Raw genomic sequence first — 57671 nt, 5'->3', positions numbered from 1 at the left:
AACGGTAAAGGTGAAAAAGGCGTTTAAGCCCATTCCTGCCGACAGGGCAAAGGGCATGTTGGCGTAAAGGCCCATCAGCAACATGGCAATAATGGATGCAATGATGGTGGCTGTAAAGACGCCTCCCTTGTCCATACCTGTTTGTGACAATAGGCTGGGGTTGACAATTAGGATATAGGACATGGTCATAAATGTCGTTAATCCGGCCATAAACTCTGTTTTTGCATCGGTCTTATGCTGACTTAGCAAAAACTTGCGTTCCAAAAACGATTGATTGTTTTCCAATCTGATCCCTCCTTTTATTTAATACCTTTATTTTAGCACAAGCCAGGCTCTTTTAATAGGCGGATAAAAAAAGAGGAAGAAAATTTTCTTCCCTTCCCCGACTCTGGGAAAGCTCCCTGTCTTTTACTTTATTTTAGAAAATCATTTTCCTATTTTTCTTTTTTTGCCTGATCTTTTTATTTAAATCCCAATAATTTAACAAGTCTATTTTATTTATTTACCTTGTTTTAATTTATATGCGTGTTATAATAAAAACAAACAACAGAAAGGATGATACATTATGAAAACCTTTGTCAAGAAAGCATTATCTCTGGCCTTAATTGGTGTTTTCCTCTTAACGCCCATGTCCGAAGTTCTCGCTTGTACCGGTGTTATCGTCGGTAAAAAAGTATCTGCAGATGGCAATCCAATGATTGGCCGGACAGAAGACTGGTCTTCTGCCTACAATAAAACAGTCATTGCAACTCCTGCAAAAACCTACAAAAAAGGCGATATGTACAAGGACGTCTATGGATTTACATATCCTATGCCCGAAAAAACCTACGCTACTGTTACCGTTCCTGACGGCTACCAAGATGATGGAGACGTCTTCGAAGCAACGGGTTGGAATGAAAATGGCGTCACCATGACAGCCACTGTTACAGCTACTGCCAATGATAAGGCTCTTTCTGCTGACCCCCTAACTGACCACGGACTTTACGAATCCTCTGTTGTCAGTGTGGTTCTTCCAAGAATTAAAACCGCCCGGGAAGGGGTGGATGTCTTAGCCGATATCATGAATACCAAGGGTCTTCAAGAAGGGGCTATTGTTGTTATTGCTGACCAAAAAGAAATCTGGTACATGGAACTTTTAACTGGTCACCAATATGTCGCCATTAAATATCCCGATGATGCCTACTCTGTCTTCCCCAACTGCTTTATGTTAGGTAAAGTAGATGTTAAGGACAAAGAAAATGTTGTGGCTTCTAAGAACTTAATCAACCTGGCCAAACAAAATGGCTTCTTGGTTGAAGAAGATGGCTTAATCCACGTCCAAAAAACTTATGCTGAACCTCTAGCTTCCGGTAATAGGGACCGTCTATGGGGTGGAATCAACTTCTTGGATCCAGACAAAAAAATCCCCTACAATGCCGCAAGTTTTGACCTTTTACAAAAAACCGATAAAAAAATCTCCATTAAAAAATTAATGGAATTCCAAAGAACTCGTTACGAAGGTACCGACAAGGATGCCAACCTTCCTAAAAATGCCAAGGTTCGCCCCATTGGTACTGTTGAACAAGAACACGCTCACGTAATCCAAATTAAAGAAAACTATCCTAAAGAACTAGGCGGAATCCTCTGGGTTGCCATGGGAAATGCTGAACATTCTCAATATGTTCCCATCTTTGGCCCCATCACCGACACCATTGCCCCCTACCAAGTTCCTGGTGACCAATACACTCCAGAATCAGCCTACTGGACCATGCGTCAAGTATCTGCCTTAAGTGAAATCAACCGGAACCTCTATGGAAAATATGTCCGTGAATACAATGACCTTCAAGAAAAAACCATCTTGAAACGCATTGACAAGGAATTGGACGCCCAATTAATCCAAGCCTACAAAACATCTACTGAAGCTGGCCGTCAATTGGCTACCAAGCTCTCCATGGAATACCAACAAAAAGCTTACGATGACGCTACTTTAATGGCTAAAGAACTCAACACCTACTTCCTGGACGTGTCTGGTAACCCTGGTGTCAACGGATACCCCGACCGCAAGACCAAACCCTACATTCCCAGTCTTTTAGGTCAAGAAAGACAAGAACAAATCTTAAAGGAATTAGGATTTTCCAATAAGGCTGCCTCTGCCCAACCCCTGGACAAGGGAACAGCCACTACAGAAGACGAATTAGCAAAACATTGGGCCAAGGCTCCCCTGGAAAAAGCCATTAGCAAGGGCTGGATGTCCAAGGTTGAAGATAAGTTTGCCCCAGACAAAATTGTCTATGTGGAAGACCTTCTTGCCCTTTTGGATGCCAAGGATCCCGGATTCAAGGCAGGCAGTTTGGATGCACTTCTGGACCAATATGCCATCCAAAAGACCTTTGTTTTAAACCGTCAATCTGCAGCCCTTATCTTAAATGCCTATGCTAAGGAAGCTGCCAAGCCCATACCTACTCGACTTGTTCAAATCAGCGACGAAGCCAGCTTAATACAATGGGTAAAAGAACCTGTTGCAGCTGTTTTAGCCCTGGGTTGGTTAAGCCCCCAAGCTGGTGCTTTTAACCCTGCCAACCAAATTACTCGTGGCGAATTAGCAGTTATTGCTGATCGCATTTAGGAACTTTTTCCCCTTATAAAAATAGGAAGACCTCCCTGGTGGGAGGCCTTCCTATTTTTTTATTTCTCTTTTTTACTTGTTTTCATGGATCATTTTTTGCATCTTTCGGTACAAGAAGAGAGCAAAAATTTCACAGACAATACATAGGAGAAAGATCAACCAAGTCTTTTGCTGGTCATAGAAAAAGCCCATGTAAGAAGCCCCAAAGAACAAGGCTAGACCGTAAGCTGCATTAAAGACCCCATACCCTCGGCCCCTTTTGGAAAAGGGCACTAGGTCCCCAATGGCTGACTTCATAACTGTCTCATGGGCTCCCATTACCAGGCCCCATAAGAACATACCCAAGACAATCAAGGGCACTGAATAACTCAGAGTTAAGAAGGGAAGGCCCATGGTAAAAAGAGGAACCAGACCTAGGATTAAAATCCCCCCAGTCCTTAACTTGGTCTTTTCCTTTAAGGAATCGTAAGCCTTACCCACGGCCAAGGCTGCCAGGGCATCTACAACCATGGCAAAGGAATAGACCATGGTGATTTGTCCATCTCCCAAAAGGCCTGTATCCTTTAAATGGTAGCCAATAATGGCAAAGTTGGCAAAACCCAATGTTGTGGCAAAGATAAAGGCCGTATAGACCCAAAAAATTCCCTTGAGTGACCTGTTGTCGAAGTCCCGAATCTTCATCTCTTGGATGACTTGTTTTTTCTCCACTGTCCGGTAAGCATAGTAGACAAAGGACATTAAAAGGATGAAGGGAATAATTAAAGCCTTGTAGCCCATTTGGTATTGGACCAGGCCATTTCTTCCGGTAAAATAAAAAACTCCCGTGAAAATTAAGGGACCAATAAAGGCTCCCAATTGGTCCAGGGCCTCTTGGAGACCAAAGGCCATCCCCAGGTTGACTTCTTTTTCTGCCACACTGGACAAGATGGTGTCCTTGGCTGGATTTCTCAGGGCCTTACCCAACCTTTCCAGGAGGATAAAGACCACCAAGAGGTTCCAGTTTAGGGTCATCCCCATCAGGGGAACCACAATTAACATCCCATAACCGATAAAGATAAAAAGCCAATGTTTTTGGCTCACATCTGACCAATAGCCTGCAAAGAGGCGTAGAAAATAACCAACTAATTCCCCAATCCCAAAGACGATTCCAACCTTTGTGGCAGAAACCCCAATAAGGTTAAAGTATTGGCTATTGACCCCCCGGGCAGATTCATAAATCACATCTCCCAGCATGGAGATGATCCCAAAGATGAGAATCACCTGGATGGCTGGACTCAAGGCTCTTTTTTTCTCCTTCATCCATAAACTCCTTCCTGTTTTCCAATTTAGTTAAGACCAATATAGTCCTGGCCTTCCTGGAAAACAAGGGCTCATTGTTTTAACATCTTTCACTTTTGCCCGGAATTTCCTCTTCAATCCAAGTCTTCCAAGGGGCCCAGGGGGACAATCCGGGTGGGATTGATGCTGGGGTGGGACCAGTAGTAGTGGCTCTTGATGTGGTCCATGTTGACGGTCTCCTTGATTCCTGGCAGGGCGTAAATCCTCTTGGTATAGGCCCAAAGCTTGGGATAGTCCCTGATTTGTTTTAGGTTGCACTTAAAGTGGCCATAGTAGACTGGGTCAAAGCGGACCAAGCTGACAAAGAGCCGGATGTCAGCTTCCGTAAACCGGTCCCCCAAGAGATAGTCCTTACCTTCCAGGAGGTCTTCCAACCAATCCAGGGTCTTAAAGAGTCCCCGGACTTCTTCTTCATAAATTTCTTGCTTGGTGGCAAAACCAGCCTTGTAGACCCCATTGTTGACATGGTGGTAGACTTCTTGGTTGATCCGGTCAATGTCCTCCCTCAATTCCTGGGGATAAAAATCCAAGTGGTTCCCCGTCAGGTCATTAAAGGCCGTATTCAGAATCCTTAAAATTTCTTCAGACTCATTGTTGACGATGGTCTTTTTCTTTTTATCAAAAAGGACCGGCACCGTAACCTTACCTGTATACTTGGGGTCTGCCTGGGTGTAAATTTCCCTGAGATAGCGGGCGCCAAAAAGGGGGTCCCTTGTAGAACCGGGATAGTCTTCAAAGGTCCAGCCATCCTCCCCCATCAAGGGAGAAACAATGGCCAGGTCGATGATTCCTTCCAGGTCCTTGAGTTTACGCATCATAAGAGTCCTGGAAGCCCATGGGCAGGCCAGGGAAACATAGAGCAAGTAGCGATCTTTTTCCGGGGGAAAGGGGCCGTTTTTTTCAATCCAATTCCTAAAACTGGATTCCTTTCTTTTAAAGGAACCATCCTTACTGGCTTGGCCTTGGCTGGTTACCCATTGTCCATTGATTAATTGTCCCATAAATCCTCCTTTATATTCAAACTGGTTTTTCTTGCCTTTTATCTATACCCCTAAAGTCTCTTTTCAACATATAAAAACCCTCTTCATTCTGGCCTTGGCCATTTTGAAGAGGATTTCTTTTCTTTTATAATTCTCCATTTAGGGTCCGGTAGGAAATCCAACCATCCCCAATATTACACCAGGTCCTGGTTCCGTCGTAGAAGGTATCATAGACGTAGACTTCCGCTCCCCGGTCCAAGGAGTAGTTGACCCGGTAGTTTTTCCCGGGACCAGACCGGACATTGGCTGACCCACTGGTAACATATTGGAAGGTATTGATGATATTGCTAGACGCCTTGGCTTGCTTGGCCCGGCTGGCTGCCTCTTTTTCTTCCTTCTTGGCCTTTTCTTCCGCTGCCTTGGCTTCGGTTTCTGCCCGGGCCTTTTCTTCATTCATGCCTGTTTGGGCGCTGAGGGCATGGGTCTTCATGGCCAGGAAGGACTCATTTTCCGGTGCCACGGCCAAGAGGCCATTTAACAATTGGATGGAGGTGGAATAGTCCTGCATCATGTTATAGGCATCCACCTTGCCTTCAACAGTCGTTTGCAAGTCCGTTAAGACCTTTTCCGCTTCCTGCTTGATGCCATTGTTGTGGTTGCGGACTTCCAGTAGTTTTTGCAGGGCCTGCTTGTAGGATCCTTGAGCCAGGAGGTTTTTGGCATTTTCCAAACTTTCACTGTCCTGGGCCAGGGCATGGGCCTCTGTCATCTTCTTTTGATATTTTTCTTGGTCGGTGGCCTTGTAAAGGTCTTGGAACTTAACCGTAGCATCTTGGTAGTTGCCTTCTTCCATGGCCTGGGTGGCCTCTTTTTCCAGGCCGGCCCTCTTCCAGGTCTTGACGGCAAAAAGTCCCAAAACACACACGATGGCCAGGGCCACCAAGAGGCTAACTATTTTTACAGCCATCTTTTTTTGAGACTTACTGGGCCTGTCTTCATAATAACCTTGGGGGTAGACTTCTCGTCCCTCTTCCCGGAGGCTTATCCTCTCATCCTCCTGGTTTGAAAAAGGCAAGCGGTCTTCCACTTCATGGTTTCCCGGAAAGGCCAAGGGGCTCCCACAGGAATTACAAAACTTTGCATCGGAAGCATTTTCCTTCCCGCAAGCTGGACACTTCATCAAAACACCTCACTTTATTTTTTTGAATTTAGCTCATTTGTTATTAGTTTATCCTACTTGGTCTTCTTTTTCAATCTCTATTTTCTTCTGGCCTTCCTAAAAAATCCAGGGCCGTCTTCTTAAAAATTTCAATGGTGTCCAGGTATTCATCCAATTCAATGTATTCATCAACCACATGGGCGTTTTTGGTTAGGCCGGGACCATACACCAGGAGCTGGACCTCTCCCGGCAGGTTGATATAGCGACACAATTCGCAGGCGCCAATGAGGGGCCGGACCTGGATATTTTTTCCCTGGCCCGACTTCTTCAAGGCTTGGATTAGGGCATTGTCCCTGCCTGCTTGAGCCGGATCCAGGACTTGGTCCAATTCCAGGCTCATTCTTGCCCTGGTTGGGTCCTGGTTATTTTTTTCGATAAAGTCTTGCAAAAGTCCAATGGCCTTGTCGGACCCAAATTCCGGTACCGTTCGAATGTTTCCCTTGAGCCAGGCCTTTTCCGGAACGGAATTAACTTGGTTACCCCCTTGGATCATGGAAAAAACATTGATGGTGGACCCTAGGTCCTTGTTTTGATAGGCGGGATTGGCCGTTACCTGGTCAAATTCTTCTTGCACCTGACGGATATAGTCGCTAAGGGCCAGGATGGAATTGATCCCCAAGTCTGGCATGGAAGAATGGGCCGACCTTCCTTGGGACTGAATGGTGTACATAATGGACCCCTTGCAGGCAAAAATGGCCTGGTTTTCTCCGTCCCTCTTGGTGGGTTCTGAAATTAAAATGGCGTCCACCCCATCTAGGTAGCCCCCTTCCACCAGGTCCAGGGCACCCTGCATGCCGATTTCTTCCCCCACTGTTCCGATAAACCAAATTTCTCCGGGAAAGTCTCGATTTTCTTCTAAAATATCCAGGATGGCATAGATGCTAGCCGCCACCCCGGCCTTCATGTCACAAGTTCCCCGGCCATAGAGTTTGTCGCCTTGGATTTCTCCCCCAAAGGGCGGATGGGTCCACCCCTCTCCGGGAGCCACCACATCCAGGTGGCCGGAAAAGGCAAAAATTTTCCCCGGCCTCTTGCCCTTTACTTTAACAATAATATTGGCCCGTCCGGGATAGGAATCAATAATTTGATTTTCCACCCGGTCCCGGCCCTTAAAAACTCCTTCAATATATTCCGCCACTTGTCTTTCATGGTCGTTCACCGATTCAATTCGAACCAGGTCTTGTAAAATTTTCAAATACTTTTCCATTCCTATTCTCCCTTCTAGGCCCCGGCCCCATTGGCATATTTTTTAGCCCCTTGGTGGGCCAAGAACCAAAAGATTCCCGTTAGGCAGGCAAAAACGATGTTGATGACCCAGGCCCATTGGTAGGAGCCTTGGGCATCATAAATATAGGAAACCAACAGGGGACCAAAGGCAGCCCCGACCTGGGTGGCCGATTGGACAAAACCATAGGCCTCCCCGTACATTTCCCGGTTGTAGATGGTGGAGGTCACCAGGGGAGGCAGCACCGACCCCAGGGCCAGACCAAAACCAAAAACAATAGAAAAGAGCCAGGGCCCCCAGGATTTTTCCACAAACAAAATCACCACAAAACTCAAGGCCAGGGTTCCAGCCCCAAAGGCCAGGGCATGGTGGATCCCCTGCTTGTCCGCAATCCGTCCCAGGAGCAATTTTCCAAAAACTCCCAGCAAGAGGTAAATGGACATAACCTTGGCCGCCACTTGGAAGCCAGCAGCCCCTTGGAGGGCCGGCGGAAATTGCAGGCTGGCCCCGTTGGCCAGACCATTTAAAACAGACCCCAAGAGGAGGAAAATAAAAAAGCTGGCAGACAAGGAGGCGGCAATGGTCAAGCCCACATTTAAGGACCGGTCCGAATCCTTGGTCAAGTCTATTTTTTCCGGGCCTCCCTCCCGGTATCCATAGGGCTTTAGCCCCTTGTCTTCCGGCTTTAAGTAGATTAAAAAGAGACCGAAAACCAGGCCTAGGCCCAAAATAATCAGGGCATAAACCCGGTAGGAAGCCCGCCAACCGAAATTCCCAATCAAGCTAGAAATCAAGGGACTTAAAAGAGCCCCACCTGCCGAAATTCCAGAAACGGCAATGGACGTTGCCAGGCCCCTTTTTTCTTGGAACCAGTTGTTAATCAACATCATCATGGGAATTTGGGCCGTGGCAATATAGGCGCCCCCAACCAAAAAGCCCAAAATGTAAAAGTGGTATTGGTTTTGGGCCAGGGAGTAGCCAAAGACCCCAGCAGAAAAGACCAGGGCCCCGAAAGTCCAGATCCGCTTAAAATTATACTTGGTTAGAAAATAAGACATCACTGGCCCCAGAAAAATTCCCACCGCCTGGGTAATGGTCCCAGTAAGAGAAAAGGCCGTCCTGGAAAAACCCAAGTCCTGGGTCACTGCCAACTGCCAGCTGTTGGACAGGGAGTTGACAATGGGGACATAGACCCCTAAAACCAACGACGCCACAAATAAAATAACCCATGCGTAGTGAAAATTTTTGACTTGTTTTTGTTCAGTATTCATTCCGGACCTCCTGCTTGTCTTTCTTTGTCTATGTTTTATTTGTACCCTTGATTGAAAAAAGCTATCAGACAAGTTGGGGGAATTTTCCGGGTCGAAAAAGGAAAAAACTTCCCCGGCAAGCCCCCTTGACAGCCGAAAAGATTGTGCTAGCATAAAATACAAGAAGTCTTCTATCCCATGGAAGTCATGAGAAAACCACCCCGCCATCATTCTTCAAAAAACAGACCTGTCCAAAAACCAAGAAAGGTGATCAACTTGCCCCTATTAGAATTTAAAAAACTAAACTACCAGACCCAGGACCGGGAAATCTTGCGAGACATTTCCCTAGATGTGGAAGCCGGCGACTTCATCTCCATTGTAGGCCCCTCAGGCAGCGGGAAAAGCACCCTGCTGAAACTGGCCAGCCACCTCATTAGCCCCAGCTCAGGCGACATGCTCTTTAAGGGGAAAAACTACCTGGACTACCCCCCTGGAGACCTGAGAAAAAACATCGGCTACTGCTTCCAAACCCCCCATCTTTTTACCGGCACCGTCCTGGACAACCTAGCCTTCCCCTATGATATCCGCCATAAAAAACCAGACCTTGATAGGATCCACGCCCTCCTGGACCTCTTCCACATGTCCCGAGGCTATTTAAGTAGAGAAGTCCACGCCCTTTCCGGGGGAGAAAAACAAAGAATTGCCCTGGTCAGGACCATGGTCTTTATGCCAGAAGTCCTCCTCCTAGACGAAGTCACCTCCGCCCTGGACCGAGACAACGCCGCCTTGGTAGAAAAAGCCATGGTCGACCTCAATGCCCAAGGCACCACCATCCTCTCGGTGACCCACAAAATCCACCAAGGGAAACACTACGCCAATAAACTCTTGACCCTTGACCAGGGAAAACTTGTATCCTTCCAGGAGGTCCTCCAATGAATTCCGTAAACCATATTAGCGTGCTCTCCCTGGGATTTTCATCCTGCCTAATCCTCATTACCCTCTTTTTCTCCTATTGGCAAAAACTCAAACTCGAAAAAGACATCCTCATTGGCGTTGTCCGGGCCGTTGTCCAACTGGTCCTTGTGGGCTACATCCTGGACTACATCTTCGGCTGCGAAAACCCCCTCTTTACCAGCCTCCTGGTCCTCTTTATGATCTTTAACGGGGCCTTTAATGCCCATAAAAGAGGCCGGATGATTCAAAACGGCCTGGCCATTTCCTTTTTGTCCATAGCCGCCGGCACCATCATTACCCTCTTGATCCTGGTCCTGTCCCACACCATCCGCTACCAACCCTACCAAATCATCCCCATTAGCGGCATGATCATTGGCAATGCCATGGTGGCCCTAGGCCTATGCTACAAACAACTGGCCGCCAATTTTAAAGACAAGGCCCCAGAAGTGGAAAGCAAACTCGCCCTGGGGGCCGACATCCTTCCCGCCTCCATCGAAATTATCCGAGACGCCATAAAAACCGGCATGGTCCCCACCATCGATTCCGCCAAAACCCTGGGCATCGTCTCCCTCCCCGGCATGATGACCGGCTTAATCCTGGCCGGGGCCTCCCCCATAGAAGCCATCAAATACCAAATTATGGTCACCTTCATGCTCCTGTCCGCCACCTCCATCGCCTCCTTTATCGCCTGCTACCTGTCCTATAAAAGCTTCTTTAATGAAAGGAAACAATTGATTGTCTTGAAGTAGGGAAAATTGTCAAAGCAAAAGGCCCATCCTAAGGATGGACCTTTTTTATTTAAATCTTAAAGAGTTATGGTCGCTTATCTCCCTTTCGGAAAATAAAGATTCCTGCATAGGCCATAATAATGGCTACAATGGGATTGAGTAAATTCAAAAAGGCAAAAGGCAGGTAAGAAAAAGTTGCTACGCCTAAAGTAGCTGCCTGGTATGCCCCACACCCATTCCATGGAAACATAGGAGACCACAAGCTGCCACCATCTTCCAAGGTTCTGGATAAATAACTTCTCTTCAAGCCCATTTCATCATAGAGCTTATAGTACATCCGGCCAGGAATAATATTAGCTAAGTATTGGTCTGTTAAGACAAAGTCACATAAAATTCCTGTTACAATTGTCGTCAGGACGAGAGATCCTACACTATGGACATATTTCATAACTCGGATTAAGATTGCATCGGTAAAGCGAGCTTTTTCCAAAATTCCACCAAAACAAAGGGCAAAGATAATTAAGGAAATAGTCCACATCATTCCATTGACTCCTCCACGAGTCAACAAACGATCTATCAATTCCATTCCCGTATCCCCGGTATATCCATCCAACAAGACGTTTAATACGTCAACTAAATTTGCACCTTGATAGATAAAAGCGAGGGCACAGCCTACTCCACTGGCCATAAGTAAGGACGGAATTGCTGGTATTTTTTTCCAGGCTGATAGTAAAACAAAGAGGGGTCCAATAAATAAGACTGGTGTTATTGTGAAGTTTTGGGCTAAAACTCCCCGCATCTCATCAATTAAACTCAGGCTATAGTTATCTGATGAATGATTTAATCCTATGATTGTGTAAATAATCAAGGCAATAATCATACTGGGAGCTGTCGTATATAACATGGACCGAACGTGTTCATATAGGTTTGTTTCTGCTGCAGCTGCTGCTACGTTTGTACTGTCAGATAAGGGAGAAATCTTATCTCCAAAATAGGCACCAGAAATAACCATACCTGCTGTGATTTCTGGTCGAATTCCAAGTCCAGCACCAATTCCCATCAAGGCCACGCCAACCGTACCTCCAGAAGTCCATGCAGACCCTGTAGCTACCGAAACAATTGCACATAAAATACAGCCTGTGGGTAAAAATAGTTTTGGGCTGATTATTTCTAAACCATAGTAAATCATGGCCGGAACAATTCCTGATAAAACCCAGGACCCAATTAACATACCTACGCACATGACAATCATAAGTGCTTCTATGGCCCTAAAAACAGACGTAATCATTCCATCATTGATTTCTGTCCATGTTAGACCCACCTTCCAAGCCATTAGTGCTGCAACAATAGTTGATAAAACAATGGGGATATGCGGATCAATTTCCAAAACTAGCATGGAATAGACAACAATCACCGCCATGGCGAACATCGGGAAAAGAGCTTCCCATAATTTTGGCATTCTTTTCTCTTTCGACATAGATTCCTCCTTTTATATTTAAACATATATTTTTTATAAATGTTCACTTTAATTATAAATGATTGTTAAAAATAATTCAAGATATTTTATCACTTTATTAAATTTTGTTAAAATATTATTTTTTTTAACTGGCCTGCTGCATTTTTTCATTTTATCTTCTTCCCAGCAAAGCAAAAGGCCCATCCTAAGGATGGACCTTTTTTCTCTATCTTTATTTTTTACTAGCCATGCCCACCAGCATCCCAATGAGCATACCCACAGATATGCCTATGGCTATATTTTCCATATTCAGGGCAATTCCAACTGCAGTCCCTAGGCACATTCCTATGGTCATGCCCTCGACTAGATAACTTTCTTCTATCTTATCGATCTCTTTCTTTTTTGCTTTTTTCTTAGTGGTATGAATTATATAAACCACCACTAAACTAACCAAGACCACAGGCAATATTGCCCGTAAAATATCCATACAACCCCTCCTTCAGGTTTTTGCTACTCTTCCCATTCTTTTTCAAACGTACGATGTATCCAAAACCATTCAAAATACTAGGTTCTAATTTTTCTAATATCATTAAATCCATCTAATTATAGGATGTTTTCAGATTTTTAGTCCCGTCCCAGTCCCGGAGAAAAATTATTAACATCATACTTCTTTATTCAAACCTGTATCACTCCAAGAAAGTTTATATGTGTTTTTACTATGGTTAGATTTAATAACATTGATCTCATAATTATCTCCTCATTATAAAAATTATATCATTATATAGAAGCATCTAACTCTTCACATTAACTTAATTTTTTATCTCTATCACTATTATAATACGATAGCCATAAATGGTAGTTTCCATATACACTCTCTTTATTAGTATAATTATAACAAAAAGCATATTTAAAGTTGCTTTTATGGGATGTATTTTTGTAATTGCCATACTAATCACCATGACCTCGCTTTGATTTATTAAGAGGTAGAGAATGGATCTGCCATATTTCTCTTCATGATTTTCTATTTTTCTATAAGGTTTGTTACTTCTACATAAAAAAGACCGGCTTTTAAAATCTGATCTATTCCTATTAAGTTAGCTCTCTATATCGTTGATATATTCACATAATTATGATAATCTTAATTAAGATAATAAGAATGGAACTATGGCTGTTAGTTATAAAAACTCTTACATTTTATAATTGATGAAGACATTTCCAATCAAGACTTAATGAGAATGAGCAATATTTTCACCAACATTATTACTAAACTTCATACAGGGCAATATATAGCTAAAGAAAGTGGAAGGCATATGTACGACTTACACTGCAAGCCCACTGATATTATGGAATTTAAAGCGGAGGAAAAATCGAAATGATTAATATAAGAAAACTTGAATCAGATTTATGGGAATCTGCGGATTTACTACGTGCAGGTTCTAAGCTTACATCAAATCAATATTGTATGCCTGTTCTTGGACTTATTTTCCTACGCTACGCCTATAGCAGATACAAAATGGTTGAAGCAGAAATCTTAAAAGGACGTCCATCTCGTGGCGGTCGAGTTTTACCTGTTGAGGCAAGCGACTTCGCAGCCAAGAGTGCCTTATATCTTCCTAAAGAAGCCCAGTATGATTACTTGTTGAACCTTCCAGAGGATATTTCTTCTTTAGGACTTGTTAATAAAGACGGTCATACTATGAATAGTTTAGGAGAAGTTGTCAATAACGCTATGCATCTCATTGAAGAACAAAGCGAGCAATTAGTAGGTGTACTTCCTAAGACTTATACCGATTTCTCTGATGAGATTTTATCAGAACTTCTTCGTATCTTTAATAACTCTGCTCTTGATAAAGTCGGTGGAGATATTATCGGAAGAATCTATGAGTACTTTTTAAATAAATTTGCAAAAAATATCGCATCTGACGACGGTGTTTTCTTTACCCCTAAGTCTCTTGTAAAGATGATTGTTAATATAATCGAACCTACAAGTGGAGTCTTGCTGGATCCAGCTTGTGGTTCGGGAGGTATGTTCATCCAGTCCGGGGATTTTGTAAATGCTACAGGAATGAACGCCAACAGCACTATGACCTTCTATGGTCAGGAGAAGGTTGAATATAATGCCCAGCTTTGCCTTATGAATATGGCAGTGCATGGACTAACAGGTGTCATCAAATCCGGTGACCAAGCTAACACTTTCTATTACGATGCCCACAAGCTTGATGGTTCTTGCGATTATGTAATGGCAAATCCACCTTTCAATGTAGACAAGGTAAAGGCCGAATCATGTGAAAGCGCAAAGCGTTTGCCTTTTGGAATGCCAAGTATCAATAAAAATAAAGAAATTGGAAATGCGAATTATCTTTGGATTTCTTACTTCTATAGTTACCTTAACGAAAGAGGTCGTGCCGGTTTTGTCATGGCTTCATCTGCTACCGATAGTCAAGGCAAAGATAAAAGCATCAGAGAAAGTCTTGTTAAAACAGGCCATGTCGATGCCATGGTTAGTGTTGGCAATAACTTTTTCTATACCAAATCTTTACCATGTTCTCTTTGGTTCTTTGATAAGGGAAAGACTGAGCCCATCAAGGATAAGGTCCTTTTCATCGATGCAAGAAATTATTATACAGTCGTTGACCGTACCCTGAACGAATGGACTGATTGGCAACTTAAAAACATGAATGCCATTGTATGGCTATATCGTGGCGAGGTCGATAAATACTCTGCCCTTCTTAATGAATATCGGTCTGCTCTAGGCAGTGATAGGCCTTTTGCAGACCAAGTACACGAACTAGGAGAGAAGGCAAAAGCCCTTCGATCAGAAGCAAAAAAAGCAGTCAAGTCGGCTGAAAAACGAGAAAAGAAAAAGACCCAGGAAGCCTATGATACAAAACTTGCAGAACTTAACGATACCCTCACAATAGCTAAGGAAGCAAACTGGCTCTACGAAAAATTCGGTGAGGGAGTCTATGCTGATGTCCCTGGTCTTTGTAAGCTAGCATCCATTTCTGAAATCGAAGAAAAGGGCTGGTCCCTTACTCCCGGAGCCTATGTCGGCGTGGCACCCCTTGAAGATGATGGGGTAGACTTTGAAGAACGCATGACTGAAATCCACCGTGAATTATTGTCTTTACAGGCAGAATCAAACGACTTGATGGATACCATCTCACAGAATATGAAGGAGATGGGGCTATGATGTGGGAAAAGGTGAAAATTGGAGATGTATATGAGGGACTGTATGATGGCCCTCATGCGACACCTCCTACCAGTGATGATGGAGCAATTTTTCTTGGAATATCAAATATAACAAAAGATGGTCATATCGATCTTTCTGATATTAAACATATCAATGAGAATGACCTCCCAAAGTGGACAAAGAGAGTTACTCCAAAAGGCGGAGATATTGTTTTCTCGTATGAGGCAACGCTGAATTTATATGCTATTATTCCGGATGATTTTTGGGGATGTCTTGGAAGAAGAATGGCACTAATTAGACCGGATGAAACCAAAGCGCATGGGAAATATTTGTATTATTATTTTTTTTCGGAGGAATGGCGATCAACTGTATCATCACATATAATTACTGGAGCAACAGTAGATAGAATACCTATTGCTAAATTTCCGGAATTTATTATTTCCTTGCCTCCAATGGAGAAGCAACATAAAATTGCAAATATTTTATCTAATTACGATGACTTAATTGTAAATAATAAGAAACAAATTAAAATTCTCGAAGAAGCAGCACAGAGGCTCTACAAGGATTGGTTTGTTGATTTGCATTTTCCGGGATATGAAGATGTGGAGATTGTTGATGGTGTGCCTGATGGATGGACTTTCACAACCGTAGATAGTTTTATCAAGCTTCAAAGTGGTTATGCATTTAAAAGCAATTCATTTGACAATACAGGAAAATTCAAGATAGTGACTATAAAAAATGTTCAGGATGGGAAATTTGATGGAAATAATGTTAATAGAATAGTTGAAATACCTACCAAGATGCCTAGTCATTGCAAATTGATTGAAGGTGATACATTACTTTCATTAACAGGTAATGTAGGAAGAATTTGTACAGTTATCGGTAATGATTACTTGTTAAATCAGCGTGTAGCAAAAATTGCATCTGACTATCCTTGTTATGCGTATTGCTTATTTAGTAGCAAAAAGATGTTTCATGATATGAATAATCTAGCCAATGGTGCAGCTCAGCAAAATTTAAGTCCAATAAGAACTGGACAGATGCAGATTTTGAAGCCAAGCAAAGAAGTTCTAATAATGTTTGAAGAAATGACAAAACCATTAATAGATAAAAAAATATTGCTTAATAAATCAATGATAACTGCTGCTGAAGCCCGTGACCGTTTATTACCCAAATTAATGAGTGGAGAAATCCAAGTGTAAGGGAGGTGGAAAACAATGAGCTATGATTATTCAGAGAATATCCTTGTCCAGGAAAGTGCTGGGAATTTACTGTGTGATGAATTAGGCTGGGATGTTCAGTTTGCCTATAATACTGAAGTGCTCGGTGAAAATGGCTCTTTCGGCAGAGAAAGCTATAAGGATATTTTGCTTACTCGCTATTTTATAGAGGCTCTTAGAAAGTTCAATCCCTGGATCAATGAAAATCAGATCATTGAGGCCCAGGAGCTTTTAGAAAAGAGATTGTCTACTTCTTCCCTCCTCCAAGTGAATGAAGAAAAATATTTTTTCCTTCGAGACGGTATTCCAGTTACAGTCAAAAAGCCAAATGGTCAGACGGAAACAAAAAAGGCTATAGTGATTGATTTTAATAATCCCGATGAAAATTATTTTCTTGCAATCAAGGAACTTAAGATTCATGGAGATTTATATCGCAGAAGAACGGACATCGTAGGCTTTGTAAATGGGATTCCCCTTCTCTTTGTAGAGCTTAAGAAGAATACTGTGGATGTTCAGAATGCCTATGAAGATAACTACACTGATTATCTTGATACCATTCCCCACTTGTTCTATTACAATGCCTTTATTATGCTTTCTAATGGAACAGAGGCTAAGGTTGGTACCCTTGGCAGTAAGTTTGAATTCTTCCATGAATGGAAGCGTCTTGCCGAAGAGGACCAAGGAAGTGTTGCTCTTGAAACAATGCTTCGTGGTATTTGTAAGAAGGAAAATTTCCTTGATTTATTTGAAAATTTTATCCTATATGACCATTCTGATGGGCGCACGGTAAAGATACTGGCTCGTAACCACCAATACCTTGGTGTGAACGAAGCGATGAAGGCTTATGCGGACAGAAATCTGAATGATGGTAAGCTTGGTGTCTTCTGGCATACACAAGGTTCTGGCAAAAGTTATTCAATGGTCTTCTTTGCAAAAAAGGTCCGAAGAAAAATGGAAGGAACGCCAACCTTTGTTATCCTTACAGACCGCGATGAACTGAATAGGCAGATTAGTGATACCTTTGAGAATTGTGGGCTGCTTGGTAGGGATATCAAGGCTTCTGAATTTATTGCAACAAGTGGAGAGGACCTTGTTAAGAAACTACATGGAAATCCAAGCTTTATCTTCACTTTGATACAGAAGTTTAATAAACCGAATGAAAAGCCGATCTATCCCGATCATGATATCATTATCATGTCTGATGAAGCCCATCGTAGCCAATATGGTATCTTCGCTGATAATATGATGAAATTGTTGCCTACTGCTGCACGCATCGGCTTTACAGGTACGCCATTACTTTCCAGTGATAATATTACTGCTCGTACTTTTGGTGGTTATGTATCCGTTTATGACTTTAAAAGGGCTGTTGAAGATGGTGCGACTGTCCCTCTTTACTACGAAAATCGTGGGGAAAAGATTGTTGATTTACACAATCCGGAAATCACGAATCAAATTCTTGATGCTATCGAAAGTGCTGACCTTGATGTTGACCAACAGGATAAGCTAGAGGCTGAATTTGCAAAGGAGATCCACCTACTCACAGCCGAGCCTAGGCTAAGATCTATTGCCCGCGACTTTGTAAACCACTACTCTGATTTATGGACAAGCGGAAAGGCTATGTTTGTTTGCTTAAACAAGGTTACCTGTGTCCGTATGTATAATTATGTGCAGGAATATTGGAAAGCAGAAATCAAAACCTTAAAGGCAAGTTTGAAAAATGCCAGTCAACAAGAGTCTCTTGAACTTGAACGAAAAATCAAATGGATGGAAGAAACTGAAATGGCTGTTGTAATCAGTCAGGAACAAAACGAAATCCAAACATTTAAAAAATGGAATCTAGACATAAAGACTCACCGCAGCAAGATGGAAAAGCGTGACTTAGATAAAGAATTTAAGGATTCAAAAAATCCGCTCCGTGTTGTCTTTGTATGTGCAATGTGGCTTACTGGCTTTGATGTTAAATGTCTTTCATGCCTATATCTCGACAAGCCATTAAAGGCTCATACACTTATGCAGACCATAGCACGTGCCAATCGTGTCAGCGAAGGCAAAAGCAATGGTTTGATTATAGATTATATTGGAATCGTAAAAGCGTTAAGAAAGGCTCTTGCAGATTATACTGCTAATGTAGGTGGAGATGGTGGCTCAGACCCTACAATAGATAAAGACGAACTTATTGTTCGTATTATCGAAACTATTGGTAAAGTAGTTGAATTTTTGAGTGAAAATGATTTTGACTTAGAAATGCTCATTGACGCCTATGATTTTATGAAGCTATCCTACCTCCAGGAAGCAGCGAATGCAGTATGCGGTTCGATTGAGGATAAAAAAACATATACTACCTATGCATCGGAATTGAATCGTCTAATGAAATATACTGACAGAGATGATATCACTGGTCACACTCGTAAGCAGTATGAAGCTATTGCCGCTATCTATGCCGAATTACAAAAAAAGCGTAAGCACATCAATACCACTGACCTTATGATTGAAATCAATGAAATTATAAGTGCATATGTTGAAATTCAGCATACACCTACTATGGCGTATGAACAACCACGCAGGTTTGATATCAGTGACATTGACTTTGATCTTCTTCGCAGGGAGTTCTCAAAGATTAAGAAAAAGAACCTTGTTTTAAGGGATTTAGAGGAAGCAATCCAACAGAAACTTGACAGTATGCTTTTTACTAATCCTGATCGAATTAACTACTACGAACGCTATCAGCAAATTATCGATGATTATAATAGCGAGCAGGACAGAGCCACAATCGAGAAAACTTTCATGGAGTTGATGGATTTGGCTAATCGAATAGGCCATGAAGAACAACGCTATGTCCGTGAAGGTTTTACAAGTGATGAAGAGCTTTCTCTTTATGATATGTTGTTCCGTGATGATTTGAGCAAGACAGACATCAAGAAACTTAAAGAAGTTGCCGCATCCCTAATACAGAAAATAAAAACTAAAATTGCAGAATTTGACCATTGGACAGATAAGCAAGAAACAAAAGCAGCTATTGATAATCTTATCCGTGATACCCTTTGGGCAGAATTGCCGGAGTGTTACGATGAGGTTAGTATCTCTATGTATCGTCAACAGATTTATGAATATGTATATACTCGATATAGAGAAGTTGCTTAACTGGAAGAGTATAACTGATCTCACATACCATTTCGGTACTTGAACAAAAGAAATAACGCATATAATTTTTGATTATGATGAAGATATGAAGTTTAGACCATTAGCAGGCGGTGGAGAGATCACTGGACTTTTATCAAATGATGTAGACTTCAATAATTTTCTTATAGAATGGAATGAGATGAGAAAAAGCATTACAACGATGAGATAACAAACGAGGAATTTGAAGATTGGAAGTTATCTTATCCTAAAAAATCAAAATTTTTATAATAAGAGGTGCTTTTTATGGGTTCTATGATTACATTAGGAATAGGAAAAATGGAGCTTGATTGGGGTAAAAATAATATGTTTAATAATCATTCTTGCTTATTCCAGAAAGAAGACATAAAAATAGTACCTTATTACTATTCTGACAACAAAATCGAATACAAAGAAGGTTTTTCAAAAAATATCATGTCTGTAAGGAGAAGATTAGATTTGTTAGGATATAGTTTGTATGAGATTGAAGAGTTATTTAACGAAGAATTGGCAATGTTCAAACAACTATGCAGTTCCTCTACTCCGATAAGTTTTCATGATTTTTACAATACAGTGATAAACGTTGATATTCAGAATATAAATATGGCATCTGAAGAATATGATTTTGACTATGATCTAGGTGAGTATGTCAGGAAATGTGTTATACATGAGATTAAGGATTTATCTAATTTTCCATATTATGACGCTTACACTATTGGATACTTTCTTGAAAATTTAGATCCATATATTACATTAAGAATTCTGAGTGAAAATGAAAACAATCATAACCTAGATGTAATTTGGAGATTTGCAGATGTTGTTGAAAACGGATGGAGTTTAGAAGAAGATATAATCCCAAAATTAACTACACAAGAAAAAATACTTATTGTAACAGAAGGTAGTTCAGACACGGATATTATTAAAAAATCTATTAATCGACTTTATAGTGATATTGCAGATTTCTTTGATTTTATAGATATGGAGCAAAACTATCCTTTTACAGGAACGGGTAATTTAAAAAATTTTGTTAAAGGATTATCCAAAATAAATATTTTAAATAAAATTTTAGTTATTTTAGATAATGATACAGCTGGTATATCTGTTTATAATGATATTAAAACAATCGATTTGCCAAATAATCTAAATGTTATAACTCTGCCTAATTATAAAGATTTTGATAATTTTAAATGCAAGGGTCCCCAGGGAGATTCTTTAGAAAATATAAATGGGAAAGCCGTTTCTATAGAATGTTTTTTAGATCACAGTTCAATAGACGATGAAATTTATGTTAGATGGACTGGCTTTAATGATAAATTAATACAATATCAAGGAAATATTGAGCCAAAAAATTTACTAATCAAATCATTTCATCAATTCTATAAAAAAGAATATGATTTTACTAAATTAAAATATCTTGTTGATTATATATTAGAAAGTTGTACATTTAAATAAATTAATTTTCATAATTATAGCAAAAAGACCGCAGCTTGAAACTACGGTCTGATTTTTTGTCCAAATGTAAACCACTTGGAAGAATTATTTAGTTTATTCTTTTTTACTTCCAGTACCATTTGACTACCAGTAGCCATTTTTTATTCTCTTTATAGCTTGTAATTAAGCCGTTTTAGAAAATTTTGCGACTATTCCCATTCTTCTTTTCCAAACGTCCGATACATCCCAAATCATTCAAAATACTGCATTCTATTTTTTCTAATATCACTAAATCTATCTAATTATAGGACGTTTTCAAATTTTTAGTCCCGTCCCAGTCCCAGTACCGGAAGATTAGTCATGATTGTGTTTCTTCGATCTTAGTTATTTTAAATTCGTAATCATTTAAATCATTATTAATTGTTGAGCCTTTATAATAATTATCAAAATCTTCAACTCGTGTAGTAATAACTAGATTTTCCATTTTTTCTTTACCATTTTTATTCTCCTGCTTGAGAATTTCTTCTTTTTCATAGAAATAATCAATATTAGATTTTTTATTTGATTGAATACGTTCAAATTCTTTCCATTGATCTAAAATTTCATCTACGATCAAATTTAATGAATCTTCAGTCTTATCAAAATATTCATCTGTTAAAAATTTAGAAATAACATTTATTATTGCATATTTCCCATATCTTAACCCTTCACCATAATCGGATTTACTATTTTCTTTTTTTTCTTTTTTTTCTTTTTTTTCTAAATATTTAAATGCAATGTATAAGAAATATATACGATCATATCCTTCAGGCCCTATATCTATATTAAAAAATTTCTCATAATCATTCATATTATATAAAGCATCTTCACCATTTCGCCTGGCAGCATTTACTCTACCATTCATAGCATAGATAATTCTAATAATTGTATTTCTACTAATAATTTGATCTTTAGAAATATAGCCTTTTTCGATACCTTCAGTAAATTCACCTGTTTTTCTATGATAAAAGTATCCGTAGTTATTGTATATATACTTTTGAAAATCAATTTGTACATTTGAATTTGATTTTCTATCTGCAACTGTTACTTTACTTTGATTATTTGTTGTTAATGAAAGCTCATCAATTAATCTTTGTTTGCTTACTTCATCTTTCATCCCTTGATCAAAAGTAATTACCTTTAGTAGTACTTCTTTATTATCAAATACTTTATTATCTATGTCATCATCTTCTAAAATAGTTGATAAAGTGTAAGCTGTTTGTCCTCCATTAATTATTTGTGGATTTAACAATGATAATTCACCTATACCTTCTCTGCCAGTCCTTGAGGTATATGATGTTTTATCAGATAGCAATGTAATTCCATTGTTAAACAATGCAAATACATTACCTGAACGATTGATTACAGAATCTTTTATTGAAGAGTTTACTTCATTGTCTGACGCTCCTAAATAGCTTCTTGGATTAAACTTCAATATAGAGTTCTTAAATGAACTCATTAATTTTGCAATTTCTAATATCGGAACAAAAAACAATTGTACAGATGTAGTAAATTCTTCGTCTTCAACCCAATAATCCATTGTATAATTATTTTTCGAACCTAAATTTAAATTAACAGAAATATTTGTTGCTTGATGAACAGTTCCCCTAACTATAGGAAAAACCAATTCTTCATATGCTCTTTCATAGTTGTAAACTTCAAATGGAAAATTTAATAACTTACCCATTGCATCCGCAAGTACACTACTTACGTTTGCAAGTATAATAACATTAAAATCGTACCTACTTATTTGCTCAATTTCTGAAAGATTTTGTATTAATCTTTGGATTTTGTCGTTGTATTTTATTCCATTTTTATCTATTCTTTCACCTCTACTTATCCTATCTATATCCATTTTATTTATTTCTTCTAATTCGATAGATTTATTCATGAAGTTATCATTATTCGTTCTAAACTTTGATTGAATAAAATATATTTTTTTATTTTCATGATCAATATAGTAGGCGTCAATTCCTCCATCTTGAGAATCATCTGTAACAAATTTTTCTCGTTTCTCAAAATCCAACAAATTAAATTTAGCTTTTAAAAGCAAATGAATATAAGCTCTAGAATTTGCACGATTTACTTTATCTAGATCATCCTTATTTGGATGATAAATTCTATAATCTTCTGGAGCTTCTTTTCTCAACGCTTCTAGAACTTTAAGTAAAGTAAGATATTTTATCATATACTTTCCTCCTTATATTTTTAAACTCTATATTTTTATTTCCTTTGTAGAAGGCTTGAAACCAAGTATTCATCGCCACTATCTTCCCTTTTAATAATTATACCGCTAGATCCTCAAGAAAAATCCGAGGTATTATTTGTAGAATTTTCATTATATAGAAATCCTCATTTCCTAGTGGTTTTGCTCTCATTTTAAGAATTACACATTCAATAAGGTAAACCACCGTTTTACAATATTTTTCTATATTCAGTTAAAACTACTTGTTTCTTTCTAATCTCCTGATACCACTATTATTAAGCTTTTCAATTGACACCAATTGTCTTCTAGCAAGTTTTCTAAGTTCAATCATTCTTTCTTTTTGCTCTAATCCTTTTTCAATTAAAATTGCATTGTAGGATTCCATATTAGCAAGTACTAGTAGTTCATTAAGACTTGCATAGTCTCTCATATTTCCTTTTAGGTCAGGATTTTCTTCACGCCACTGTTTTGCTCTTTTATCAAAGAGTGCCACATTAAGCATATCTGCTTCACTTGCATATTTAAATGATAACTGCTCATCTGTAAGGTCTTTTAATAAATACTCTTTAATGGCATCTGTATGAATTTTATAATTGATTTTAGATATTTCTCTATGCAGGTTCCAAGTTAATGATAATTTTGAGTTTTCATCTTCTTTAAGTCTTTGATAATCTTTAATTATATAAAGTTCAAATTCTGCAGATATCCATGAAGCAAATTTAAAAGCTATATCTTTATGAGCATATGTGCCACCATATCTACCCAACTTTACAAATAGTCCTACTGCATTAGTGGTTTTCTGCCATTTTTGAGGTGATAATGTAAAAGCGTTACTACCCGCCTCTTTTAAATACCCCTCGAATTCGAGGGGGTTAAAATCTGGATTATTTAACTGCTCCCAAATGCCAAGATATTCTATTGTATTATAGTTTCGCATCCAATTTGAAACAACTACATTAGGTTCTTCCTTGTTTTTATATTTTGCTATATCAGTAAGACTTATATAGTCATTTTTAAAATCTTCTGTGTAAACCTCAATATCAAAGCCTTTAGCTGAAATTTGATCTTTTTTAATTTTTGACAATATACCCCCTCCTTATTCTGACTTAATCTTTATTACTTGTATTATAACATAAAAAATGGTCAGAGCACCGTATGCTTCCTGACCTAATCTTATGATTAAATCATATATCTCAAATCACTAATTGTCAAATGCTATAAGCCACTTTACCCATATGTATAATTTCTCTACTTTTATTATGCGTTATTTTCCTTTATTTTACTTTACAATTGAATTCTCTATCAAGAGTTCTATCACTTCCTTTCCAATTTTGTCCAAACCGACACTCAAACCGACAATTTATTGTCGTATTATTTGTTTACTATATTATGTAAAATATAGACACTCAAAAAGACCGCAGCTTGAAACTACGGTCTAATTTTTTGTCCTCATGCAAACCACTTGGAAGAATCATTCAGTTTATTCTTTTTAACAAATGTTCCCATTTTAATCCCAGTTACAGTTTTTTATCTTCTGTAACCGTTGATTTTACAAAGCTTTTAATTTTTTTGCGATTATTCCCATTCTTCTTTTCCAAACGTCCGATTTATCCCAATACATTCAAAATACTGCATTTTATTTTTTCTAATACCACTAAATCCATCTAATTATAGGACGTTTTCAAATTTTTAGCCCCGTCCCAGTACCAGTACCAGTGTCGAATAATAACTTTATGCCATTATAAATTTATAAAATTAGTATTTTTATAATTGTATTTTCATAAATTTAAAAAACAAAGATAAGTATAAAGTAGGTTTATTATAGGAAAATCTATTTCTATCTGTTTTAATGATATTATTCTTCCTGCTCCATGAGTAGTTAAGTTTAAATATGATATAGTTCCATCGTATCTACCTTGACTAAATGCTTGATTATATATCTCTAATACTCCAGCTTTTTCTCTCTCATTTTGAATTTTATTTATAAACCTATCTTTAATATTTTTACTAGCACTAATTATTTTAAAATTTTTTTCAAGATATTTGTCTTGTTTTTCTCCTAATTTTTCTACAATATCATTAACAACAAGCTCAACAAATGTTCTTAAAGATGAAATCAAAATATACTCATATTTTTTGCGATCTTTATATATATCATTCAACTGGTTCTTAAAGATATAAATATCTTCTTTAACATTCTGATCAATTTGCATTAATGGATGTACCATAACATCTTCAATGCCTACTTTACTAGTCCTATTAGAAATCGGAAACTGGCTAACTCCCTTGTACTTTCCATTTATTTTTTTGCTACTTATTTTATCTTCAATCGATATTTCAAAAAAAATATTTGAGCACGGTCTATTAAAAGTTATTGTTTTTAGCTTGCTATTCATGCTCCTACAATCTTCTGGAGTAACTGTAAATTCTAATGGTTTTATTTTTCTTGTGCTCTCACAGTCTTCAAATATAAACAAATCATCAAATCTATATTCATTTCCAACCAAAAATTCAGAAATTTTTTGCTTTATTATTGGATCTGGTCGTTCAAGGACATCTAATATTACTTTATCATTGTTGCTGTATACAATTTCCCATGTTCCTGTAGAATCAGTTGTAACTTTATCCTTCTTTTCTTCATTATGAGTTATATATTTTATTTTGTAATTATCATTCTTTAGATCAGGAGTTTGATTAATGAAACAAGTTCTATTGTATATTTTCGGCTTCTTTTCCAACTCTTTATCGAGAATATTTCTTAAAAATATTTGCATATTAGACGAAAAATAGTTTAAAAACTCTTGGAATAAAATGCTATTAACAGATTCCGTCATTTTAGTTCTATCGGAGTTGAATGAAATTAAATCAGGGCTAGTTAATATCAAACTAATTTTCCCAACTTGTTGCCTGAAAACTTGCTTGTTTCTTTTAAAAGAATTTATTTCTGAATTATATAAAGTATAATTATCAAATAAGCATTTATTAATATATATTAATGGCACCACTCTATCATTCACACTATCATAATAAATATCAGGTAAATGTTTTTTGCTCAACCCCTTTAAGTTATATACACTTATATCTATATTCACTTTTATATTTTCATTATCAAAAAACTCATTAAATTTTTCATCTATTTCAAATTTATATTCATTACCATTTCTAAGTAATTTAAAAAATTTATTCCCATTCTTATTTTTCATTAACTTGGAGTCAAATAGTGCTGATGCAATTTTTGCTTCATCTAACCTTGTTATATCTTTAGATTCAGTATTTGTCTCATCCCAAGATTTTTTAATTTCAACCTTAATTTCTGGCGAATCTATAACATTTATCAACCTCATTAATTCATCATCTTTATCTAATGTTTGCTTGAATATATCGAATGTTTCTTTATATATTTCTGTTATAGTTATCGTTGTTCCGCTATGAATCTTCGTATCATCAATTTTTTTTACGGGAATATCTAAATTATATAAACTTTTTTGAGAAGATATTTCCTCCATATCTAACTCAAATGAGTATCCTTTTGAATCTTTTACTGTATCGACTTTAACTTTGTTTCCAAATTTAAATACCGAGAAAAAACCTAATCCTTTTTCTCCAGATATAAGTACACCTCCGATTTCTTGTCCGAAAATTTTATTACTATCACTAACGGTCAACAAAGTATCAATTTCTTCAAGATTCATTCCTTTACCATTATCCTGTATAGTTATTTTTTCAGGTGATATATAAATTCGCACTGAGCTAGATCGAGCTTCGTATGAGTTTTTTATTAATTCTATTATTGCAAACTTTGTTCCAGGTATGTTTTGTGATACTTCTTTAATGAATTTACCAGATACCGATAATTTTGCCACGTTATTTCTCCTTTTTATAAATTATTACTGTTTCTTCTGACATAGATTCAACAGCCCCCATATTCTTTATTTTAGATATTTTTTTAGGCATTTTTTTAAATAATATATTTCTTTTAAATAAATCTACTTTTTTTAATCCTAAGCTTTTAAAAATATCTTCGGTTATATCATCAAAAGGCTGTTCTATGCCATCTACCTTTCTATTTCCTACAGTAAATATTATATACCCCTCCATTGAAAGAGCTTTATGTAGATCATATAAAGATTTATAGTAATCTGATAAAAATCTTATAACTTTATTTTTTTTATTCTCACTAAGCTTGTCAACATATTCATGTATAATAGAAATATCAGGAAGTTTATTATTATTTTTATTTCCACCTAGGCTTAAATAATCTATTTTTGAATAATTGGATAATATATCTGGTTCACATAATAAATCTTTTGAATCAACCCATTTTAAGAATAAAATAGAAGCTTGTCCATATGTTACTGTTGTCGGATTATCACCATACGGTGGGGAAGTGCATATAATGTCAAATTCACCTTTTAATTTATAATTAATAATACTACTTGAATCACCATAAATTATATTTGAACTTGTTATATTGCTATAATTTAAATGTTCTGAATTATCGTTAATAATTTTGATGAAATATTCTATACATTTATCTTCTATTAAATCAATTTTTTCCTTGGGAAGAGCGTGTAATTTAAACGTGCTAGTCCTATCATTGCTAAATTTAAATATAACTTCCGATAAGCAAATCCAAAAAAATTTTCTTATATCTTGATTTTTCTCTAGTAGTATACAGTGCCTTATTTGGCTCAAAGATTTTATTATATCGTCTCTAAACCATTTTTTAATATTATAAAAATCATACATTGGAAAATTTGATTCCTGCCCTAAATTACTTTCAATTACTGAAATAGCATCACAAACATCTGTCCTATTATATTTATGAGTTTTTACAAACGACAATAATGTAGCGTATGGATTTATATCAATCCCTACAGAATTAATTCCTAATTCTTGTGCGATGACTAAAGTTGTTCCAGATCCACAAAAAGGATCTAACAAAGTAATATTTTTGTTATTTAAATGCTTGCTTATAACACTTAATAGCTGATACTGCATATCTGGAACCATAGTAGCAGGGTATTTGCCAATATTGTGTATGCCTGATTTAGTTGTCCCTTTAAAGTCCCAATAATCTTGAGGGTATCTATTTAATTCTTCGGCTATTTTATTCATATAATTCTCTACTTCCACTTACAATCTATAGAAATATTTGTGCTTTGTCCATAAGTTCAGTACTTTTCATTTCTAAGTCTATAAGTTTTTTAAACAATTTTTTATAACTAAATTTCAACATGAGATATTCGAAATAACTCCCTATATTTATCTATATTGTCTTAATTATACCATTAAAACAATTCTTTTAACATGCTTTTATTCTCTTATCTCGAACTGAATGAAAAATTATTTCCTTAATAACAGGGAATGTATATCCCATATTTCTTTTGATAATTTTTCTATTTTTTCTCTCATATAATCTATATCGTCCTTATAAATGACACCAGTTGTATTATTAGCTTTTGCAATCTGGTTTATATTATTTGTTGCATTTGAAAGTAACCATTTGATATGTCTAAATAAATTAATCCTCATAATATGTACGCAAAAAGACCGCAGCCTAAAGACTACGGTCTAATTTTTTGTCCAAATGTAAACCACTTGGAACTATTATTCAATTTATTCTTTTTTACAAATGTTCCCATTTTAATCCCAGTTACAGTTTTTTATCTTCTGTAACCGTTGATTTTACAAAGTTTTTAATTTTTTTGCGATTATTCCCATTCAACCGCCTAACATTCTTCATCATTTAATTTTGTGTATTTTAAGCCCTTTTTATTTTTATGAATTGCTATTTTATACTATTTTATATACTATTTTAAAATTATTGTTACGATTTTGTTACGCTTAAGTTTTCCATTACTTTTAGAATCTTATCATCACTAGGAATCATATGGGAATAAGTGTTTAAAGTTGTTGATACTTTTTCATGGCCTAGCCGTTTACTTAAGGCCACAATATTGATTCCCTCGTTTAGTAATAAGCTCGCATGGGAATGCCTTAGATCGTGAATTCTTATTTTATTTAAGTTGTTTCTTTTACATATTTGAGTTATTGCATGTTCAAACTTATGCTTAGTACAATGAAAAATCCGGTCTTCATTATTAGGCTTATAGACTGATTCTTTATAATTTTTCAATTCATCTATGACGGCTTTTATAACCGTTATTTCTCTAATGCTTTTCTTGGTTTTAGGTTCTGTTATAACGTCTTTACCTTGCAACCTTTGATAGGATTCATCTATATTCACCGTATTTCTATTAAAGTCAATATCTTTCCAAGTTAAGGCCAACAATTCACCAATACGGCAACCGCTCCAATATAGGATGTTAAAACCTAAGTGTAGTTCTTTATCCTCTACAAGGTCAATAAAGATTGTGAATTCTTCTAGGCTCCAGATTTCTTTTTCCGGTGCATTCTTTGCCCCAATGCTCCCTACTTTATGGACAGGGTTATTCTTTAGATTATGAAATTTAACAGCATAGTTAAATATAGCCGTTAATTGATTGTTGATGGATTTTAAATAGGTGGGGGCATAGGGTTTATTTGTTTTGGGATTGACTGCTTCTAATAACTTATTTTGCCACCTTTGAACATCAATGGGCCCTATCTCGCTAATTTTTAGATCTTTGAAATAAGGTAGTATCTTATTTTCAATTAAATATTCTTTTGATAATATTGTATGTTCCTTCAACCTTGGGCGGATATCTTCAAAATACATTTCATATAACCCTTGAAAGGTCATTTCTGGATTAAACTTAATGTCATTTAAGAAGTTCCGTTCCCATTCGTCCGCTTCTTTTTTTGTATTAAATCCTTCTTTTTTCTTTTGCTTGGTTTCACCGTCTAAATTTACATATCTAAATGAGCAATACCATTTATTGGGATTGTTTTTCATTCTTTTGCTTGTCATGTTTAAAATCTCCTTATTCAATTGTCCAGGGCTTAAAATTCGGGGTCAATTTTAAGCTTTCTCTTGTTCTTAGTATAATTTCTATTAATGATAACTATAGGGCCTTAAAATCGATTCTATGGCCTTTTAGCTTAATTATCTTCTAAATTCTTAAGATCTTGTAATAAATCATTAATTGTACCGATTTCTGGATTATTTAACGATTTATTAATAACCTCATATAGATGATTTATAGTTTCTTTTGTGTTTGAAGTATATAAATCTATAATATTTTGTTTATTGCTAGCATAAAGATGGGTTGAATAGTCATATACATCCGTTTCTAATTGTGTTTCTATATCAACCCCAATATCTAAGAACTTACCTTGCACAACAAGATAATAAAAACCTTTATCATATTCATAAAGATATCCTTCTATTATCTTATATTGGCTTTCAATTTCCTTAATACCAAACTTGTGGGGCTCTAAAGAATCATATTGCCACAACTTCGTAAAATGTTCACTTGGTTCTTTAATATACTCCCACGTTATTTTTTCGTTTTGTGTCATTTCTATTAGTTTATTAATCAATCTTTCTTGAGGGGTTTCCCCTTTGTTCCAGCCCATCAAATAACTAGGATCTACTTCTAAGGCCTTAGCAATATCAGTTATCCTGTTGATTGGTATATTGGGAACATTGCCTGATTCATAGTTAGACAACGAAGCATGCGTAAGCCCGATTTTTTGCCCTAATTCTTGTAGTGTAAGTCCCCTTTCAAGTCTAGTCTTCTTTATTCGTTCTCCTATTTTTGAGTTATTATTCATATTATCCTCCTCCTAATTAACCTAATGTAATCATAACAAACATTTTAAAATTTGTAAATAATATTGAAAAAACCTCTTGACAGTTTTTAAAGTATTGCATACAATGTAAGTGTAATTATTACTAACAATCGAGGTGAGAAAAATGAAACTAAAAATAGGTGAAGTAAAGCTTTTAATGGTAGAACAAAACCTAACACAAGATGAATTGGCAGAAAAAGCAGACCTTTCAAGAATTTCTATCAGTTATTTTATGAATGGTAAAAACGCAAGTGTTAAGTCAATAAACAAAATTGCCAATGCTCTTAATGTATCCATTAGAGATATTGTAGAAATGAATTAATGCGAGGTGAAACATGGCTACTTTAATACGTGTTGATGAGGTAAAGGAGATACTTGGGGTCAAAGAAGCCAAGGCCTATAAAGTCATACGTCAATTGAATCATGAACTTGAAGAAAAGGGCTTTTTAACTGTATCTGGAAGGATCCCCCTGGACTACTTGAAAGAGAGGTTTAACTTAAATGATGATGGTTCTATGTAAGACAATAAAAAAAGCCCGCCAGGCTCAAACAAAGTTCCCCAACTTCTCACCTGACGGGCTTCATGACAAGCAATACAATGGTATTGCTAAAGTATATTTTAGCAAATTAGAAGATTATAAACAATACCTGTATGGAAGTTGGTGCAAATTTGAAAAAAAGCCAGGGTTGGGTGAGTGTTTATAGAGAATTAATAAAAAAACCTATTTGGTTGAATTCTACACCTGAACAAAAAACTATTTTTATCGTGCTTCTTTTAATGGCTAACCATGAAGAAAAGGAATGGGAATGGAGGGGCCAAAAGTACAGAATAAAACCAGGCCAAATGATTACAAGTCTAAATTCTATTGTTTTAAATTGTGGTAAAGGTATGACAACACAAAAAGTTAGAACAGCTTTAAAAAGATTTGAAAAACTTGGTTTTTTAACAAACGAATCAACAAACAAAAATAGGCTTATAACCATTGTAAATTGGGGAAAATATCAAGGAGTATTAAAACAATATAACAATGGTTATAACATGCAACTAACAAGCAATCAACAAGCACCTAACAAGCACCTAACAACTAACAATAATGATAATAATGATGTAATAATGATTAATAATGATGATAAGGCAAATTACCTTTCACAGATTAATCTCCTTGTTAGAAATAAGGTTACATCATCATCTATTGAGGCTTTTATTGGTCTTTATGGAATCAAGTCTTTAAAGTCTCTTATTACAGAAATACAAAAAAGCGACTATCTCAAGGAGAACATTAACTTTAATAGTCTAAACCCTGGCTTTGTGGATAAGGCTATTCATGGAGGGTATCGAACATATCGAACCAACGATTTTATGGAAAAAGAGGAGGGAGAAAATCCGTATGGAAAAGTTCCACCATTTGAACTTAACTGATGTTATATCTCCTGATGATACTAGTTATGATAAGAAGGATCTAAAAGTTACGGATCCATTTACCGGAAAACCTATAACTGTAAAATCTCTAAGTGAAAAAGGAATTCAACAATATCAACAAAACCAGGAGATGGAAAAAGAGAGAGAAAATAGAAAGCATGTTGAAAAGCTTAAACTTAATAGCTTAATGAATGCTAAATTTAAAGAATGTCGATTTGAAAACTTTAAAATAACTCCGGATAACGAAAAGTGTTTTAAACTTGGTCGGTATTATGCTTCCCACTTTGACGAGTTTAAAGATAAAAATAAGGGACTGTTGATTTATGGCGAAGCCGGAACGGGTAAATCTTTTTTAAGTTTTTGTATTGCTAATTATTTGATTGATCGCGGTGTTCCTGTTATTGCTTGTTCTTTTTCTACTATTTTAGAAAAAATAAAAGAATTTTCAGCTTTTGGAAGTAATAAGCTAAATTTTTTTTACAACACGCTTGAGGATATTGATTTGCTTATTATTGACGATTTAGGTTCTGAACATTCTAGCGAATGGATTAAAGCTAAGATTTATACAGTTATTGATTTAAGGTATCGGTCTAACAAGCCTTTAATTATAACTACAAATTTAGATCCTGACACCGAGTTAAAAAGGAAACTCACTGGAAAGGATGGCATTACTAGAACTTATGACCGTATCTATGAAATATGTCCACGGGTTAAAATGAGTTGCCAACCTTTAAGAATTCTGGAAGGCAATAAGAAACAAGCGGAATTTAATCAGTTGTTTCGTGATATTACAGGGGGTAAACAATGAAAACTTTAATTACTGTATTGAAAGAAAGTAAAGAAATAAACCTACAAGCCGGAAATGTATATGAACTTTTTATGGATAATAAAAACTTATTAGCAAGAACTTTATCAGAAGATGAAATTGAAGAATATAGAAAAGAATGTATTAAAAATTTACCTACAAAGGGGAAACGGTGTATTCAAAGAGCCGGAAACCTTAGCATATTTGATAATAGTCCTATTGGGCTTAAAATTGATGAATTGAACTATTTACTTGAGGGGAACGGATATTCACTAGATGCCACTACATGGAGGCTAGCAGGTGATTTCTTCAACTATGGTTATTATTTGGGCAGAATAGCCGGGAAAAAGGGATTTTATTAAAAAAAGGGGCTGTTGTGGTAAAAGCTACAATAGCCTTTTTTGTATTTAAACGTATAATACATTTTCATTTTATGTTACCTATACATGGTTATATTATTTAATGCATACTATATGTAGTTAATATTTGTATAATGGCCACTATATATAGTATAATATAGCTATACATATTGAAAATATGGAAATACTTTTATAAGGAAAAGAATAGAGGAATAGAAAATGAAAAACAATGAACAGAACTCTAAAGCTTATACCGAATTAATTAATAGTTTAGATCTAGATGATTCTAGAAATGCTTATAATGAAACGGTAGAAAACAATGAAATTGCCATTTTAAAATCTCCTAATGAAGAAAATATGAATAAAGATTCTGATGAAGAAAATTCAGAAAGAACATTCACTCAGAAAGAAGTTAATGAAATAGTTAAGAAAAGACTATCCAGGAAAGAAAAAAATATAAACGAAGAAGTTGACAAAAGGGTTAGCGATGAATTAGAGAAGAGATCTAACGATCTTGATTGTAAAGAATATTTAATTGAAAATGGCTATCCTAAAGATTTTATGGAAATATTCGAGAATGAAAATATTGATGATTTTAAAATTAAGGTGGGTAAAGTTATGGCTTTAATTCAAGCCAATAAAAAGGAAATTGTTCCACCGCTTAAAAACCCTGAAATTGGTCGATTTAGTGATGATGAATACGCTAAAGGTTTTTCAGTAAAGGAACATGTACCCAAAAAACTTTATTAATACCTTCCAAGAAAGGAATATACAAATGACAGAAAATACTAATTTAACAGTTAAATTTGCACCATATACTGATGAAATTTTCAAAAATGAAAGTAGAACATCTTTATTAACTAATAATGATTTTGACTGGACAGGTGCAAGATCAGTTAGAATATGGAAATTTAAAACTGCTAAAATGAATGATTATGCAAGGAATATCTTTGATGATAACAGCGAGCCTTTAAATCCTAGTAGATATGGAAAGCTTTACGATCTAAATGCTGAAACCGAAGAAATGTTATTAAAGAAAGATAGAAGTTTTATATTCAACATTGATAAGCTTGATGTTGATGAAACACAAGGACAATTAGAGGCCGCTTCCGCTTTAGCAAGACAGTTAAGAGAGGTAGTTATTCCAGAAAGAGATAGATACATTTTTGATGAAATCGCAAAATCTGGTGTAACTATTATTGGTGAATCTACTAATAAGATAAACCCCGATAACATTTATGCTAACATTTTAAAATCTTGTGAGCTTTTAGATGGTGGCGAGGTTCCAGATACTGATAGGGTATTGGTTGTTACACCTGAAGTATATTCTTATATCAAACAGGCTAAACAGTTTGATAATACAGATGTTGGAGCTGACCTTAGAACGCTAGGGGTAATAGCCATGTTAGATGGCATGAAAGTAATTAAAGTTTCTAATACTATGTTGCCTAAAGGTGTTAAGTATTTAATTGTGCACCCATCAGCGACTGTTACACCTGTTAAGCTTGAGGATTATAATATACACAACGATACACCGTTAGCCAGTGGCGATATTGTTACAGGTAGAATTTGTTATGATGCTTTTGTTTTAGAAAATAAAAAAGATGGGATTATAGTTTATAAAGAAACTGAATAAGATAACTTGTAAAATGTACTCTTTTATAAAGGTAATGGCAGGGGTTGAAATATACTCTTGCCATTACCTTTAGAATATGGTGATCTGATGAATGCAAGAGAATATTTAGGACGAATAAAACATTTAAATAAAGAAATAAGTACTAATAAGGCTATGCTTGAACTCTTGGAAGAGAGCCTTAATACCAATAATGATGCTGACGTATTGAAAGAAATTAAAAGATTAAAACAAGAAATAAAAAATAAACTCATCTATATATTTGAAATTAAAAAAAATATTATTAAAAAAATTTATAATGTAAATGATTCTTTTTTAAGAACTATACTTTTAAATCATTATATTAACGAACTTACTTTAAAAGATATAGCTAAAGTTACGAACTTTAGCTATGACTACATAAAACACTTACATATTAAATCAATTATAGCTTTTGAAGAAAGTAACAAAGATGAACTAAGCAACTATAAATGATTATGGGGGCATAACTCCCCCTCCGGGCTGGCCAGCGGACTCCGGCCATCACTGTACATATTTTTTCGTGAAAGGGGTTGATATTTATAATGAAGATTGAAACCCTGGACCAATGAGCCTTGGAAGTTTAAACGAAAGTTATTCAAGAAATTTATAGAAATGATATTTGAAAAAATACTATGGTAAATAATGAAAAACTGTTTAAAGAATACACCGAAAATAAGCAAAATACTGAAATTAGGAATGAAATCGTCCTAAACAATATGGGGCTAGTTCCCTATACAATAAATAGGTATAACCTTTATGTCGAGGGTATTCATGACTATGAAGAAATGCTACAAGATGGCTATATAGCTTTAATAAATGCTATTGAAACCTTTGACCCTAGCCTTGGATTTAAGTTCTCAACCTATGCCATTAAATGTATTTTAGCTTTGACAAGAGATCGGCTTGATTATCATAAAGATTTATCTTTAGACGCTCCAATACAATCAAATGATGAGGAAGATACTTTTTTAATTGATACAATTGAAGATGATAAGATTAACATTGAAAGAGAGATTGTAAATCAACAGTTCTATTCTGATGTACGTAAAAATCTATCTTTTAGCCTAGATGCCTTAGAACTAAATGTAATAATGGCCTTTTATGGTATAGGCCAGGAAATGAAAACTTATAGTCAAATATCTAGTATCCTTCATTTAGATGTTCAAAACATCAGAAATATCAAGGATAGAGCAGAAAACAAGCTAAGAAATACTAAATATTTTAGAATGTTATATCTAGAGAGAAAACCAATATCCTATTATCCCTCCTTCCATTTTGAAAATGGAAAAACAGGCCCCACAAATAAACTAGTTTCACCAGTTGAAAACATAATATTAAAAAAGCTTCAGCAGGAAAGAAGTCTTTTTATTAAAACTTTAAAAACACTTAAAAAGGACGAGTAAAGTATAAACTTTCTAAACTCGTCCTTTTTTGTTACGCTTTTGTTACGCTTATATTTTTAAATATTGTAAAATACAGGCTTTCAAGCCTTTATCTCTTATTCCCATTCAATCGTAGCCGGTGGTTTACTTGTAATATCATAGACAATCCGGTTGATATGGTCCACTTCGCCTACGATCCGGCTGGAAATTTTTTCCAAAACTTCGTAGGGAATCTTGGACCAATCGGCGGTCATAAAGTCGGTGGTTTCTACGGCTCTAAGGGCCAGGGTATAGTCGTAGGTCCGGTAGTCACCCATAACGCCTACGGTACGGTTGTTGGTCAGGACGGCAAAGTATTGGTTGATGGACCGGTCTAGGCCGGCCTTGGCAATTTCTTCCCGGTAGATGGCGTCGGCATCTCTTAGGATGTCTAATCTTTCCTTGCTAATTTCTCCCATAACCCGGATACCCAATCCTGGTCCCGGGAAGGGTTGTCTCCAAACCAGGTAGTCGGCCAGGCCCAATTCTTGGCCCAATTCCCGAACTTCGTCTTTAAAGAGTTGGCGTAGGGGTTCTACAAGGCCCTTAAAGTCCACAACAGCTGGCAGGCCTCCCACATTGTGGTGGGACTTGATCACGGCTGCATCTCCGGCTCCGGATTCGATGATGTCGGGGTAGATGGTTCCTTGGGCCAGGTAGTCTACGGACCCGATTTTTCGTCCTTCTTCTTCAAAGACCCGGATGAATTCTTCTCCAATGATCTTTCGTTTTTCTTCGGGGTCTGTTACGCCCTTAAGTCTTGCCAGGAAGCGGTCTTCTGCATTGACCCGGATAAAGTGGAGGTCTGTGTCCTTAAAGGCGGCTTCTACTTCGTCACCTTCGTTTTTCCGCATCAAACCATGGTCCACAAAAATACAGGTTAGTTGGTCTCCAATGGCTTTTTCCAAAAGTTTGGCACAAACTGAGGAATCCACTCCGCCGGACAGGGCCAAAAGTACCTTGCCTTGGCCTACTTGCTTGCGGATGCCTTCAATGGCTGTCTTGGCATAGCGGTCCATGGTCCACTTTCCTTCCAGGCCACAAATGTCGTAGAGGAAATTTCTTAACATATCTTGGCCTTTTTCTGTGTGGTTGACTTCAGGATGGAATTGGACTCCATAGAGTTTTTTATCTTCATTAGCCATGGCTGTATTGGGGGTGGACTGGGTTGAGGCCACTGTCTCAAAGCCTTGGGGCACTTGGGTCACAAAGTCTTGGTGGCTCATCCAGGTTATGGAATCTCCAATGCCCTTAAAGAGCTTGGCCCGGCTGTCAAAACTTGTGGGGGTCTTGCCGAATTCCCGGCTTTGGGACCGGCTCACTTGGCCTCCCAGGTCTACGGCCATTCTTTGCATACCATAGCAAAGGCCCAAAATGGGAATGCCCAGGTCGTAAATTTTTAGGTCAATTTTGGGTGCATCGTCTACATAGACGCTATTGGGCCCCCCGGTAAAGATGATTCCCTGGGGCCTGTGTTTTTCTAAGTACTGGTCTACTTTTTTATAGGGGACAACTTCGCAATAGACGTGTAAATCCCGCACACGTCGAGCGATTAATTGGTTGTATTGTCCGCCAAAATCGATAATCATAACTTCTTGTTCCATTGGATACCCTCCTTGCTTCTATTATACTGAATTTTTTCCCTTCTTACTAGGTTAGTTTTCAGCCTTATTTGGAAAATATGGTCCCTAAGGCAAAACCCGGGGCTGGGCTCCCGGGTTGCTCTTTATTTTTCTTCCGGCAAGCTATAGGCGGCATTGCCCAGGAAGTCTTCTTTTTTCTCCAATAAGCCCTCTTGGGCCATTTGTTTTAGGGATTCCTTTAGGTCATCATAGGTGATGTTGATGCCTGCCTTGGACAGGCCGGTAATGACGGTGATGACATTGGAGTCCTTGACGGGGTAGTAGGGTTTCAACTCCCGCAAGAGGTCAGAAAATTTTTCCTTTTTTTGTTGGATCAATTCATCAAAGGGGTTCTCGCTGTGGGGGGAGGTGGTTTCCGCTGCCCGGATCCGGGCAAAGCTGGTCCGGCCCATTTGGGAGGCGGAGATAAAGACGTCTCCGGTCCTTAGGTAGGGGAGCCGGTGGGCTTCTTCTGCCGTTAGGTCAGTTTCTTCCCGGATGGTATCAATATCCGAGGCCCGGACGGTTCGGAAGATGAACTTGGTGTTTAACTGGGCTGTAATGGTTTCATCCAAAAGGGTGGGCCTTTGGGTAGCCATGACCAAAAAGACGCCGTACTTTCGTCCTTCTTGGGCAATTTCTTTCAAGGCTGACTTGGTGGGAGATTCCAGTCCCTTGGGAGCAAAGTTGTGGGCCTCATCATTGACGATGAAAAAGGGTGGGAAGTAGTCTCCCCCCAGGCCCCGGAGTTTGTCGTCCCGGTAGGTCCTGCGCTTGTTGTAGAGGGTCCGGACCAGGTAGGTAGAAAACATTTGAAGGGTCCGCATGCTCCCTTGAACCACAACAAGCTTACCTTGGATGAGATTTTCTATCACAGGCAGGATGTCCTTGTTAAAAAGGCCCTCTCTTTCCAAATTGGCCATCCGCCAGGAAATTCCCCGGACAGATTCCAGAGGGAGGTTTTGCCCCAATTCTGCAAAAATCTTTAAATTTCTCTCCATGAGTTTTTGCTTGTCAGGGGAGGCGTACTGGATTTCGGCACTGTAGCGTTTTTCTCCCCCCATGTCTCCCACTTCCAAGAGAGCATGGATTCTTTCTAGGAAGGTGGGCAGGTTGTTGCCCTTTTTAAAGAGGCTGGCCACGACATTTTTCATAGAATCTGTCAGGACGGAAACGGCCCCCAAGAGGTGGTTGATGTCTCCTACACTTAATTGCTCAAACTTAATCCCCACGTCTTCGCCAATTTGCAGTTTGACAAACTGGTCCTGGTAGCTTTTAGCAAACTTGCCCCCAGCCGGGTTCTTAAAGTCCATTTCATAATGGGGGTCCAAGACCACAGTAGGGAGACTTTTTTTCATCAATTCTTCCAAGAGGACCCTGAGGCCGAAACTCTTTCCCGACCCGGACCCACCAAAAATTCCAATGTGGGGGTATTGGTGCATGGACCGGATATCCAGGATATAGGGCAGGTCCTTTTGGCCCACCAGGTCCCCTTCCAGGGTTTCATAAAGATTTTTAAATTCCTCCGTGGCCTGGCAGTAGATATCGTCGGTATTTCGGATGCTCCCCAGGGTCAGGCCCCGGTCCGGCACCGTGGCCAAAAGCACGTCCTTGACTTCTTCAAATTCCGGAGACCGGGCCATGGACCCTGTCAAGACGGGATAGGTGGCCTCTTCAAAGAGCCGGGCCTTGGCAATGTAGATGGTTTCGTCATCTACATTGTAGCCCATGGCCTTGAGGCTATCCAGGACAGAGGCATCCACAAAGTCCCCTCCCATATCCAGGGGGATAAAGCGGTTAAAGGTTTTTGTTTCAACAACTTCAGCCAAGAGGTCTCCCATTTGACCGTCTTCAATCATCAGCAATTCATTGATTCGAAAGTTTCGATCCTTGCTGCCAATGGTGACTTCTTGTTGGCTTGTGATTCCCACTACTTGCATTTTTCCCTCACAATCTTCGTAAATCTCTTTCCGATACAAACAAACGATGGAAGAGGTCCCGGTCCATGTAGGACTCAAAAAGGGCCTCCATTTCCTGGTCGGTGATTTTCACCTCATGGTCTACAATATCAATCCAAAGGGGAACTCCCCTGCCTCCTTCTGGGGTCAGGGTGTAGACCAGGTTACACACTTTTTCCATTTGGCCTTCTTGTTCCTTTAAGAGGTCCACCCCAATAACTTGGATTTCCTTGGAGCTCTTTAAAAAGGCCGAAGTCAGCCCACTGGGGACCTTCTTATTTTTCTTATCATCAATATAGATCACATCTCCAGCCTTGAGCTGGCCAAATAGGATTTCCCGGTCATAGAGACCCTGGGTTTGGTCCCCCTGGCCCAAGATGGCTGTCTTAATATCCTTGATGACCCCAAAGGTCACCACATCTCTTTCCAGGGCGGTTTGGGTAAATTCCTCCCAGAGGTTGGAGTACATCCGGTAGCGGATCAGGCCTCCATCCATCATCAGATAATCCACAGGCTGGGTCTTCATGTACTGGATGGCCGTTTTCATTTCAATTTCTGCCAGGCGTCTTTTCCGGTCGTCCTGGTCTTTTTGGTCTTGGTCTTCTTCCTGGTCCATTTTTTCTTCCAAAAGGGGGGTGTAAATTTCTTCCACACTGGAGGAATGGCCCTGGGTGGACATGGCCAGGCCCCGGTAGAGTTCCACATAGTGGGGGTAGGCTCCCCCCAGCCGGTTGACAGACCCATCCAGGCCCACTACCACTCCGTATTCCTTAAGCTCTTGGGGGGTCAATTTTTTCATCCGGCCTAGGGGACCGGCATAGGTCTGGATATAGTCCAGAAATTCCTCCTGGGACCATGCATGGATCTTGCGATATTTCTCCTCCAAGACTCCATTGAGTTCTTGGATGATTCCTGCAAAATATTGGGTGTTTTTCATAGTTTTAAACTTTCCTTATAGACATGGTTTTTGGCGAGACCATAGGTCTTGGCCACTTCCTTTACTGCTTGGGAAACCTTCATCCCCTCTTGGAGGCAGTCCCGCAAGGCGGCTTGAATGTCCACCTCTTCCTGGGTCTGGTCTCCTTGGACAATGACGACAAATTCTCCCTTGGCCTTGACCTGGTCTTGAAAGTCCTCTTCCAGGTTGAAGCTTTGGTAGTCTTCAAATTTTTTGGTCAATTCCCGGCCCAAAAAAACCTGCCTGGACCCCAAGACCTCCCGCATATCTTCCAGGCAGGCCTGGATCCTGTGGGGGGCTTCGTAAAAAATCATGGGGTTCTTGTGGCCCCTTACTTCCTCCAAGACCTTTTTCCGCTTGCCGGACTTTTCCGGTAAAAAGCCAATGTATTCAAAGGATTCAGACAAAAAACCTGAAGCGATAAAGGCTGTAATTCCGGCAGAGGGGCCGGGTAAAACTGTATAGTCCAGGCCCTCTTGGATGCAGGCCTGGATTAAAATCCGCCCTGGGTCTTGGATCCCTGGCATGCCAGCATCGCTAATTAGGGCCAGGTCTTTACCCTGCCTTAAAAGGTCCAAGAGTCCATCCAGGGCCTCTTTTTCGTTAAATTTATGGTAGCTTCTTGTGGGGCTTTCAATGCCATAGTGCTTTAAGAGCACCTGGCTGGTCCGGGTGTCTTCACAGCAAATCAAGTCGCATTCCTTCAAAACCCGGACCCCTCGATAGGTCATGTCTTCTAAATTTCCAATGGGTGTGGGGACAATATAAAGCATGGCTTCTCCTTTCCCTCTTATTTTATCACAAATTCCGGGGGCCACTGTAGATTAGGTCCCGGTGGTCTTGGAGGTTTAAATCCGGGTCCACCCTCAAGTGGGGCTTGGCATTTTTCCTAGCCTCTAGGCAAAACCAATGGGCCTGGCCCTGACTTTTCTTGGATAAAAATTGTAGCCTCTTGGGTTCTGCCCCTCCCTGGCGGCAAAAAACCATGGCATCCACCAGCCGGTCCGCCGGCAGGACCAGGTAGAGAGACCCCAGGGGTCTCAAACTTTGGGCCCCCTTTAAAATAAAGTCCCTGAGACCCAGATTGCCTTCATGCTTGGCCTGGTTTTTTTCTGAATTTTCCGTTCTTAAGTAGTTTTGATAGTAGGGAGGGTTGCATAAAACCGTCTCATAGGCCCCGGGTTCATGAAAGTCTTCCAGGGATTTTTCTTCCAAACGAACCTCCCGGCCCAGGCCGTTATAGGCCAGGCTCTCCCGAAAATAGTCCAGGGCTTGGGGGTTGATGTCCAGGCCTGTGTAGGATTTGAGGTCCGGATTGAGACTGCGAAAATACAAGATTCCCGGCCCGCAACCCAGGTCCAAAACCCGCCCCTTGGCCCGGGCAAAATAAGTTAAAAACAAGCTGTCAATGCTATATGAAAAGGCCCCAGGGCCCTGGGCAATCTTGTAGCCGGTTCCAGGCACTGTATCCATCTATGATTCCTCCTATCCTTTAAAATCATTATAGCAAACTTTCTTTAACCTGCCTATTTCCCACAAAAAAAGACTATGGATTTTTCCATAGTCTTTCCTTATCTTTATTTAAAATGCTGGGACTACAGCGCCCTTGTAGGTGTCTTCAATAAATTTACGGCAGGCATCTGAATGCAACACTTCCATAAATTTCTTGAATTTTTCTTGGCCTTCTTCCCCTTGGCGAACGGCAATAATGTTGGCGTAGGGAGAATCCTTGTCTTCTGTCAAAAGGCTGTCCTTGGTTGGGTCTAAACCAGCTCCCAAGGCATAGTTGGAGTTGATGACAGCTCCCGCTACTTCCTTATAGGACCTGGGAATGCTTGGTGCATCCAGGGCTGTGAATTTCAAGTTCTTGGGATTTTCTGTAATATCTTTTTCCGTTACAGCCAGGTTGCTGGGGTCATTTAGCTTGATAACTCCTGCTTTTTCTAAGAGGATTAAAGCCCGACCACCATTGGTGGCATCGTTGGGGATTAAGATTTCATCGCCATCTTTTAGTTCATCTACAGACTTGTACTTGGCGGAGTAAAAACCAATGGGTTCCAAGTGAACGGCTCCCAGGTTGACCAACTTGACGCCTCTTTCCTTGATGAAGTCATCCAGGTAGGGAGCGTGTTGGAAGAAGTTGGCATCCAGGTCTCCTTGGTCCAAGGCCAGGTTGGGCATTACATAGTCATCAAAGGTGGTTACTTCTACATCCAGGCCGGCCTTTTTAAATTCAGGTTCCAGGGCCTTGATGATTTCTTCGTGGGGTACAGGACTGACCCCTAGGCGGATTTTATTGTCTCCTGCTCCTTGGTCCGGGCTTGCTTTTTGTCCACAAGCACTTAAAAGAACTAGGCAGGAAAGTAGGCTAGCTAAAATAAATTTTTTCATTTTTTTCATGTCGTTCTCCTTTACTTTTTATTTGTTGTATTTGTAAGTCGGTTACCAATCCACTGGACCACTTGGACAATGATGATGATGCAGATTACGCTCATCCAGAGGATGTCCAATTGGTTGCGGTAGTGGCCGTAGCGGGTGGCGATTTCTCCCAGCCCTCCGGCTCCCAACATCCCGGCCATGGCTGAATAGCCGATGATGTTGATAATAGTCATGGTCATGGAATTGATGATGGAGGGCAAACTTTCAGGCAGGATGACCTTGGTGAGGATTTGCCCATTGGTGGACCCCATGGCCCTGGCAGCTTCTACCAAGCCTTCGTCCACTTCCAGGAAGACCCCTTCCATAATCCGGGCTACAAAGGGAATGGCTGCCACCGTTAGGGGGACAATGGCCGCTGTAGGGCCAATGCTTTTGCCAATTAAGAGCCGGGACAGGGGGTAGACTACCATGATCAAAATCACAAAGGGAAAGGACCGCAGGGTGTTGATGATGGTGTCCAGGACCTGGTAGCCCTTGGGTTTTGGGTTTAGGCCCCCGGGTCTTGTCACGATTAAAATCAGGGCCAGGGGAATTCCAATCAACATGGAAAAGAGGGAGGAAAAAAAGACCATGTAGAGGGTGTCTGGAATGGACGGTAAAACGATGGATGTAAATTTTTCAATCATTTAAGCACCTCCACATAGACTCCTTTTTCTTTCATAAAGGCCAGGGCCTGGTCAACTTGTTGGTCCGAGCCTAAAACTTCCACAATCATATAGCCAAAATCCTTGACATCCAAGCGGTTCATATTGCCTGAAAGCAAGTTGACATCCACCTGGTAGTCCTTGATACAGCGGGACAAGATGGGTTGGTCCACTGTCTGGTCGTCATAGGACAGGCGGAGGACCCGGCCCTTGTACTTGGTCAGGTCAATATTTTGGTCGGGGTTGTCGCTTTCTCTTAAAGAGGAAATAAATTTTTGGGTTTGCTTGGTCTTGGGAGCCCGGAAGAGTTCTTCCACAGTATTTTCTTCAATGATTTTCCCATTTTCCATTACGGCAATCCGGTCGCAAATATCCTTGGCCACCTCCATTTGGTGGGTAATCATGATGATGGTGGTATTTAGGTCCTTGACTGTTTTTTTCAAGGTTTCTACTACCATCCGGGTGTTGATGGGGTCCAGGGCTGAGGTCCCTTCATCGCTTAGGAGGATTTTTGGACTGGTGGCCAGGGCTCTGGCTATGGCCACTCTTTGTTTTTGCCCCCCGGACAGGGAAGAGGGATAGACCCCCCTCTTGTCCTTGAGGTCAATAAAATCCAGGAGTTCTTCCACCCTAGCCTGGATTTTTTCCTTGGGCCACTTTTGAATTTCCAGGGGGTAGGCAATGTTGTCGTAAACCGTCTTTTGCAGGAATAGGTTGAAGTGTTGGAAGATCATCCCTATATCCTTTCTTTGATTTAAAAGCTCTTTTTTGCTCAGAGCCACCATGTCTACTCCGTCAATGAAGATTTTTCCCGATGTGGGTTCTTCTAAGCGGTTCAGGCACCGAACCAGGGTGGACTTCCCGGCTCCGGACAGGCCGATAATGCCATAGATCTCCCCTTTTTTCACTTGGAAGCTGACATCATCCACTGCTCGAAAGACCTTCCCATCATTGGAAAATTCTTTCACTAAATGACTAACTTCAATCATTCTTTGTCCTTTCTATAATAAATAAAAAAACTCCCCGATATGGAGAGATTGCTCAATCATCTATCGGTCTTTCCGCTGGAATTGGCACCACGCATATTGCAGGTTGCCGGGTTTCTTAGGGCCAGTCCCTCCACCACTCTTGATAATTTTCTATATTCTTTTTATAAGTTGCTTAATAGTATATTAGACTTGACCTATTTTGTCAAGATTTGTCTTTAACTTAAAGGGCCAGGGAGGCTCTTGACTAAAATCAAGCGCGCTCCCTGGCCGTTTTTTTAAATAAACAAAGGAACAACAAGGGGGACGGACATGGAAATGATAAAGCCGGATACAAAGGAATAGACGGCTATATTTCCACTGGTGGACCGGGTAATAATGGGAAGGCAGACATCCATTCCCGTTGCTCCCGGAGCTGCCACGGCTTCTACAAAACCTATTTTTTTGGCAACTGTTGGCGTAATAATAATGGAAACCAACTCCCGCATAACATTGTGCATAAAAGAAATGGCCCCGGCTGTCATTAATCCGGCATCCATTAAGAGGCCAGCTCCTAGGGAATACCAACCAAAACCGGCTCCAATGGCCAGGCTCTCCCGGAGGGAAATGGGCAAGAAGAGGCCACAAATGGCCGCCCCTACCAGGGTCCCCACTTCAATCACCAGGGGGATAACCAAGACCCGGACGCCTACGCTTTTGATATTGCTAATGACATCTCCTGCAAGACCCAGGTCCAAACCCACAAAGACCAAGAGGATCAAGAGTTCAATGGTAATGGCCAGGCCGGCCCCTCTTTCAAAGTTTTCATAGTTGAACTGGGGACGGACCAAGAAGTAGCCCAGGGCCAAACCCAGGGCCACAGCCAAGAGGATCCAAAGAGTCATCCGGTCAAAGCCGCCCTTTTCCTCTTCTGCTACTTCCTCTTCAATAACTTCTAGCTCTTCTTCCATTTCCAGGTCCACCCTCTCATTTTTCATGAGACCGTACTGGTCAATCCCCATGGCCCGTCTGGCTATGGCGACAGAAACAATAGAAAAGGCAATGGTAAAGATGGTAATCACCAGGGCATAAAGGCCATAGGAGTCCAGGTTGTTTACCACCTCATCATTGGCCCCCAGCCTGAGTCCCATGGTAAGGACCAAGCACAAAACCGTTACCGTTTGGGCCGGTCCCAGCCACTTCATCTTCTCTTTAAACTTTCTTAAGGGAATGGCCAAGATGTAAAAAGCCATACAGGTTCCCAAATACAAAATAGCGCTAGTCAAGTTTTCCTCCTCTTACCCAGGCCGCCAGGTCTTCTACTGACATTTGATCTCCATTGGCCGCCTTATGTAGTTTAGCTGTTCTTTTAACTTGTTCTTGCAAGTCCTCATTGACGCCATCCGGCCCGCTGCCTTCGGAAGTCACAAAGGGGTAGACTTCTACCCCAGATAGGTCCAGAGCCTCCAAAAAACTTAGCAGGCACCTGGGACAAGTATCGTTCCAATTGGGAAGCCCTAGAACCAACTTCTTCAGGCCACGAACTTCTGGTAGCGGACCAGCCAGGCCAGGCCGGGCCTCCTCTGCTTTTTCTCTCTCAGCCACTTGGATACATTCGTCCTCTTCCAGGGGGTAAGCCTTAAGGGGCCTAACTTGATAAATTTCAGCATCCAGGACTTTTGCCAAGTCCTCTGAAAGTTTTTTTGTCACTCCACTTCGGGAAAAGTATGCAAGAAGAATTTCCTTCATATCTCATGCTCAGGATTTGCTTTTGGCAAATCCTCCCTCCTTTTCTTGTTTTCTCTTTTTCCAATCCTAACCTTAGCCTAGTCCTTTTCTTTGGGCAAGTAAATCCGAATGTGCTTGGGAAGAACCCTTATCTGAGCTGGTAATTTGGCTTCCATTTCTCCATCCATGTCCAAGTCCACTGACTCTCCCCTTAGCTCTTCAATGCTTAGCTGACTACAGGTAATGGCCTGGATGTCTTCATTTTTGTCCAATTGTCCCATGACCATATCTTTCAGGGCTGTTAGCTTGGATGCGGTCTTGGCATTGGTCAAAATAAAGACATAGAGCTTTCCACTGCTAAGAGAGCTGGAAATTTCTGAAAAATTTAAATTTCCCATTTGGGCCACTAAAAAGGCATAGACATGGCTGGCAGGGCCCTGGTAGTTTCCTCCATCACTGACTAGCTTGATTTGGTGGCTTTCGTCCTCTGGCAGGGCCTTAAAGATATTTTTTACATAGGCCATGGGCCCCAGCCTTTCTTTTTCTTCTCCATCAGTAGAGGTGGTGGCGTCAATTAGCCGACCAAAGCAGGTGTAGTAGATAAAAAACCTGTCATTACATTGGCCCAAGTCCACCTCTGTCGTAGTCTTAAGATCAATATCATCAATAGCTGCGGCTAGGTCCCGATTTTCTCCTATAAGCCGGTAGTAGGTATTGTTGGTGCCTCCAGGTAGAAGGCCCAAAATAGGCCGGTGGTCTTCTTCTGCCAGACCATTGACAATTTCATGAATGGTTCCATCTCCACCTATAACAAAGAGGCTATGGACTTTTTCCCGACAGGCCTTTTGGGCCAACTTTTCCCCCTGGCCCTCTTCTTTGGTTTCAATAATTTCCACTTGATCAAAGTCTTCTTCCAATCTCTTTTCTAGTTTAGGTATGGATTCCATGCTCTTTCCATCCCCAGAAGCTGGATTTACTAAAACGAGGCATTTTTTCATTTCTTTTGACACCCCCTATCTTTTGTCACTAAGTCAAAATGATATTTTACAATTCCCAGGTCCAGCTTGGCAAAAAATCCCCGGCCAGCCTTAAAGTCCACCTCCCCATCAGGATGATAGTGGATGGTAAATTTTTGCTGGTTCATAGCTGTTGGAGCCAAAAGAGCGCCCTGGACTCCTTGGATAAACCACTCTGGATAGGGCGCCGGTCCCCGGGCCACATCTTCCAAGCTCTTGGAGGGTCGACTCTTGCCTTGGTCTTGGCCATAGCCCAAACTGATAAGGCAAAAAACTTTTTGTCCTGGATCCAGGACCAGGTCCTTATAAAAGAACTTGGCAAAGCCCACCCAACAGGTGTTTAAGCCCAGGCTCTGGGCATAAAGAACTAAATCTTCTCCCCAATAGCCTACTTTTTGGGGGTCCAGGTCTTTTTTTCCAGCCAGGACAAAATAGTTTTTGACATTTTCAAAATTTCCAAAACTGGGGATTCTCCTTTGAAAAAATTGGTCCTCTCCTAAAATTAAACGAAAATTTAAACCCTCTTGCTGGTTGATTTCTTCCATCCTGGCCTCTAGCAACTGGGCCTGGTCAGGTTCAATGGCTTGGTCTGTATATTTTCGAACGGAATGCCTTGCTTGCATGGCACTTACTAAGTCCATAAATACCCCCCCTTCTTCTCTATCATACTACAAAAAACCCTCCAAGGATATTCTTCTTTTTCTTTTCAGGCTTCTTTTCCAAGTCCTGGCCTCAAAAGCCCTTTCTTGAAAAATTTAGAATCTCTAGCTATAATAAGAACAAAGGAGTAACTTTAAAAATATGTGATTGATTTTGGGTGGTGAAGATGGCTAGACTAACTGAACAAGCAATTGTTGATTCCTTTCTAGAACTCTTGCAAGAAAAATCCTTGGATAAGATTACTGTCAAGGATATTATTGAATCTGCCCAAGTAAACCGCAATACCTTCTACTATTACTTCCAAGATATCTATGACTTATTGGAGCACGTCTTCCAAGAAGAATCCAAAACTTTTCGTAGTGAGGCCAAGCCAGAAAATACCTTTTACCAGGAATGCCTCCGGACGGTGAATTTTTTCCTAGAGCACGACAGGGCCATTATGCACATCTACCACTCCAAGAGTCAGGATGTCATTAACCGCTATCTTGAATCGGCCACAAGCTACTTTATCGGAAACTTTGTAGACCAGGCGGCCCAAGGCCAGGGTCTTTCTCAAAAGGGCAAGGCCTATATTACCGGGTTTTATACCGATGCCATTATCGGGTCCACCCTCCGCTGGATTGAGGGCCGGATGCCCGGCCAAAAAGATGGACTCATGCGGACTTTCTCCCAGTCTTTTGAGGCAACTATCCATGAAATGATCCAAGCCTATGTCCAAGGCCACCCCTTGGAAGAAGATTAGCTAAATAAAATACAGACAAAAAGAAAGAAGTGTTCGAAATTCGAACACTTCTTTCTTTTTGTCTGTAGGAAAACCTTCTCTCTTTTCCTATACTAGACTTAGAGGGACTTTAAATTTTAAAAGCCCCCAAGTTTTGACAGTAGACTGAAGGAGTGAGAGATGATTTTAGGATTTGTGGATATGGGAGGTGGCACCCGGGGAATTTACGGGGCCGGAGTCTTGGACTATTGCCTGGAGGCTGGTATCAGTGGAGACTATTTCATCGGTGTGTCCGCCGGATCTGCCAATGGAGCATCCTTCTTGGCAGGCCAAGCCGGACGAAACCTGGTCTTTTATAATGACTATGCCTTTCGAAAAAGTTACATGGGCCTTAAAAATTTTATAAGGTCAGCTTCCTATATCAACCTGGACTATATCTATTCCACCCTGAGTGAGCTAGGTGGAGAATATCCTCTGGACTATCCAGCCTTGATGGCCAACCCCATGGTCTTTGAAATTGTAGCCACCAACGCCCTAACTGGAAAGCCTGTCTATTTTTCCAAAAAAGACCTGGCCCAAGACCACTATGAGCCCCTCAAGGCCTCATCTTGTGTTCCCATCCTCTGCCGGCCCTACCCCATCCATGGCATCCCTTACTTTGATGGAGGCCTCAGTGACCCCCTTCCCTATAAAAGGGCCCTGGACTGGGGTTGTGACAAACTCATTGTCATTTTAACCAAGCCCAAGGACTTCTTTAGAGATCCCCAAAAGGACCGAAAGTTTGTCCGGCTCTTAAGGAGAACTTATCCCCAGTCTGCCAAGGCCTTGGCCCATAGGGCCCAGCTTTATAACCAGAGTCTAAAAGAGCTTTTGACCCTGGAAAAAGAAGGTAGAGCCATCCTTATCGCTCCTGAGGACACAGGTAGCCTAAAGACCCTGACCCAGGACCACGACCAGCTCTTAAAGCTCTACCAAATGGGCAAGAAAGATGGAGGAAAACACCTAGCTTCCAAGACTTCCTGGATATTTGAGAAAGAGGTGAATTTATGAAGAATCTAAAAGTTTTAAAGGAGATTTACAGTCTTTTTTCACTGAGTTTGATTGTCTTGGGAATTGTATTTTTAGCCAAGCCCACCATGGCTGCTGATGTCTTTTGTCGAATTTGTGGCATCCTCTTACTTTTATTCGGGATTGTCAAGTTATTCGGCTACTTTTCCAGGGACTTGCTCCAACTAGCCTTTCAATTTGATTTTGCCATGGGCATCATCTCCAGCTTGATTGGCTTTGTCATGTTTTTTTGGACCACTCGCTTTATCGACCTTTTAATTATTGGCATTGGCTTATTTATCGTCTTTGATGCCCTACTTAGGATCCAGACAGCCCTGGATGCCAGAAAAATCGGCGTCCAATCCTGGTGGGTTATCCTATTAATGGCCTTGATCACAGGGGTCATTGGGGTCATTCTCTTCTTAAGACCCTATACAGGTCGTACTGCCCTGGTCATGCTCATTGGATTAAACTTAATTATTGATGGAATTTTAAACCTATTTGTCGTACAAAGTACAGTAACAACCATTTGGAGGGATAGAAAATGGGAAATTTAACACACTTTTCGACTAGAACCGCAGCCAGTCTTGGAATTGACCTGGTCTTAAAAAAAGTCAACAAAAAAGACCGGGAAGAAGAAATGGTCAAGCTAGTTAATTTAATGGAAAAATATATGGAAGATGACCAACAATTTAGCATGGACTATGACGAAATCCGGTCCATGGTCCGTAATCCAGATGATGCCTTAAACCAATTTTTAAACCGGGCCCTGGACGAAATTGATCCCCATGTCTTGAAAACCAGCGTTTTGAACCTAGGTTTTGAAGCCATGCTTTCAGGAACCAAGAAGATGCACAAGATGCGAGAAATCCACCAATGCAACATTCCTTGGTTGATTTTAATGGACCCCACCAGTGCCTGTAATCTTCATTGTACTGGTTGCTGGGCTGCTGAATATGGCAACAAGTTGAACTTGACCTATGATGAAATGTCCAATGTGGTAAAACAAGGTAAGGAACTGGGAATCTTTTTCTACATGTTTACCGGAGGAGAACCTCTGGTTCGCAAGGACGATTTAATCCGCCTTTGCAAGGAACACAAGGACTGCCAATTCTTGGCCTTTACCAACGGAACCCTAGTAGATGAAGCTTTTTGTCTAGAAATGAAAAAAGTCGGTAACCTCATGTTAGCCATTAGTTTGGAAGGATCTCCTGAAGTCAATGACTTGCGCCGGGGCCAAGGTGTTTATGGCAAGGTTATGGATGCTATGGACCTCTTAAAGAAACATGGTTTGATCTTCGGATCTTCCGTCTGCTATAGCTCTAAAAACTGCGAATCCGTTACTAGCAAGGAATTTGTTCAATTGATGGTAGACAAGGGATGCCGCTACGCCCTTTACTTCCACTACATGCCTGTAGGTAATGACGCCTCCATGGACCTTCTACCTAGCCCAGAACAAAGGGTGGCTACCAAAAACCGTATCCGGGAAATCCGTAACCTGAAACACGGGGAAGGCCTCTTTACCATCGACTTCCAAAATGATGGAGAATACATGAATGGCTGTATTGCCGGTGGCCGGAACTACTTCCATATCAATGCCAATGGAGACGCCGAACCCTGTGTCTTTATCCACTATTCCGACTCCAACATCCGGGACCATTCTCTTTTAGAAATCTTAAAGAGACCCCTCTTTATGGCCTACCACAACAACCAACCCTTTAATGAAAACCACCTAAGACCCTGCCCCATGTTGGAAAATCCAGAAATTCTGCAAAGAATCGTCAAGGAAACTGGGGTCAAGTCAACAGACCTCCAATCTCCCGAAAGTGCTGACCATCTCTGTGGAAAGTGTCAAACTTATGCAGAAAATTGGAAACCTTGTGCAGATAAAATCTGGTACGGTCAAGAGGATTCCCTAGAAAAGTCCGAATAAGTACCATCTTTTCGAGAATAGATAAGCAGGTAAGCCTATGGAGTTAGAAAATATCTATAACCAATTTTCCAAACACCTGGTGGAACAATTGAAATATGACAAGGTCTCAGATATTGTTAAAAAATTTGTCCAACCCTATAAAAAACTCATGAGCTACTACACTTGTGCCATTATGGAAGTTGAGACCAAGTTCAATGTCTTGAGCGAAGAACTGTCCATGCAGTATGACCGGAATCCCATTGAGTCCATCCGGACCCGGTTGAAGTCCCCCGAGAGTATCCGGGAAAAAATGATTCGTAAGGGCTTTCCTTTGACAGTGGAAAGCATTGAGGAAAACTTAAATGACATTGCCGGAGTCCGGATTATCTGCTCTTTTCCTTCGGACATCTATGCCTTGGCCAACTCTCTATTAAAACAAGATGACATCCACTTAATTGAAAAAAAAGACTACATTAAACACCCCAAGGCCAATGGCTACCGTAGTCTCCACCTTATTATTGAAATCCCCATCTACCTCCACGATACCAAAAAGATGATGAAGGTAGAGATTCAGTTTCGAACCATATCTATGGATTGCTGGGCCAGTCTGGAACATAAAATTCGCTATAAAAAAGACCTGCCTCAGTCTGATTTCATTGAAGAAGAGTTGGTGGAATGTGCAAAAATAAGTTCCATCATTGATGCAAGAATGGAAAACCTCTATACCATGGCTACAGACCTGGTCCAAAGAGACCCCAAAGAAGAAAAAAATTAGGCTCAAAGGAGGAAGCTATGGGAAAACTTTTATCAAGGATTAAAGAAAAAATAGGCCTGGCCCAGGGAGAGCAAGGTCCAGACGAGTCCTTGGACCCCTCCCAAAACCAGGTAGCCAAACGACTTAAAAAAATTCAATTTATAGCCATCTTTTCCTTTCTTTGCGCCCTAGGAGTTTTAGTGGTCCACTTGAAGGGGAATGTCTCCATTGACTCCCTAACCAAGTCCACTGCTGACAACCCCCTGGCATCTATCCTAATTTTACTCCTACTCTTTGCCATCAAGAGCTTCTCCATCATCATCCCCCTGCCCTCCCTTTACCTGGCCAGCGGACTTCTTTTTTCTCCCCTAAAAGCTGTCCTGGTAAGCTACTTGGGTCTATCCATTAGCTTGACCATCCCCTATCTTTTAGGCCGGTGGTCTGGGACAGAGGAGATGGATTATTTAAAGAGCCGTTATCCCAAAATAGAAAAGCTTATCGCCATGCAGAAGAAAAATGAATTTTTAGCAAGCTTCACGATCCGGATTATTGGCTGGTTCCCCTGTGACATCTTAAGTTTTTACTTTGGTGCCTGTCGGACAGCCTACAAGGTCTACCTACCTTCGGCCCTCCTGGGCTGCTCCATCGGAGTTATCACCAACACCCTCCTAGGGGATGTCCTTTTAGACCCACTTTCTTGGCAATTTATTCTCTTATTGGTCATTAAAATTCTTATTTCTGCCGGAGCTTTCGCTCTTGCCTATCATTTAAACAAGTCCAACGATTAATCAATCTTCCCCTTTAATCGAGGGGAAAGCGAAAGGTGTGAACCAATGAAGCTTGCAATCCTAACTGATACAAATAGTGGAATCTCCTCACAGGAAGCCCAAGAAAGAGGAGTCTTTCTTTTGGACATGCCCCTTATTATTGATGATAAGGTCTACTATCAGGGGAAGAATTTAACGGACTCTGATTTCTGCCAAGCCCTGGAAGGCGACCAGTGCGTTACAACCTGCCACCCCTCCCTGGGAGACCTGGTAAAAAGCTGGGAGGACCTCTTTAAGCAGGGTTTTGACCAAGTCGTCTATATTCCCATGTCCAGTGCTTTAAGCAGCTCCTGTAGCTCTGCCAAACTCCTGGCAGAATCCTATCCCGGCCGGGTCCATGTGGTGGATAACCATAGGATTTCCGTTACCCAAAAGGCCTCGGTTTTAAAAGCCTTAGCCCTGGCCCATAAAAATAAAACCGGCCAAGAAATCAAGGAAGACTTAGAAAAAGAAGCCCTTAGGGCCACCATCTACCTCAGTGTCAATAACCTGGACTATTTAAAAAAAGGGGGTCGGGTAACTCCAGCAGCTGCAGCTATTGCCAGTGTTTTAAATATTAAACCTATTTTAACCATCCAAGGAGAAAAAATCGACTCCTATGGACGGGTCCGGGGGCGGATCCAGCGTGCTCAACAGAAGATGCTCTTGGCCATCCAAAAAGATTTAAAGGAGAAGTTTTCCCAAGAATCTTTGGACGACCTCAGCCTGGGCCTAACGGGCTTTGGAATTTCTAAGGACCTGGAAGAAGCCTGGTTGGACCTGGCCCGAGAAGCCTTCCCGCAAGTCAGGATCCATTATGACCCCCTACCAGCTAGCATTGCCAGCCATACAGGCCCGGGAGCCTTTGGAATCGGTCTTTCTCTGGACTCTATTTAAACTTTTGCCCAATAAAAAAGATCCAAGATGTCTATCATCTTGGATCTTTTTGTTTTATCTCCAGGACCTTAATCATGCTTTTTATGAATATAGGGCCGAATATCAATGATATTTTCTCCCTTTTCTTTCTTTTCCATATGGACCTTGTCTAAAAGGTAGGAATAGAGCTCATCATTTAAGAGGATGGCCTGGTTAAAGGGGTTGATAACAATGGGGTGGTCCAAAAAATCCTTTTGCTCATACTCTAAAATCAACTCCTTGGGGTCTACCTCTTCTACATAATAGCCCATTTCGTCAGAAAAAGTCGTCAGGACATTTTCTTCCTTGGTAAAGACGGGAATAAAGGTTTCGTCGTCCTTGGTATATAAAAGGCCCACCTGGGACAGGGGGCTGAACTTCCGCCCCTTGATCTTGGGCAGCTGCTTGGTAATAAAAAGGGGGCCCTGTAAAATCCAATTGGCAATGGTATTGAAAAAGTGCTTCTTGTCCCCCTTGCTGGCTTCTTCCATTAATTCTTCCATGGGGCTGGATTCTTCCTCCACTTCCTCCAGGGCCTGGGCCACAGCCTTTTGCAGGGCCGGCCGGTTGGGGAAGTTGGTCATGGCATTTTCCAAGACAGTTTTTAAGACAAAACGGCCCATGGAATGAAACTGGTCAATCATCTTGAGTTCATCGATAATGGACCGGTATTCCTTGCTACTCTTGGCCTCTTCAAATCGTTCCATCATCCGGTTAAAGAAGGTTGTGAGGTAGAGGGGGAGGATATCCTTAAAGTCTGGCTCCTTTTCCACCCTTTTTATAGATACCAAAAAGACATCAATGGCATCCCGGGAGTCAATTTCTCCATAGGCCAATAAAAAGCCTTCAAATCCACGAAAGACATAGCTAATCATAGTGTAGTTTACCCAGTCTCCCAAGATCTTGGCACAGGATAGGTAGAGGTCCACGTCTTGGGGGTCGATTTCTTTTAAAACAAGTTCTTCATAATCTTTTATATGGTCAAAGGAACGATCGAGAACTGGTTTAAGCTTTAAATAAGCATCCATTTTTTCTACTTGCATCGATCTTCTCCTTTCATTTTTCTCTTAAGACCTAAGTATACTTTAACATACTTAGGGGTCAATGAAAAGAAAAAACCTTGGCCTAATCTTGGGATTCTTCTGGCTTAAAGCGGATAAATTCTTCAAAGTCTCGGTAGATTTTTTTGGATTCTTCCAGGTCTTCCACAGCCTTGGTTTTTTGGTCTACCCAATCCATGGCCTCCTTGGACAAGTGCTTGGCTGCAAAGGGATAGACCACCTTGTTTTCCTTTTGGGCGTGGTCCCGCAAAAGGTGGACATAGGCCATGAGGTAGGACAGGATCTCTAGACGGTTTTTGGGGCTGGGGTCTTGGCCATAGTCGTCAATGGCCCCATCTAATTCCATGACATACTTCCTGGCCAAATTATGCTCTACAATCATCCCGTGTTGGACTAATTTTACAGCTAAATCTCCCAGGTCTTCCTCCATTCTTTTAAAGAGGTAGTCCTCCTCTTTTTGGTGGTGGTGCTGGTCACAATAGGTCCGGATAAAGGCCACCATCTTTTTCAGCTGGTCCAGGTCCAAGTCTTCCCCCTCCATCATGGATAGGGCCATGTCTTGGGCATAGTCAGTAAAGGCCAGGATATTTTCGTGCTCTAATTCTAATCGTTGGATTGCATACATTTTTTCACCTCATATTTTCTTCCCTGAATTTGGACCCCACAAGAGGCAGCTTGGGCCAAGCCTTGAAGGTAGGCTTCTCTTAAGGCCCAGTATTTGGTTGGATCTTGCCAGTACTGGCCATGAACATCTTCTCTCAGGATCCAAGTCCAGGCATCTTCTTCTTGGCTTACAAGCTCCACCACCCGGTCGCAGGGCATCCCATCCAGGTAGTGGTTGGCCATATGGGCAAAGACTGCCTGGGGCTTGGCTTCTAAATTCTCATTTCTTCCCTTATCCTCCATAAAGACCAAGAGCTCTTCAAATTGCCCCTTATCTGCTAGTTCTTCTACCAGCTGGGCCAGGGTTTCTTCCACTTCCTGGATCCTCTGGGCCAAAAAGCCATGGATATTGGTCCCATCTACTATCTCTTCCAGGGGCCTCTTATCTAGACCCCGGATAGGTCTATTTAAAAATTTCTCACTAATTTCTTGGTTGATTTGGTCTTGCCAACGGATTTTTCCATCCATTTGATAATGAATTGCTGCTAACATTTTATCGCCTCCTAGGCTAGTTTAACAAAAGAACCCAGGATTTTTCTGTAACAAATGTTTCATTTCAAAAAAATCCCCTGGAAGACCTTGGTCTAGAGTGACCCCATAAAGTTGGACCTAATCGAGTAAGCATTTCGCTTGCTCGATTTTGTTTTTACATAATATTCGTTCTATGCGGATTGCATGCGTTCACGGTATTGTTTTGGACTTAGACCTCCTAACTTTTCTTTGATTCGATCTTCGTTGTAATAACGGATATATTGCTCAATTGCCTGCACCAGTTCTTTACGACTACGGTAATTGTGGCCATAGTAGATTTCTCTTTTCAATAAGCTAAAGAAGTTTTCCATAGGTGCATTGTCATAGCAGTTGCCTTTTCTTGACATACTTTGGAAAATATGATGTTTTTCTAACATGGCTTGGTATGTGGTCATTTGGTATCCCCAACCACGATCGGAGTGAAAGGTCCGTCGATAAGGACAGGCCTTTGTTCGCTCAATGGCTACTTCTAAACCTTGCAGCATGGTGACTCCATTGGGCTGATCGGATAGGACGTAACTGATGATTTCCAGGTTGTACATGTCCATGTAGGGATCGAGATAGAGTTTCTTTGTTTGAAGTTTCCCGGTCTTATCTTCTTCATAGTATTTGAATTCCGTGGTGTCGGTGGTGATTTTTTGCAAGGGGATGCAGGTATTGAACCGGCGGTTGATTCGGTTCTTCTTGATTTTGCCCACGACTCCTTTGTAGGAGTTGTATTTTTTGTATTTCCTGCCATAGGAGTGGACTTGAAGGCCCATGATTTGAACTAGTCGTTGTACTTTCTTTTTGTTCACCACCCGACCCTGGTTCTTTAATTCCAGATGAATGCGGCGATAACCATAGTCTTTGTGTTGGCTCCGAATGGCAAGGAT

53 protein-coding genes, 1 pseudogene and 1 riboswitch (2 of these 55 only partly in view) are annotated in these 57671 nt (G+C 40.0%); of the genes and pseudogenes, 23 read left to right on the top strand and 31 right to left on the bottom strand.

Features of this window, described 5'->3' with window-relative positions; genetic code table 11:
* A protein-coding gene (locus tag BQ7400_RS09110) for an NCS2 family permease (RefSeq protein WP_034437748.1) crosses the window boundary here: on the bottom strand, positions 1-285 show its 5' portion. 1041 nt of this gene lie to the left of the window's left edge; the window shows 285 of its 1326 coding nt (coding positions 1-285); it begins with the start codon at positions 283-285; its stop codon lies beyond the left edge, outside the window.
* Positions 286-565: 280 nt separating this feature from the next.
* On the opposite strand from BQ7400_RS09110, the gene BQ7400_RS09105 reads away from it, so the two are divergent.
* Positions 566-2605, top strand: coding sequence for a C69 family dipeptidase (locus BQ7400_RS09105; RefSeq protein WP_072470255.1), 2040 nt, complete (start codon positions 566-568; stop codon positions 2603-2605).
* 72 nt (positions 2606-2677) lie between these two features.
* On the opposite strand, the gene BQ7400_RS09100 is transcribed toward BQ7400_RS09105, so the two are convergent.
* From BQ7400_RS09100 to BQ7400_RS09080, 5 genes are all read right to left on the bottom strand, one after another.
* Entirely contained in the window at positions 2678-3904 is a 1227-nt protein-coding gene (locus BQ7400_RS09100) for an MFS transporter (protein ID WP_072470254.1), read from the bottom strand.
* A gap of 113 nt (positions 3905-4017) precedes the next feature.
* Positions 4018-4944, bottom strand: a complete 927-nt coding sequence (locus BQ7400_RS09095; RefSeq protein ID WP_072470253.1) for a glutathione S-transferase family protein — start codon at positions 4942-4944, stop codon at positions 4018-4020.
* 124 nt (positions 4945-5068) lie between these two features.
* Positions 5069-6103 (bottom strand): zinc-ribbon domain-containing protein, encoded by a 1035-nt coding sequence (locus BQ7400_RS09090; RefSeq protein ID WP_072470252.1) that lies wholly within the window; start codon positions 6101-6103, stop codon positions 5069-5071.
* Between the two features lie 70 nt (positions 6104-6173).
* Positions 6174-7349, bottom strand: coding sequence for an ArgE/DapE family deacylase (locus BQ7400_RS09085; RefSeq protein ID WP_219306819.1), 1176 nt, complete (start codon positions 7347-7349; stop codon positions 6174-6176).
* 14 nt (positions 7350-7363) lie between these two features.
* Positions 7364-8638 carry an MFS transporter gene (locus BQ7400_RS09080; protein WP_072470250.1) on the bottom strand — a complete coding sequence of 425 codons (1275 nt, stop codon included), beginning with the start codon at positions 8636-8638 and terminating at the stop codon, positions 7364-7366.
* Positions 8639-8893: 255 nt separating this feature from the next.
* Here BQ7400_RS09080 and BQ7400_RS09075 point away from each other — a divergent pair, with 255 nt between their 5' ends.
* On the top strand, positions 8894-9553 hold the full coding sequence (locus BQ7400_RS09075) for an ABC transporter ATP-binding protein (RefSeq protein WP_072470473.1): 660 nt from the start codon (positions 8894-8896) through the stop codon (positions 9551-9553).
* On the top strand, positions 9550-10320 hold the full coding sequence (locus BQ7400_RS09070) for an ABC transporter permease (RefSeq protein ID WP_072470249.1): 771 nt from the start codon (positions 9550-9552) through the stop codon (positions 10318-10320). Before BQ7400_RS09075 ends, BQ7400_RS09070 begins: the two co-directional genes overlap by 4 nt.
* Positions 10321-10384: 64 nt before the next feature.
* Here BQ7400_RS09070 and nhaC read toward each other — a convergent pair whose 3' ends face one another.
* Both nhaC and BQ7400_RS09060 read right to left on the bottom strand, forming a co-directional pair.
* Positions 10385-11776, bottom strand: a complete 1392-nt coding sequence (nhaC, locus tag BQ7400_RS09065; RefSeq protein ID WP_072470248.1) for a Na+/H+ antiporter NhaC — start codon at positions 11774-11776, stop codon at positions 10385-10387.
* A 211-nt stretch (positions 11777-11987) separates the two neighbouring features.
* Positions 11988-12242 carry a glycine zipper domain-containing protein gene (locus BQ7400_RS09060; RefSeq protein ID WP_072470247.1) on the bottom strand — a complete coding sequence of 85 codons (255 nt, stop codon included), beginning with the start codon at positions 12240-12242 and terminating at the stop codon, positions 11988-11990.
* Positions 12243-13127: 885 nt separating this feature from the next.
* Here BQ7400_RS09060 and BQ7400_RS09050 point away from each other — a divergent pair.
* The 4 genes from BQ7400_RS09050 to BQ7400_RS09030 all read left to right on the top strand — a co-directional run bounded on the left by BQ7400_RS09050 (position 13128) and on the right by BQ7400_RS09030 (position 20776).
* Positions 13128-14948: a class I SAM-dependent DNA methyltransferase gene (locus BQ7400_RS09050; protein ID WP_072470246.1), complete on the top strand. Its 1821-nt coding sequence runs from the start codon at positions 13128-13130 to the stop codon at positions 14946-14948.
* Positions 14945-16150, top strand: a complete 1206-nt coding sequence (locus BQ7400_RS09045) for a restriction endonuclease subunit S (RefSeq protein ID WP_072470245.1) — start codon at positions 14945-14947, stop codon at positions 16148-16150. Before BQ7400_RS09050 ends, BQ7400_RS09045 begins: the two co-directional genes overlap by 4 nt.
* Before the next feature lie 15 nt (positions 16151-16165).
* Positions 16166-19309 (top strand): type I restriction endonuclease subunit R, encoded by a 3144-nt coding sequence (locus BQ7400_RS09040; RefSeq protein ID WP_072470244.1) that lies wholly within the window; start codon positions 16166-16168, stop codon positions 19307-19309.
* Positions 19310-19591: 282 nt separating this feature from the next.
* Positions 19592-20776, top strand: a complete 1185-nt coding sequence (locus BQ7400_RS09030; RefSeq protein ID WP_072470243.1) for a HEPN/Toprim-associated domain-containing protein — start codon at positions 19592-19594, stop codon at positions 20774-20776.
* Between the two features lie 337 nt (positions 20777-21113).
* Here the strand turns inward: BQ7400_RS09030 and BQ7400_RS09025 are convergent, their stop codons facing one another.
* The 7 genes and pseudogenes from BQ7400_RS09025 to BQ7400_RS08990 all read right to left on the bottom strand — a co-directional run bounded on the left by BQ7400_RS09025 (position 21114) and on the right by BQ7400_RS08990 (position 30719).
* Positions 21114-22982 carry an AIPR family protein gene (locus tag BQ7400_RS09025; protein ID WP_072470242.1) on the bottom strand — a complete coding sequence of 623 codons (1869 nt, stop codon included), beginning with the start codon at positions 22980-22982 and terminating at the stop codon, positions 21114-21116.
* Between the two features lie 256 nt (positions 22983-23238).
* The gene (locus BQ7400_RS09020) at positions 23239-24084 is read right to left on the bottom strand and encodes a KilA-N domain-containing protein (RefSeq protein ID WP_072470241.1); all 846 of its coding nucleotides are present in this window, start codon (positions 24082-24084) and stop codon (positions 23239-23241) included.
* A gap of 694 nt (positions 24085-24778) precedes the next feature.
* The gene (locus BQ7400_RS09015; protein ID WP_072470240.1) at positions 24779-26863 is read right to left on the bottom strand and encodes an ATP-binding protein; all 2085 of its coding nucleotides are present in this window, start codon (positions 26861-26863) and stop codon (positions 24779-24781) included.
* A gap of 1 nt (position 26864) precedes the next feature.
* A complete protein-coding gene (locus tag BQ7400_RS09010; RefSeq protein WP_072470239.1) occupies positions 26865-28118 on the bottom strand; it encodes a DNA methyltransferase in 1254 nt (417 codons plus the stop codon).
* A gap of 228 nt (positions 28119-28346) precedes the next feature.
* Positions 28347-28520: pseudogene (locus BQ7400_RS09000) on the bottom strand (plasmid mobilization relaxosome protein MobC); the annotation flags it as partial.
* 310 nt (positions 28521-28830) lie between these two features.
* Positions 28831-29913: a site-specific integrase gene (locus tag BQ7400_RS08995; protein WP_072470237.1), complete on the bottom strand. Its 1083-nt coding sequence runs from the start codon at positions 29911-29913 to the stop codon at positions 28831-28833.
* A gap of 131 nt (positions 29914-30044) precedes the next feature.
* Positions 30045-30719, bottom strand: a complete 675-nt coding sequence (locus BQ7400_RS08990; protein ID WP_072470236.1) for a helix-turn-helix domain-containing protein — start codon at positions 30717-30719, stop codon at positions 30045-30047.
* A gap of 142 nt (positions 30720-30861) precedes the next feature.
* Between BQ7400_RS08990 and BQ7400_RS08985 the strand changes: the two genes are divergently transcribed.
* From BQ7400_RS08985 to BQ7400_RS08945, 9 genes are all read left to right on the top strand, one after another.
* Entirely contained in the window at positions 30862-31059 is a 198-nt protein-coding gene (locus tag BQ7400_RS08985) for a helix-turn-helix domain-containing protein (protein ID WP_072470235.1), read from the top strand.
* 13 nt (positions 31060-31072) lie between these two features.
* The gene (locus BQ7400_RS08980) at positions 31073-31258 is read left to right on the top strand and encodes a helix-turn-helix domain-containing protein (RefSeq protein ID WP_072470234.1); all 186 of its coding nucleotides are present in this window, start codon (positions 31073-31075) and stop codon (positions 31256-31258) included.
* A gap of 131 nt (positions 31259-31389) precedes the next feature.
* Positions 31390-32157 carry a hypothetical protein gene (locus BQ7400_RS08975; RefSeq protein ID WP_072470233.1) on the top strand — a complete coding sequence of 256 codons (768 nt, stop codon included), beginning with the start codon at positions 31390-31392 and terminating at the stop codon, positions 32155-32157.
* A complete protein-coding gene (locus BQ7400_RS08970) occupies positions 32126-32965 on the top strand; it encodes an ATP-binding protein (protein WP_072470232.1) in 840 nt (279 codons plus the stop codon). The genes BQ7400_RS08975 and BQ7400_RS08970 overlap by 32 nt, the downstream gene beginning before the upstream one ends.
* Complete coding sequence (locus BQ7400_RS08965) at positions 32962-33324, top strand: hypothetical protein (protein WP_072470231.1); 363 nt, start codon at positions 32962-32964, stop codon at positions 33322-33324. The genes BQ7400_RS08970 and BQ7400_RS08965 overlap by 4 nt, the downstream gene beginning before the upstream one ends.
* A 216-nt stretch (positions 33325-33540) precedes the next feature.
* On the top strand, positions 33541-34071 hold the full coding sequence (locus tag BQ7400_RS08960; RefSeq protein ID WP_072470230.1) for a hypothetical protein: 531 nt from the start codon (positions 33541-33543) through the stop codon (positions 34069-34071).
* A gap of 25 nt (positions 34072-34096) precedes the next feature.
* Positions 34097-34957 carry a hypothetical protein gene (locus BQ7400_RS08955; protein WP_072470229.1) on the top strand — a complete coding sequence of 287 codons (861 nt, stop codon included), beginning with the start codon at positions 34097-34099 and terminating at the stop codon, positions 34955-34957.
* A gap of 87 nt (positions 34958-35044) precedes the next feature.
* Entirely contained in the window at positions 35045-35428 is a 384-nt protein-coding gene (locus tag BQ7400_RS08950; RefSeq protein ID WP_072470228.1) for a hypothetical protein, read from the top strand.
* Positions 35429-35607: 179 nt separating this feature from the next.
* The gene (locus tag BQ7400_RS08945; protein ID WP_072470227.1) at positions 35608-36378 is read left to right on the top strand and encodes a sigma-70 family RNA polymerase sigma factor; all 771 of its coding nucleotides are present in this window, start codon (positions 35608-35610) and stop codon (positions 36376-36378) included.
* 95 nt (positions 36379-36473) lie between these two features.
* On the opposite strand, the gene guaA is transcribed toward BQ7400_RS08945, so the two are convergent.
* The 12 genes from guaA to BQ7400_RS08885 form a co-directional block, all read right to left on the bottom strand.
* Positions 36474-38000 carry a glutamine-hydrolyzing GMP synthase gene (gene guaA / locus BQ7400_RS08940; protein ID WP_072470226.1) on the bottom strand — a complete coding sequence of 509 codons (1527 nt, stop codon included), beginning with the start codon at positions 37998-38000 and terminating at the stop codon, positions 36474-36476.
* Between the two features lie 122 nt (positions 38001-38122).
* Complete coding sequence (locus tag BQ7400_RS08935; protein ID WP_072470225.1) at positions 38123-39958, bottom strand: ATP-binding protein; 1836 nt, start codon at positions 39956-39958, stop codon at positions 38123-38125.
* Positions 39959-39965: 7 nt separating this feature from the next.
* Entirely contained in the window at positions 39966-40913 is a 948-nt protein-coding gene (locus BQ7400_RS08930; protein WP_072470224.1) for a DNA double-strand break repair nuclease NurA, read from the bottom strand.
* A complete protein-coding gene (gene rsmI / locus BQ7400_RS08925) occupies positions 40910-41707 on the bottom strand; it encodes a 16S rRNA (cytidine(1402)-2'-O)-methyltransferase (RefSeq protein ID WP_072470223.1) in 798 nt (265 codons plus the stop codon). The genes BQ7400_RS08930 and rsmI overlap by 4 nt, the downstream gene beginning before the upstream one ends.
* A gap of 25 nt (positions 41708-41732) precedes the next feature.
* Positions 41733-42407, bottom strand: a complete 675-nt coding sequence (locus BQ7400_RS08920) for a tRNA1(Val) (adenine(37)-N6)-methyltransferase (protein WP_072470222.1) — start codon at positions 42405-42407, stop codon at positions 41733-41735.
* A 108-nt stretch (positions 42408-42515) separates the two neighbouring features.
* The gene (locus tag BQ7400_RS08915) at positions 42516-43334 is read right to left on the bottom strand and encodes a MetQ/NlpA family ABC transporter substrate-binding protein (protein ID WP_072470221.1); all 819 of its coding nucleotides are present in this window, start codon (positions 43332-43334) and stop codon (positions 42516-42518) included.
* A gap of 11 nt (positions 43335-43345) precedes the next feature.
* Positions 43346-43999, bottom strand: coding sequence for a methionine ABC transporter permease (locus BQ7400_RS08910; RefSeq protein WP_081944143.1), 654 nt, complete (start codon positions 43997-43999; stop codon positions 43346-43348).
* Positions 43996-45006 carry a methionine ABC transporter ATP-binding protein gene (locus tag BQ7400_RS08905; protein ID WP_072470220.1) on the bottom strand — a complete coding sequence of 337 codons (1011 nt, stop codon included), beginning with the start codon at positions 45004-45006 and terminating at the stop codon, positions 43996-43998. The genes BQ7400_RS08910 and BQ7400_RS08905 overlap by 4 nt, the downstream gene beginning before the upstream one ends.
* Before the next feature lie 53 nt (positions 45007-45059).
* Positions 45060-45155: riboswitch (SAM riboswitch) on the bottom strand.
* Between the two features lie 126 nt (positions 45156-45281).
* The gene (locus BQ7400_RS08900; RefSeq protein ID WP_072470219.1) at positions 45282-46268 is read right to left on the bottom strand and encodes a LysO family transporter; all 987 of its coding nucleotides are present in this window, start codon (positions 46266-46268) and stop codon (positions 45282-45284) included.
* Complete coding sequence (locus tag BQ7400_RS08895; RefSeq protein WP_072470218.1) at positions 46261-46731, bottom strand: flavodoxin; 471 nt, start codon at positions 46729-46731, stop codon at positions 46261-46263. The genes BQ7400_RS08900 and BQ7400_RS08895 overlap by 8 nt, the downstream gene beginning before the upstream one ends.
* A gap of 77 nt (positions 46732-46808) precedes the next feature.
* The gene (locus BQ7400_RS08890; protein WP_072470217.1) at positions 46809-47708 is read right to left on the bottom strand and encodes a diacylglycerol/lipid kinase family protein; all 900 of its coding nucleotides are present in this window, start codon (positions 47706-47708) and stop codon (positions 46809-46811) included.
* Positions 47705-48367: a nitroreductase family protein gene (locus BQ7400_RS08885; RefSeq protein ID WP_072470216.1), complete on the bottom strand. Its 663-nt coding sequence runs from the start codon at positions 48365-48367 to the stop codon at positions 47705-47707. The genes BQ7400_RS08890 and BQ7400_RS08885 overlap by 4 nt, the downstream gene beginning before the upstream one ends.
* 185 nt (positions 48368-48552) lie before the next feature.
* On the opposite strand from BQ7400_RS08885, the gene BQ7400_RS08880 reads away from it, so the two are divergent.
* The 7 genes from BQ7400_RS08880 (at position 48553) to BQ7400_RS08850 (ending at position 54523) form a co-directional block, all read left to right on the top strand.
* Positions 48553-49128 carry a TetR/AcrR family transcriptional regulator C-terminal domain-containing protein gene (locus BQ7400_RS08880; RefSeq protein ID WP_052098737.1) on the top strand — a complete coding sequence of 192 codons (576 nt, stop codon included), beginning with the start codon at positions 48553-48555 and terminating at the stop codon, positions 49126-49128.
* 159 nt (positions 49129-49287) lie between these two features.
* Entirely contained in the window at positions 49288-50157 is an 870-nt protein-coding gene (locus tag BQ7400_RS08875; RefSeq protein ID WP_072470215.1) for a patatin-like phospholipase family protein, read from the top strand.
* On the top strand, positions 50154-50711 hold the full coding sequence (locus tag BQ7400_RS08870; RefSeq protein WP_034437642.1) for an HdeD family acid-resistance protein: 558 nt from the start codon (positions 50154-50156) through the stop codon (positions 50709-50711). Before BQ7400_RS08875 ends, BQ7400_RS08870 begins: the two co-directional genes overlap by 4 nt.
* Positions 50699-52087, top strand: a complete 1389-nt coding sequence (locus tag BQ7400_RS08865; protein WP_072470214.1) for a radical SAM/SPASM domain-containing protein — start codon at positions 50699-50701, stop codon at positions 52085-52087. The genes BQ7400_RS08870 and BQ7400_RS08865 overlap by 13 nt, the downstream gene beginning before the upstream one ends.
* A gap of 37 nt (positions 52088-52124) precedes the next feature.
* The gene (locus tag BQ7400_RS08860; RefSeq protein WP_072470213.1) at positions 52125-52841 is read left to right on the top strand and encodes a GTP pyrophosphokinase; all 717 of its coding nucleotides are present in this window, start codon (positions 52125-52127) and stop codon (positions 52839-52841) included.
* 17 nt (positions 52842-52858) lie between these two features.
* Positions 52859-53608, top strand: coding sequence for a TVP38/TMEM64 family protein (locus BQ7400_RS08855; RefSeq protein WP_034437645.1), 750 nt, complete (start codon positions 52859-52861; stop codon positions 53606-53608).
* Positions 53609-53653: 45 nt separating this feature from the next.
* The gene (locus tag BQ7400_RS08850; RefSeq protein ID WP_034437647.1) at positions 53654-54523 is read left to right on the top strand and encodes a DegV family protein; all 870 of its coding nucleotides are present in this window, start codon (positions 53654-53656) and stop codon (positions 54521-54523) included.
* A 68-nt stretch (positions 54524-54591) separates the two neighbouring features.
* Here the strand turns inward: BQ7400_RS08850 and BQ7400_RS08845 are convergent, their stop codons facing one another.
* The 4 genes from BQ7400_RS08845 to BQ7400_RS10365 form a co-directional block, all read right to left on the bottom strand.
* Positions 54592-55584 (bottom strand): hypothetical protein, encoded by a 993-nt coding sequence (locus BQ7400_RS08845; RefSeq protein ID WP_034437649.1) that lies wholly within the window; start codon positions 55582-55584, stop codon positions 54592-54594.
* Between the two features lie 82 nt (positions 55585-55666).
* Positions 55667-56227, bottom strand: a complete 561-nt coding sequence (locus BQ7400_RS08840) for a hemerythrin domain-containing protein (protein WP_072470212.1) — start codon at positions 56225-56227, stop codon at positions 55667-55669.
* Positions 56206-56757 (bottom strand): hypothetical protein, encoded by a 552-nt coding sequence (locus tag BQ7400_RS08835; protein WP_034437651.1) that lies wholly within the window; start codon positions 56755-56757, stop codon positions 56206-56208. The genes BQ7400_RS08840 and BQ7400_RS08835 overlap by 22 nt, the downstream gene beginning before the upstream one ends.
* A 170-nt stretch (positions 56758-56927) precedes the next feature.
* On the bottom strand, positions 56928-57671 hold the 3' portion of the coding sequence (locus BQ7400_RS10365) for an IS3 family transposase (protein ID WP_245759391.1). 186 nt of this gene lie beyond the right edge of the window; only the last 744 of its 930 coding nucleotides appear in the window; the start codon falls outside the window, past its right edge; it ends in the stop codon at positions 56928-56930.

The sequence above is a fragment of the Urinicoccus massiliensis genome (assembly GCF_900120405.1).
GTDB classification, from domain to species: domain Bacteria; phylum Bacillota; class Clostridia; order Tissierellales; family Peptoniphilaceae; genus Urinicoccus; species Urinicoccus massiliensis.
Note: the sequence above shows the minus strand (reverse complement) of the source record. Positions and strands in the feature narration are given on the sequence as shown.

Bases quoted from the DNA above. Each gene is read 5' to 3' on its own strand.
- BQ7400_RS09105 (WP_072470255.1), top strand. From the start codon at position 566: ATGAAAACCTTTGTCAAGAAAGCATTATCTCTGGCCTTAATTGGTGTT.
- BQ7400_RS09100 (WP_072470254.1), bottom strand. From the start codon at position 3,904: ATGAAGGAGAAAAAAAGAGCCTTGAGTCCAGCCATCCAGGTGATTCTC.
- BQ7400_RS09095 (WP_072470253.1), bottom strand. From the start codon at position 4,944: ATGGGACAATTAATCAATGGACAATGGGTAACCAGCCAAGGCCAAGCC.
- BQ7400_RS09090 (WP_072470252.1), bottom strand. From the start codon at position 6,103: ATGAAGTGTCCAGCTTGCGGGAAGGAAAATGCTTCCGATGCAAAGTTT.
- BQ7400_RS09085 (WP_219306819.1), bottom strand. From the start codon at position 7,349: ATGGAAAAGTATTTGAAAATTTTACAAGACCTGGTTCGAATTGAATCG.
- BQ7400_RS09080 (WP_072470250.1), bottom strand. From the start codon at position 8,638: ATGAATACTGAACAAAAACAAGTCAAAAATTTTCACTACGCATGGGTT.
- BQ7400_RS09070 (WP_072470249.1), top strand. From the start codon at position 9,550: ATGAATTCCGTAAACCATATTAGCGTGCTCTCCCTGGGATTTTCATCC.
- nhaC (WP_072470248.1), bottom strand. From the start codon at position 11,776: ATGTCGAAAGAGAAAAGAATGCCAAAATTATGGGAAGCTCTTTTCCCG.
- BQ7400_RS09060 (WP_072470247.1), bottom strand. From the start codon at position 12,242: ATGGATATTTTACGGGCAATATTGCCTGTGGTCTTGGTTAGTTTAGTG.
- BQ7400_RS09050 (WP_072470246.1), top strand. From the start codon at position 13,128: ATGATTAATATAAGAAAACTTGAATCAGATTTATGGGAATCTGCGGAT.
- BQ7400_RS09045 (WP_072470245.1), top strand. From the start codon at position 14,945: ATGATGTGGGAAAAGGTGAAAATTGGAGATGTATATGAGGGACTGTAT.
- BQ7400_RS09040 (WP_072470244.1), top strand. From the start codon at position 16,166: ATGAGCTATGATTATTCAGAGAATATCCTTGTCCAGGAAAGTGCTGGG.
- BQ7400_RS09030 (WP_072470243.1), top strand. From the start codon at position 19,592: ATGGGTTCTATGATTACATTAGGAATAGGAAAAATGGAGCTTGATTGG.
- BQ7400_RS09025 (WP_072470242.1), bottom strand. From the start codon at position 22,982: ATGATAAAATATCTTACTTTACTTAAAGTTCTAGAAGCGTTGAGAAAA.
- BQ7400_RS09010 (WP_072470239.1), bottom strand. From the start codon at position 28,118: ATGAATAAAATAGCCGAAGAATTAAATAGATACCCTCAAGATTATTGG.
- BQ7400_RS08995 (WP_072470237.1), bottom strand. From the start codon at position 29,913: ATGACAAGCAAAAGAATGAAAAACAATCCCAATAAATGGTATTGCTCA.
- BQ7400_RS08990 (WP_072470236.1), bottom strand. From the start codon at position 30,719: ATGAATAATAACTCAAAAATAGGAGAACGAATAAAGAAGACTAGACTT.
- BQ7400_RS08985 (WP_072470235.1), top strand. From the start codon at position 30,862: ATGAAACTAAAAATAGGTGAAGTAAAGCTTTTAATGGTAGAACAAAAC.
- BQ7400_RS08980 (WP_072470234.1), top strand. From the start codon at position 31,073: ATGGCTACTTTAATACGTGTTGATGAGGTAAAGGAGATACTTGGGGTC.
- BQ7400_RS08975 (WP_072470233.1), top strand. From the start codon at position 31,390: ATGGAAGTTGGTGCAAATTTGAAAAAAAGCCAGGGTTGGGTGAGTGTT.
- BQ7400_RS08970 (WP_072470232.1), top strand. From the start codon at position 32,126: ATGGAAAAGTTCCACCATTTGAACTTAACTGATGTTATATCTCCTGAT.
- BQ7400_RS08965 (WP_072470231.1), top strand. From the start codon at position 32,962: ATGAAAACTTTAATTACTGTATTGAAAGAAAGTAAAGAAATAAACCTA.
- BQ7400_RS08960 (WP_072470230.1), top strand. From the start codon at position 33,541: ATGAAAAACAATGAACAGAACTCTAAAGCTTATACCGAATTAATTAAT.
- BQ7400_RS08955 (WP_072470229.1), top strand. From the start codon at position 34,097: ATGACAGAAAATACTAATTTAACAGTTAAATTTGCACCATATACTGAT.
- BQ7400_RS08950 (WP_072470228.1), top strand. From the start codon at position 35,045: ATGAATGCAAGAGAATATTTAGGACGAATAAAACATTTAAATAAAGAA.
- BQ7400_RS08945 (WP_072470227.1), top strand. From the start codon at position 35,608: ATGGTAAATAATGAAAAACTGTTTAAAGAATACACCGAAAATAAGCAA.
- guaA (WP_072470226.1), bottom strand. From the start codon at position 38,000: ATGGAACAAGAAGTTATGATTATCGATTTTGGCGGACAATACAACCAA.
- BQ7400_RS08935 (WP_072470225.1), bottom strand. From the start codon at position 39,958: ATGCAAGTAGTGGGAATCACAAGCCAACAAGAAGTCACCATTGGCAGC.
- BQ7400_RS08930 (WP_072470224.1), bottom strand. From the start codon at position 40,913: ATGAAAAACACCCAATATTTTGCAGGAATCATCCAAGAACTCAATGGA.
- rsmI (WP_072470223.1), bottom strand. From the start codon at position 41,707: ATGCTTTATATTGTCCCCACACCCATTGGAAATTTAGAAGACATGACC.
- BQ7400_RS08920 (WP_072470222.1), bottom strand. From the start codon at position 42,407: ATGGATACAGTGCCTGGAACCGGCTACAAGATTGCCCAGGGCCCTGGG.
- BQ7400_RS08915 (WP_072470221.1), bottom strand. From the start codon at position 43,334: ATGAAAAAAATGAAAAAATTTATTTTAGCTAGCCTACTTTCCTGCCTA.
- BQ7400_RS08910 (WP_081944143.1), bottom strand. From the start codon at position 43,999: ATGATTGAAAAATTTACATCCATCGTTTTACCGTCCATTCCAGACACC.
- BQ7400_RS08905 (WP_072470220.1), bottom strand. From the start codon at position 45,006: ATGATTGAAGTTAGTCATTTAGTGAAAGAATTTTCCAATGATGGGAAG.
- BQ7400_RS08895 (WP_072470218.1), bottom strand. From the start codon at position 46,731: ATGAAGGAAATTCTTCTTGCATACTTTTCCCGAAGTGGAGTGACAAAA.
- BQ7400_RS08890 (WP_072470217.1), bottom strand. From the start codon at position 47,708: ATGAAAAAATGCCTCGTTTTAGTAAATCCAGCTTCTGGGGATGGAAAG.
- BQ7400_RS08885 (WP_072470216.1), bottom strand. From the start codon at position 48,367: ATGGACTTAGTAAGTGCCATGCAAGCAAGGCATTCCGTTCGAAAATAT.
- BQ7400_RS08880 (WP_052098737.1), top strand. From the start codon at position 48,553: ATGGCTAGACTAACTGAACAAGCAATTGTTGATTCCTTTCTAGAACTC.
- BQ7400_RS08875 (WP_072470215.1), top strand. From the start codon at position 49,288: ATGATTTTAGGATTTGTGGATATGGGAGGTGGCACCCGGGGAATTTAC.
- BQ7400_RS08870 (WP_034437642.1), top strand. From the start codon at position 50,154: ATGAAGAATCTAAAAGTTTTAAAGGAGATTTACAGTCTTTTTTCACTG.
- BQ7400_RS08865 (WP_072470214.1), top strand. From the start codon at position 50,699: ATGGGAAATTTAACACACTTTTCGACTAGAACCGCAGCCAGTCTTGGA.
- BQ7400_RS08860 (WP_072470213.1), top strand. From the start codon at position 52,125: ATGGAGTTAGAAAATATCTATAACCAATTTTCCAAACACCTGGTGGAA.
- BQ7400_RS08855 (WP_034437645.1), top strand. From the start codon at position 52,859: ATGGGAAAACTTTTATCAAGGATTAAAGAAAAAATAGGCCTGGCCCAG.
- BQ7400_RS08850 (WP_034437647.1), top strand. From the start codon at position 53,654: ATGAAGCTTGCAATCCTAACTGATACAAATAGTGGAATCTCCTCACAG.
- BQ7400_RS08845 (WP_034437649.1), bottom strand. From the start codon at position 55,584: ATGCAAGTAGAAAAAATGGATGCTTATTTAAAGCTTAAACCAGTTCTC.
- BQ7400_RS08840 (WP_072470212.1), bottom strand. From the start codon at position 56,227: ATGTATGCAATCCAACGATTAGAATTAGAGCACGAAAATATCCTGGCC.
- BQ7400_RS08835 (WP_034437651.1), bottom strand. From the start codon at position 56,757: ATGTTAGCAGCAATTCATTATCAAATGGATGGAAAAATCCGTTGGCAA.